This window comes from Gardnerella sp. KA00771 (assembly GCF_049244045.1).
Classification (GTDB): Bacteria; Actinomycetota; Actinomycetes; order Actinomycetales; family Bifidobacteriaceae; genus Bifidobacterium; species Bifidobacterium swidsinskii.
The window spans coordinates 807,399-865,069 of the sequence record NZ_CP058368.1 but is presented as its reverse complement, the minus strand read 5'-3'; the positions used below and the strand labels follow the sequence as shown (position 1 = coordinate 865,069).

Annotated in this window: 40 protein-coding genes, 5 tRNA genes, 1 pseudogene, 1 CRISPR repeat array and 1 riboswitch (2 of these 48 cut by a window edge); of the genes and pseudogenes, 6 read left to right on the top strand and 40 right to left on the bottom strand. The window is 38.2% G+C overall.

Going from position 1 to position 57,671, the window contains the following annotated elements; genetic code table 11:
* The 10 genes from HXT57_RS03715 to hisS form a co-directional block, all read right to left on the bottom strand.
* Positions 1-2,374: the 5' portion of a DEAD/DEAH box helicase gene (locus HXT57_RS03715; RefSeq protein ID WP_421783373.1), read on the bottom strand. Its footprint begins 260 nt before the window's first position; only the first 2,374 of its 2,634 coding nucleotides appear in the window; the start codon lies at positions 2,372-2,374; the stop codon falls past the left edge of the window.
* 27 nt (positions 2,375-2,401) lie between these two features.
* Complete coding sequence (locus tag HXT57_RS03710; protein ID WP_102155146.1) at positions 2,402-2,743, bottom strand: hypothetical protein; 342 nt, start codon at positions 2,741-2,743, stop codon at positions 2,402-2,404.
* A gap of 2 nt (positions 2,744-2,745) precedes the next feature.
* Positions 2,746-4,665 carry a helix-turn-helix transcriptional regulator gene (locus tag HXT57_RS03705; RefSeq protein WP_004108930.1) on the bottom strand — a complete coding sequence of 640 codons (1,920 nt, stop codon included), beginning with the start codon at positions 4,663-4,665 and terminating at the stop codon, positions 2,746-2,748.
* Between the two features lie 293 nt (positions 4,666-4,958).
* Positions 4,959-6,398 (bottom strand): UTP--glucose-1-phosphate uridylyltransferase, encoded by a 1,440-nt coding sequence (locus HXT57_RS03700; RefSeq protein ID WP_102155148.1) that lies wholly within the window; start codon positions 6,396-6,398, stop codon positions 4,959-4,961.
* A gap of 209 nt (positions 6,399-6,607) precedes the next feature.
* Positions 6,608-7,693, bottom strand: coding sequence for an amino acid ABC transporter permease (locus HXT57_RS03695; RefSeq protein WP_064621584.1), 1,086 nt, complete (start codon positions 7,691-7,693; stop codon positions 6,608-6,610).
* Between the two features lie 5 nt (positions 7,694-7,698).
* Positions 7,699-8,376 carry an ABC transporter permease subunit gene (locus tag HXT57_RS03690; protein WP_004108938.1) on the bottom strand — a complete coding sequence of 226 codons (678 nt, stop codon included), beginning with the start codon at positions 8,374-8,376 and terminating at the stop codon, positions 7,699-7,701.
* A gap of 1 nt (position 8,377) precedes the next feature.
* Complete coding sequence (locus tag HXT57_RS03685) at positions 8,378-9,211, bottom strand: glutamate ABC transporter substrate-binding protein (protein ID WP_102155150.1); 834 nt, start codon at positions 9,209-9,211, stop codon at positions 8,378-8,380.
* A gap of 70 nt (positions 9,212-9,281) precedes the next feature.
* Complete coding sequence (locus HXT57_RS03680) at positions 9,282-10,094, bottom strand: amino acid ABC transporter ATP-binding protein (protein WP_012914189.1); 813 nt, start codon at positions 10,092-10,094, stop codon at positions 9,282-9,284.
* A 146-nt stretch (positions 10,095-10,240) separates the two neighbouring features.
* Entirely contained in the window at positions 10,241-12,037 is a 1,797-nt protein-coding gene (aspS, locus tag HXT57_RS03675; RefSeq protein WP_116431675.1) for an aspartate--tRNA ligase, read from the bottom strand.
* A gap of 91 nt (positions 12,038-12,128) precedes the next feature.
* Complete coding sequence (gene hisS / locus HXT57_RS03670; protein WP_041160579.1) at positions 12,129-13,529, bottom strand: histidine--tRNA ligase; 1,401 nt, start codon at positions 13,527-13,529, stop codon at positions 12,129-12,131.
* Positions 13,530-13,625: 96 nt separating this feature from the next.
* Here hisS and HXT57_RS03665 point away from each other — a divergent pair, with 96 nt between their 5' ends.
* On the top strand, positions 13,626-14,996 hold the full coding sequence (locus HXT57_RS03665) for a DUF349 domain-containing protein (protein ID WP_012914186.1): 1,371 nt from the start codon (positions 13,626-13,628) through the stop codon (positions 14,994-14,996).
* 93 nt (positions 14,997-15,089) lie between these two features.
* Here HXT57_RS03665 and HXT57_RS03660 read toward each other — a convergent pair whose 3' ends face one another.
* The 24 genes from HXT57_RS03660 to HXT57_RS03545 all read right to left on the bottom strand — a co-directional run bounded on the left by HXT57_RS03660 (position 15,090) and on the right by HXT57_RS03545 (position 46,920).
* Complete coding sequence (locus tag HXT57_RS03660) at positions 15,090-16,217, bottom strand: Mrp/NBP35 family ATP-binding protein (RefSeq protein ID WP_012914185.1); 1,128 nt, start codon at positions 16,215-16,217, stop codon at positions 15,090-15,092.
* A 3-nt stretch (positions 16,218-16,220) separates the two neighbouring features.
* Positions 16,221-18,989 (bottom strand): NAD-dependent DNA ligase LigA, encoded by a 2,769-nt coding sequence (gene ligA, locus HXT57_RS03655; RefSeq protein ID WP_116994760.1) that lies wholly within the window; start codon positions 18,987-18,989, stop codon positions 16,221-16,223.
* Positions 18,990-19,047: 58 nt separating this feature from the next.
* Positions 19,048-22,299 (bottom strand): tetratricopeptide repeat protein, encoded by a 3,252-nt coding sequence (locus HXT57_RS03650; RefSeq protein ID WP_101886048.1) that lies wholly within the window; start codon positions 22,297-22,299, stop codon positions 19,048-19,050.
* Between the two features lie 174 nt (positions 22,300-22,473).
* Positions 22,474-22,549, bottom strand: a tRNA-Gly gene (locus tag HXT57_RS03645).
* Positions 22,550-22,692: 143 nt separating this feature from the next.
* Positions 22,693-23,460: a thiazole synthase gene (locus HXT57_RS03640; protein WP_004108959.1), complete on the bottom strand. Its 768-nt coding sequence runs from the start codon at positions 23,458-23,460 to the stop codon at positions 22,693-22,695.
* Positions 23,450-24,073, bottom strand: coding sequence for a sulfur carrier protein ThiS adenylyltransferase ThiF (thiF, locus tag HXT57_RS03635; protein WP_004108962.1), 624 nt, complete (start codon positions 24,071-24,073; stop codon positions 23,450-23,452). Before thiF ends, HXT57_RS03640 begins: the two co-directional genes overlap by 11 nt.
* On the bottom strand, positions 24,074-24,271 hold the full coding sequence (gene thiS, locus HXT57_RS03630; protein WP_004106666.1) for a sulfur carrier protein ThiS: 198 nt from the start codon (positions 24,269-24,271) through the stop codon (positions 24,074-24,076).
* Positions 24,272-24,344: 73 nt separating this feature from the next.
* Positions 24,345-25,721, bottom strand: coding sequence for an allantoinase AllB (gene allB / locus HXT57_RS03625; RefSeq protein WP_415697684.1), 1,377 nt, complete (start codon positions 25,719-25,721; stop codon positions 24,345-24,347).
* A gap of 1 nt (position 25,722) precedes the next feature.
* Positions 25,723-27,207: an allantoin permease gene (gene allW / locus HXT57_RS03620; RefSeq protein WP_119504436.1), complete on the bottom strand. Its 1,485-nt coding sequence runs from the start codon at positions 27,205-27,207 to the stop codon at positions 25,723-25,725.
* Positions 27,208-27,524: 317 nt separating this feature from the next.
* Positions 27,525-28,766, bottom strand: coding sequence for a hydantoinase/carbamoylase family amidase (locus HXT57_RS03615; RefSeq protein ID WP_119504435.1), 1,242 nt, complete (start codon positions 28,764-28,766; stop codon positions 27,525-27,527).
* Between the two features lie 180 nt (positions 28,767-28,946).
* A riboswitch (TPP riboswitch) is annotated at positions 28,947-29,036 on the bottom strand.
* A 234-nt stretch (positions 29,037-29,270) separates the two neighbouring features.
* Positions 29,271-29,343, bottom strand: a tRNA-Val gene (locus HXT57_RS03610).
* 39 nt (positions 29,344-29,382) lie between these two features.
* Positions 29,383-29,454 (bottom strand) — tRNA-Val (locus tag HXT57_RS03605).
* Between the two features lie 30 nt (positions 29,455-29,484).
* Positions 29,485-29,555, bottom strand: a tRNA-Cys gene (locus HXT57_RS03600).
* Positions 29,556-29,583: 28 nt separating this feature from the next.
* Positions 29,584-29,656, bottom strand: a tRNA-Gly gene (locus tag HXT57_RS03595).
* A gap of 1,149 nt (positions 29,657-30,805) precedes the next feature.
* A complete protein-coding gene (locus HXT57_RS03590) occupies positions 30,806-31,075 on the bottom strand; it encodes a hypothetical protein (RefSeq protein WP_102703117.1) in 270 nt (89 codons plus the stop codon).
* A gap of 1,400 nt (positions 31,076-32,475) precedes the next feature.
* Positions 32,476-34,151: direct repeats of the CRISPR family, unit length 28 nt; unit sequence GGATCACCCCCGCGTATGCGGGAAAGAC.
* Positions 34,152-34,258: 107 nt separating this feature from the next.
* Positions 34,259-35,341, bottom strand: a complete 1,083-nt coding sequence (gene cas2e / locus HXT57_RS03585; protein WP_415705345.1) for a type I-E CRISPR-associated endoribonuclease Cas2e — start codon at positions 35,339-35,341, stop codon at positions 34,259-34,261.
* Between the two features lies 1 nt (position 35,342).
* Positions 35,343-36,284 carry a type I-E CRISPR-associated endonuclease Cas1e gene (gene cas1e / locus HXT57_RS03580; protein ID WP_415697682.1) on the bottom strand — a complete coding sequence of 314 codons (942 nt, stop codon included), beginning with the start codon at positions 36,282-36,284 and terminating at the stop codon, positions 35,343-35,345.
* 40 nt (positions 36,285-36,324) lie between these two features.
* Positions 36,325-36,969, bottom strand: coding sequence for a type I-E CRISPR-associated protein Cas6/Cse3/CasE (gene cas6e / locus HXT57_RS03575; protein WP_415697681.1), 645 nt, complete (start codon positions 36,967-36,969; stop codon positions 36,325-36,327).
* Positions 36,970-37,845, bottom strand: coding sequence for a type I-E CRISPR-associated protein Cas5/CasD (gene cas5e / locus HXT57_RS03570; RefSeq protein WP_415697680.1), 876 nt, complete (start codon positions 37,843-37,845; stop codon positions 36,970-36,972). It abuts the gene before it with no gap.
* Positions 37,846-37,903: 58 nt separating this feature from the next.
* On the bottom strand, positions 37,904-38,992 hold the full coding sequence (cas7e, locus tag HXT57_RS03565) for a type I-E CRISPR-associated protein Cas7/Cse4/CasC (RefSeq protein WP_415707574.1): 1,089 nt from the start codon (positions 38,990-38,992) through the stop codon (positions 37,904-37,906).
* 94 nt (positions 38,993-39,086) lie between these two features.
* Positions 39,087-39,701 carry a type I-E CRISPR-associated protein Cse2/CasB gene (gene casB, locus HXT57_RS03560; protein WP_415697678.1) on the bottom strand — a complete coding sequence of 205 codons (615 nt, stop codon included), beginning with the start codon at positions 39,699-39,701 and terminating at the stop codon, positions 39,087-39,089.
* 21 nt (positions 39,702-39,722) lie between these two features.
* Positions 39,723-41,393 (bottom strand): type I-E CRISPR-associated protein Cse1/CasA, encoded by a 1,671-nt coding sequence (gene casA, locus HXT57_RS03555; protein ID WP_415697677.1) that lies wholly within the window; start codon positions 41,391-41,393, stop codon positions 39,723-39,725.
* 3 nt (positions 41,394-41,396) lie between these two features.
* Entirely contained in the window at positions 41,397-44,234 is a 2,838-nt protein-coding gene (gene cas3, locus HXT57_RS03550; protein WP_415697676.1) for a CRISPR-associated helicase Cas3', read from the bottom strand.
* Positions 44,235-44,778: 544 nt separating this feature from the next.
* Positions 44,779-46,920 carry a KAP family P-loop NTPase fold protein gene (locus HXT57_RS03545; protein ID WP_421783365.1) on the bottom strand — a complete coding sequence of 714 codons (2,142 nt, stop codon included), beginning with the start codon at positions 46,918-46,920 and terminating at the stop codon, positions 44,779-44,781.
* A gap of 429 nt (positions 46,921-47,349) precedes the next feature.
* Between HXT57_RS03545 and HXT57_RS03540 the strand changes: the two genes are divergently transcribed.
* A complete protein-coding gene (locus tag HXT57_RS03540; protein ID WP_158245253.1) occupies positions 47,350-48,141 on the top strand; it encodes a DUF3800 domain-containing protein in 792 nt (263 codons plus the stop codon).
* Positions 48,142-48,272: 131 nt separating this feature from the next.
* On the opposite strand, the gene HXT57_RS03535 is transcribed toward HXT57_RS03540, so the two are convergent.
* A complete protein-coding gene (locus HXT57_RS03535; protein ID WP_415697674.1) occupies positions 48,273-48,845 on the bottom strand; it encodes a type IIL restriction-modification enzyme MmeI in 573 nt (190 codons plus the stop codon).
* A gap of 199 nt (positions 48,846-49,044) precedes the next feature.
* On the opposite strand from HXT57_RS03535, the gene HXT57_RS03530 reads away from it, so the two are divergent.
* Together HXT57_RS03530 and HXT57_RS03525 are read left to right on the top strand one after the other, a co-directional pair.
* Complete coding sequence (locus HXT57_RS03530) at positions 49,045-49,920, top strand: DUF2971 domain-containing protein (RefSeq protein WP_119504434.1); 876 nt, start codon at positions 49,045-49,047, stop codon at positions 49,918-49,920.
* 13 nt (positions 49,921-49,933) lie between these two features.
* Positions 49,934-51,043, top strand: a complete 1,110-nt coding sequence (locus tag HXT57_RS03525) for a hypothetical protein (RefSeq protein ID WP_102703102.1) — start codon at positions 49,934-49,936, stop codon at positions 51,041-51,043.
* Positions 51,044-51,548: 505 nt separating this feature from the next.
* On the opposite strand, the gene HXT57_RS03520 is transcribed toward HXT57_RS03525, so the two are convergent.
* A complete protein-coding gene (locus HXT57_RS03520) occupies positions 51,549-52,307 on the bottom strand; it encodes a hypothetical protein (protein ID WP_415697801.1) in 759 nt (252 codons plus the stop codon).
* Between the two features lie 463 nt (positions 52,308-52,770).
* Between HXT57_RS03520 and HXT57_RS03515 the strand changes: the two genes are divergently transcribed.
* Together HXT57_RS03515 and HXT57_RS03510 are read left to right on the top strand one after the other, a co-directional pair.
* Complete coding sequence (locus tag HXT57_RS03515; protein WP_076002873.1) at positions 52,771-53,085, top strand: type II toxin-antitoxin system RelB/DinJ family antitoxin; 315 nt, start codon at positions 52,771-52,773, stop codon at positions 53,083-53,085.
* Positions 53,082-53,413, top strand: a pseudogene (locus HXT57_RS03510) (type II toxin-antitoxin system RelE/ParE family toxin). The gene HXT57_RS03515 and the pseudogene HXT57_RS03510 overlap by 4 nt, the downstream one beginning before the upstream one ends.
* A gap of 270 nt (positions 53,414-53,683) precedes the next feature.
* Here HXT57_RS03510 and HXT57_RS03505 read toward each other — a convergent pair.
* The 4 genes from HXT57_RS03505 to HXT57_RS03490 form a co-directional block, all read right to left on the bottom strand.
* Positions 53,684-55,021 carry an ATP-binding protein gene (locus HXT57_RS03505; RefSeq protein WP_119504433.1) on the bottom strand — a complete coding sequence of 446 codons (1,338 nt, stop codon included), beginning with the start codon at positions 55,019-55,021 and terminating at the stop codon, positions 53,684-53,686.
* A 261-nt stretch (positions 55,022-55,282) separates the two neighbouring features.
* Positions 55,283-55,450, bottom strand: a complete 168-nt coding sequence (locus HXT57_RS03500) for a hypothetical protein (RefSeq protein ID WP_421783362.1) — start codon at positions 55,448-55,450, stop codon at positions 55,283-55,285.
* A 349-nt stretch (positions 55,451-55,799) separates the two neighbouring features.
* Positions 55,800-57,101, bottom strand: coding sequence for a YcxB family protein (locus HXT57_RS03495; RefSeq protein ID WP_415697803.1), 1,302 nt, complete (start codon positions 57,099-57,101; stop codon positions 55,800-55,802).
* A 458-nt stretch (positions 57,102-57,559) separates the two neighbouring features.
* On the bottom strand, positions 57,560-57,671 hold the 3' portion of the coding sequence (locus HXT57_RS03490; protein WP_012914156.1) for a hypothetical protein. 749 nt of this gene lie beyond the right edge of the window; the window shows 112 of its 861 coding nt (coding positions 750-861); its start codon lies beyond the right edge, outside the window; its stop codon occupies positions 57,560-57,562.

The following is a 57,671-nucleotide window of genomic DNA, read 5'->3' as shown; positions in this document are numbered from 1 at the left end:
TTAACGCTGGCAAATGAGCGTCTGCGCATAATGCGCTAGTACGCATAAATAATTCTTTCATTCGCAATACTGTATTAAATATCGCGCCATCTTTGCCGCCTGGATATCGTCTAGGTTCTCCCCCTGCAGGTCCTCTAGATTCATAAACTAATGCAGACAAGCACGATAATAATTCAAGCGGCGAAAGATCATTAAAAATTCCTTCGCAAATAGCTTCAGCAAATACAATGTCTAGTTCGTTATACAACCTTCTTAACAATTGACCGCGCTCAGTAAGGTGCAAAATTTGGTTTTGTGAAGAATCTTCAGATTGTAAATAATCCAAACTGTACAATACGTCACAAATATGGTCAAAAGTTCTAGCAACAGAACCAGTACGAGATTCGTAGCGTTCACGTACTTGATCAAGTTCCTTATGTTCTCTAATCCAATGGTAGCCCCAACGCAAATGTTGTTGAATATCTGCACAACCTGCACACGGATGCGTTCGCTTAGCTTCTCTAAGATTTGCAATAACATCATCCAACGCTTTAAACGCTGCTGTGCGTTCTGCATCTGTGCGGAATAAAGTATGTTTAAGTTTACGGCGTTGATCGTGTTGAGCTTCTTTAAGCTTCATGCGTAATTGTAAGAATTCAGCAAAATCTCCATGTTCGCAGTGGAATGCTTCTTCATAGCCTTTAAGAGCTGTTTCAAGTTCGTTCATGCGATTATGTAAACGTTCAGCAGAAGCATTAGCTTCCCATTGAGCAAAAGAACGATCTAGTGTTGTTCTAGCAGTGTCTGCATCGCTTGAGTTCAGCAAATTAACTGCCATATTAAACGTAGGAACGAAGCTGGAATGTAGCGGGTATACGCGTTTACTAGAAAGTGCTGCAGCTTGTTGAGGGACGAAATCAGCATGATCTACAAGAATTGCGTAACCAATATCGTCAATTCCACGTCTTCCAGCACGACCTGTAAGTTGCGTAAATTCTCCAGGCGTAAGAGGTACATGCCCAGTGCCGTCAAATTTTACTAGCTTTTCTACAACAACGCTTCGAGCTGGCATATTTAAGCCTAAAGCAAGTGTTTCTGTTGCAAAAACAACTTTAATAAGTCCGCGTTCAAATAGTGTTTCAACAATGTGACGGAATAATGCAATCATACCGGCATGATGTGCTGCAAATCCTTGTTCGAGAGCAAAACGAAAACGTTCAAAGCTTAAAGCGTGTAAATCTTCTTTAGAAAGTTGATTTGCAACCATACTGTCGACAATTTTACGTATTTCGTACATTTCTTCATCAGAGGTAAGTATTAATCCTGCGTTTAAACATTGTTGAACAGCTTGATCGCATCCGGAACGAGAGAAGATAAAATAAATTCCTGGCAGCATTCCTAGGTAATCTAATTCGTCAATAACAGCCCAGCGGCGAGGAGTATGTCGTTTCGCGCATTTATCTAACTGTGCAACTCCCCCGTTAACTCTGTGTTTCTTACCTTTTCTGTAACGGTATTTGCTATCGCTGTAAGATTCTTTACGGCGACGAGCTCGGTACTCAAATTCATTAAGTTTCCTAGTCAATGCAGGGTTAACGCGCTTAGTTACGTTTCCATTATTGTCATGGTCGTATAAATCGAGTAACTCAGGCTCAGTTGCAGAATCCTCTTGAACAACAACATGTCTTTCTAAAGGCACAGGTCTGTGTTCGTCGACAATCAAATGAGTTTCTCCACGCACTGATTCTAGCCATGCAGAAAAATCTTCAACATTTGAAACAGTTGCAGACAACCCAATAATTTTTACCGATTTCGGAAGGTGAATAATAACTTCCTCCCACACAGCTCCGCGGAATTTATCTGCAAGATAATGAATTTCATCAAGAACGACAAAACCTAAGGATTGCAACGTAATCGAATGCTCGTAAAGCATATTTCTTAAAACTTCAGTAGTCATTACAACAATGTCTGCTTCAGGATTTACAGAAGTATCTCCAGTTAATAACCCTACTCTGTCTGAGCCGTATAGTTCGCAGAAATCGTGATATTTTTGATTACTTAAAGCTTTAATAGGCGTTGTGTAAAAAGCTTTTACATTACGATTTTGCGCAAGAAATACAGCAAAATCCGCAACAACAGTTTTACCAGCTCCAGTAGGAGCAGCAACTAAAACATTATTGTCATTTTCTAGTGCATCAATAGCTTCAAGTTGAAAATCATCAAGTTCAAAAGACAAAGAACGCTCAAATTTAGATGCCATCGAGTGCTCGTGCTTCATTGTATTTTTAAAAGCTGCGAAACGTTGTGAAGGAGATAATACTACATCATTCTCATTACAGTCAGTTGGATTGCCTGATTTATTTTTGCAGTCTTTTTTCTGTGATAAATGAGACATAAAAAGTATTAGTCGCTTTCTTATATGCTATAGCTGAATGTCTTCTTCGCGAAGAGATTTTTTATCCCAATGCTGCCATATTTTACGGTGATTTTCGCGAATTTTTTGATGACGCTCAATAACTTTTGTGTGCGTTCGCTCATATCGATTCGTTGCATCTTTAATAGGAAGTGTAAATAATGGATCTCGAGGATTTTCATTATCTTCTTTATTTGGTTCATGCAAACGTTCAAATCTAGAAGAAACGTCTTCAGAAATACCAAAGCAGACCTTAGCTATTTTTATTGCGCTTAAAACGACAATAACAACTCCTAGCGCTACCATTATCAGCATAAAAACTGTTATGAGTAGCCAAATCCACCAAGGCATTGTTATTCCTCTGTATTCGCATTATCAGCGTGATTAACGCTTAATTCACGTTGAGCGCGAGCAATAATCATACTGCGCAATGTTTCAGGAGCAACAGCTGTAATATGACGTGCGTGAGCAATGCAAAAAGCAACGAACCATGAATCAGAAGAAACAGTAAGATGGACTTTTACTCCGCTGCCACAAGTTTCCATAGTGGCTCCAGAAAGATTCTTCAAAAAGTTCAATTCTGTTTCATCGGTAATGAAGCAAGTTTCAGTTCCGTTATCAAAGCTCCACTTGCGAAGTTCACTAACTGGCACATCTGGAATTTTAACTTGAGATACAGGCTCTACAACTTCTGCACGTTCAATACGTGCTACGCGAAGAACTTGCCAAATGCGAGGCAATCCATTCGCTTTATTAATTGTCGTATCTTTAGCAACAAATTCACGTTTATCTTCTGGTGTTTGCTGCTCTACATCAGTCCATACTGCAACATAGTAAACGCCTTCATCAACGTAAATCTTCGACGGTGCAACAATCTTGCGACGAATACGTCCTGCCCCGTCAGTGTATTCCATATCTAGTAAAGATCCAGAGTTAATAGCACTGCGAACAATAGAACAATTTCGAGGCTCAATTTCGTAACCTGTTAAACTCAGCCATGGAGTCTGACCAGGAAGAACATGACGGCGAAGACGCTTATACAAGGATTCAGCTTGTGTGCGCTGTTCAATAGGCAAAAGCAAGGAATGCGCCAAATAATTAGCAGACGCAGTAAGCATGCTCAAATATTGCTGTGAAATTCCAGCAAGTCTTTCCAATCCTAAAGAGTTAGTAGCAGAAACAATTCCCTCGTTCTCAAGAAGAGTCCAATCTATATCAAAGAATTGGCTTCCGGCCATTTCCCCATCGTCAGAAACAGTAGTAAGAGTATTTATATCCTTGTGAAGAATTGTAACAAATCGACGAAGTTCATCATCGCTTTTTGGTCTACCAATAAAACGCTCAGCAAGCTCGTCTAATGGGAATTCCTCTCCAAGATGAGCAGACAAGAAAAGCATCAATCGAAGCCTACGATCTACTTCACTTCCAGTTTGGAATGAAGAGCCTTTTTTGGTATGCGATTTATCAGTGTTGCTATTTTGTTCTTCAATATTTTGCGCTTCTTGTATAGCACCTTCTTCATCTTTTTGCTCATTTTCGTCATATTGAGCAAAATTAACTGCTGCGTGCAAACGGCGATGGAAAGCATCAACTGCTTCTTGAGGGCTTACTACGCTAGATCCAGGATGTTCTAGTACAAACATCGCTAAATCGTCAGCATCAGTATAAGCAACGTTTAAATGTTCACCATCGACATCCACAGTTGCGGCAAATCTGCGAGAATCAATAACTTTTACCAATGAATCAGGTAGCATTTGTGTTCCAAGACCAGGTGCGATTGAATCTAATCCTAAGCCAGGAATAGGAGTTTGTGGAACTCTAGGAGCAGTGCGAGAAGTGCGCTGTTGCTCGTGTTGACCTGAATCAAGAGAAGAAATAGACATTGAACGAGCAAGATAATTTGCTGCAGCTAAAACTGGTAATTCAGATTGGTCGAAACGTAAACGTACGCGAGGCTCATCGCCTAATTGCAAACGATAAGACGCAAAGTCTTGACCTTCGGACTTCGAAGAATATTCTGGCTGCCTAGACTCTATTGCAATACCCATAGCAGCAAGCTTTGCGCGATCTCGCTGGAACTGTTTTGCGAATGCTGCTTTAGCTGCTTGATCTGCAAGCTCACCGTATGAATCTGCATATGCCTTTACGCGCTGTGCAATTTGACGCGAAGTCAGCCATTGCGGGAATGCGGAAGACAATACAGCGAGTACATCTAACTCGTGTTTGCCCCATTTGTCGGAAAAACGTCGCCTTCCGTTGCTTCCTTCTACCATTAGTCCTCACGTATCATGTTTGTATCAATTTACTTATGCGCCTTGCATACAAGCGACTACGAAATGCAGCAAAACTTGTGTTGCAATATTGCGCACACCTTTTCTATTTTAATGGTGTTTTGCGGTACGTGTGGACATTTTTTTAAAAAACTTCTAATAATTATATATTTTTTATTCACACGAACATCAACAACGTTGAAAATACGCCATTTTTTCGCGACACGCCATATAATTTTTTTATAGATAATTTTATTTACTATCAATAAAAATCGCATATTTGCAAGAAATCTGCTTTAAACCCAAGAGTCTGGTTCAATTCCTTGTGGTCCCACGAATTCTCCATTTGGCACATAACTTGGTTCTCCTGTATCTTCTAAAACAGCGTCAGCAAACATTGAAACTTGGTTTCCAAATGTCCAATCTCCCCTAATAGTTACTGATTTTGCAGCAGCTAAAGCTGGGACAGAATATGGGAATCTTTCGTTGAAATCATTGATGTTTTTGTAATAACGTGGATCCAAATCAATATCAGGAAATATATAGTTACCATCTTCCATTTCATATGAATCAGTAAGATGGAATCTATCTGATCGCATAATAAATAAGTCATTGGTTGTTTTAACAGGCAAGAAACGCATTCGATCAACTTCTACGCAAATTGCGTCATCGAAAAGTGAAGCTATTGCTCCCATTGCTGTTTCCAATTGCACTACCGGAGTGCTGCTTTCGTCAGTTGGGTCAACAGTTTTGTGATTAAAAATAACAGGCAAAGGCAAAATCCCTTTGTGCTCTTTTAACTTTTTTTCTAGAGCATCTACACGAACCCAAATATTATTTGTGTTGAAATATGGATGTTTTTTAATGCTTTGTGCGCTTCTACGATCCTCAGGATGAACCTGTGTCATTTCTCGTAGCATTAGTCTTCCTGTTTTCGCGTCCCTAACAATGTGACCGCCCTTACGATCTGCTTGAGTTCGCTTCGCAACCTCAATCATGATAGGTGCGCCAGTATTTTCAAAATGTTGAGCAAGAGTGCGCGACGGTCTAGCACCTAAATTGTCAGAATTTGAAATAAACAAATACTCAATTCCATTTTCTTTAAGAGTATGCAATAAATCAGATTCCCACAGAGTTGAAAAAATATCGCCGTGACCTGGAGGGCACCATTCAAGAGATCGATCTTCCTTGTGAGAAACCGGTTCTCCAGTTTCCTCTGCTAATTTTGGTTCTTGATGTTGAATAATTTCTACAGGCATATTGTCTTGCACAAACTTGCGATTGCGTTTTAGTACTTGCAAAGTATCATGAGACGTGCGGAAAGAATTCATGAAAATAAGCGGAAGATTAACTCCTAATCGCTGACGAGCTGTAAGAACTTGTCCAATAATAATATCAATAAAGCGCATTTGGCGAGCTTTATGCCTACGAACTGGTAGTAAAGATTTTGCGCAAGACAAGCCCATAGATGTTCCCAAACCGCCATTTAATTTAATAAAAGCAGTTTTTGCGAATGCGTTAACAGCTTTGTCGTGATCAATAGTTTCGTAAATTTCGTGGAAAGTTGGAACGCTTTTAATAGGTTCAACCGTGCTCTCGCGAATAAACTCCGCAGACTTATCCCCTGATTTATCTAAATTCCAAGCATTATATAAGTGTTTAAATTGTTCAATAGCAATTTCGCTCATGCCTTGTTCGCGCATCTTTGCAGCGGACAACTCAAACGCGTCATCCATGTAAAAGCCTCCTCGTATGCATGTGACCTTAATAGTTTAGCGATTTGTGCGTTGCTGCGCAAATATTGCTTTTAACGGTTATTTTGAAATACTATTATGATTCTACCAAAGTTAGAAATTGCAAGATAGAAAATAATAAGCGCAGCCAATAATAAATACCGACTGCGCTTATGAGAAAATTTGCTACTAAACACCACTAAATATGAAATTTAGTTATTTTCTGCATTGTTGTCATCATTTTCTTCCGGTTCATCGCCAGTTTTTAGATGATGCTCGTCGTAGCCTTGCAAGTAACGAGTGTGACGCCAATGGTGAATAGAAGCGTTCGTACCGCGATGATGTACGTGATACTTACGTGGAGTACCTCCATAAGGAAGCTCTTTAACTTCGCTAGCAACTGCCATTTGGTTCACATTAGAAGGATCCATAATAGCAATTGGAGCAACAGGCTCTGGTTCTGTTGGAGCGGCAGTTCGATTCTTCAAGTGCGATGGCAACCATTGTGCAAACCAAGACAATGCCAAGCAAATAAGGAAATATATTACTGCTGCAACGCTTAATGTTTGCAAAATATTAAAGTACATTGATCCGAGTCTGCGCGATTCCTGAAGCAAATCAGTGTACATAATAATTGAACCAAGTGCAGTATCCTTCAAAACAACTACAAGCTGAGTTACTGCTGCAGGCATCATAGCAATAATTGCCTGAGGCATTTCAATTTGTGTCAATGATTGGTACTCGCTCAATCCTAATGCAAGTGAAGCTTCTCTTTGACCGTTTGGCAAGTTGCCAACACCTGATCTAACAAGTTCTGCAACAACAGAACCGTTATACATAATCAGTGCCAAAACAACAGCCCAGTATGATGATTCTTTCATACCAGAAAGTGCGAATGCTCTCCACAAGAAAATCATAAGCATCAATACTGGTACTGCGCGGCAAAATTCTACTACTATTGCGGAAATACTACGAATAATAAAATTAGGTAGTAAACGGCAAAGTCCGAAGAATAAGCCAAATACAATAGAACCAACTACTGCAAGTAACGATGCTTTTAGTGTCATCCATAATCCAGGAAGATAAAAATCAACCCAGGCCTCAGATTCGAGTGCAGGATTCCAAAGCGTCCAAGAAAGTTGGTTTTCTCCCTCTGGAGGATTGCTCAAACGAACGAGAATAGCAATAATGCAAATAACAAAAATGCAACCGGCAATAATATTAGCTATGCGAATTTTCTTAAGAGCTTTTGGACCTGGAGTATCGAATAATAATGATTGTTCACGTTGTTTAGCCATTGTTATCACCTTCTCACAGCAAGTTTATTTGACAAATAAGTAGTCAAAATGCCGATAGGAATGATGAGCATAATGTATCCGCAAGCGAAAATTAAGAAGATTGGAACAATCAAATCTGCATGTTTCTCAATCATTTCGCTCATCATTGTTGAAGTCTCAGTGGCAACTGATGCTGCAGCAGCAACTGTAGAATTTTTAAGCAAAGCAATAAATGTATTACCTAATGGTGCTACTGAACCGCAGAAAGTTTGTGGAAGAATTACTTGTGTTGCAGATTGGAAGAAATTTAATCCAAGGGCGCGGCAAGCTTCTGCTTGACCAACAGGTACGGTATTAAGACCAGATCTCAAAGATTCGCAAACAAATGCTGCAGTATAAAGCGACAATCCAGCAACTGCCAGCCAGAAGAAATTCACTTCAAAAATTGAGGAGAATCCTATCTTAAGCTGAGCGTAAACGCCTAAAACCATGAAAACCATAATGATGGTAAGTGGCATGTTTTTAAACAATTCAACATAAACTGTAGCAATCATGCGTAATGATGAAACAGGGCAAATGCGCATAGTAACAAGAATTACGCCAATAATTGATGAAAAAAGTACACTCCATAAAGTTATTTCAATATTAACCAAGAATGCTCCTGGAATATTGTAGGAGGTAAATAGCTGCATAAAATCTTGCATATTACTTCTCTCCTTCTTGAGGAATTGGCGGATTATACTTTGCGTTCGGCTTAAAGCCAGTGCCTCGTAAATTGTCGTCTAGAGCTCTTTTCCATGATCCGTTACGAATCATGTCTTTTAAGGCTGCATTAATTTTCTTAGCTAAGCCTGTATTTCCTTTTTTAATGCCAATTCCGTAATATTCTGCGGTAAATGGCTTGTTTACAAGCTTTAAACGACCTCGAGAAGCGGTTGCTAAACCAGCAAGAATAATGTCGTCGGTAGTTACAGCATCTACAATTCCTGAGAATAATGCAGTTGCACATTCTGCATAACCAGGCTGTTGCATAAGCTGTACTTTTGAAGAGTAACGCTCCTTAATAGCAATTGCAGATGTTGAGCCTGAAACTGAGCATAAACGCTTTCCGTCCAAATCATTTGGACCGCTTACTTTATGCTCATCTTTTCGAATTAGCAAATCCTGACCGGCAATAAAGTAAGGTCCTGCAAACGAAACCATTTTCTTGCGAGCGTCAGTAATGGAATATGTTGCAACAATCATATCTACATCACCGTTTTGAAGCATTGTTTCACGCTGTTTAGATGGTGATTCTTTCCATACGATTTGATCTTCTGAATAGCCGAGCTTTTTGGCAACGTACTTAGCAACATCAACGTCGAATCCAACGTAAGTTCCTGATTTTTTGAAACCCATACCAGGCTGATCGAATTTAATACCAATGCGTATGACTTTTTTACCATCGCTACGATCGCAAGCTGTAAGCGGCATAACGCAGCATACGGTACAAAGCATCGCTAGTATCGCACGAAAAATGCGATTTTGTAATATTTTCATATCTTTTCCCTTCGTAAGAACTGTTTTAAAGTTTCAGAATTTTTACTGAAAGATAAAACAAAAAAGCAGATTAATGCGTAAGAATCTTGGAAAGGAAATCTTTTGCACGATCAGTTTTTGGATGTTCAAAGAATTCTTCAGGAGTGCCTTGTTCAAGAATTTGACCATCTGCCATAAATACAATTCTGTCAGCTGCCTTGCGTGCAAATCCCATTTCGTGGGTAACACAAATCATAGTCATGCCTTCTTTTGCAAGCTCAACCATGACATCAAGAACTTCATTAACCATTTCCGGATCTAGTGCAGATGTAGGCTCGTCAAAAAGCATAACTTTTGGCTGCATAGCAAGAGCTCGAGCAATTGCAACACGCTGCTGCTGGCCGCCGGAAAGTTGTGAAGGCATTTTGTTTGCTTGATTATCAACTCCGACTCGAGTGAGCAATTCCATAGCAAGAGATTCAGCACTTTGCTGATCCATATGGCGCACTTTCATTGGAGCAAGAGTAACATTTTCCAAAATAGTCTTGTTAGCGAAAAGATTAAAGGACTGGAATACCATACCAACTTCTGCTCGCAAAGCTGCAAGTTCTTTTCCTTCTTGAGGAAGTGGCTCACCGTCAATACGTATGTCACCTGAATCAATAGTTTCGAGACGGTTAATTGTGCGACACATTGTCGATTTACCAGAACCAGATGGACCGATAATAACTAGTACTTCGCCTTTGTTAACAGTCAGATTGATGTCTTTTAGCACATGAAGTTTTCCATAATGCTTTTCGACATGACTTAGTTCTACGAGGGGATTTGCCGCTTTTTGCACTGAAATAGTGCGATTAGTCATATCCTCGGCGTTTGGATTTGACTTTGATACTTGCTTATCCATAACAAGAAGTTTAGCTAATCTGTGTTACAGCTATTTATCACTATCGTTACGTTTTGTAACTCTTACGTTACAAAAAAGCCGTTGATTGTGATTATAAAATCAACAATCAACGGCTTATCAATAATATTTTTTACAAGTATTTCTATTTACTCGTTTTCTTCTGGATCGTAATCAACGCCAGTTTCAGCACGCTGCTCGTCAGAAATCGGAGCAGGAGCGCCGGTTAGAGGATCTCGACCGCCGCCAGCCTTAGGGAATGCAATTACGTCGCGGATTGAGCTTGCGCCTGCCAAAATTGCAGCAGTACGATCCCAACCCAAAGCAATACCGGCGTGAGGTGGAGCACCATACTTGAAAGCTTCAAGCAAGAAGCCGAACTTTTCGTCAGCTTCAGCCTTATCGATTCCAAGAACATTAAGCACACGATCTTGAATATCGTCGCGGTGGATACGAACGGATCCGCCGCCCATTTCATTACCGTTGCACACGATATCGTAAGAATCGCTCATAGCGTGCTCTGGATCTTTATCAAACTTATCAATCCAATCAGCAGATGGCATTGTAAACGGATGGTGCATAGAAGTCCACTTTGAGTGACCAACGGCAACGTCGTCATCATCTGGATCATCAGTGCGCTTAAATAGTGGGAAGTCAACAACCCAAGTGAAAGCAAACTCATCTGGGTGAAGCAATCCTGCGCGGCTAGCAAGTTCAACGCGCACTGCGCCGAGCAAAAGCTGCGAAGACTCGCGAGAACCTGCTGCGAAGAACACTGCATCGCCATCTTCTGCTCCAACAGCTTCCTTAAGACCTGCGCGCTCTTCTTCACTAAGATTCTTAGCAACAGGACCCTTTAACTCGCCATCTTCACCAAACACAACGTAAGCCAATCCCTTAGCTCCACGCTGCTTAGCCCAATCCTGCCAAGCGTCAAATTGGCGACGAGGAGTTGCAGCACCGCCCTTAAAGAGCACAGCGCCAACGTATGAAGCTTGGAACACGCGGAATGGAGTGTTCTTAAAGTAGTCAGTCAACTCAATAAGTGGGTTTCCAAAACGCAAATCAGGCTTATCGGAACCATACTTATCCATTGCTTCCTGCCAAGTAATACGAGGCAAAGGAAGAGTAATCTCGTGACCAGCTTCCTTCCAAATAGCAGCAATAACGCGCTCTGCCATAGCCATAACATCTTCCTGGCTTGCAAAGCTCATTTCCATATCAAGCTGAGTGAACTCAGGCTGACGATCTGCACGGAAGTCTTCGTCGCGATAGCAACGAGCAAGCTGATAGTAGCGCTCGACGCCAGAAACCATGAGCAACTGCTTTAGAAGCTGAGGAGACTGTGGAAGTGCGTACCAAGAGCCTGGAACCAATCGTGCTGGAACAACGAAGTCGCGAGCACCTTCAGGAGTTGACTTAATGAAAGTTGGTGTTTCAACTTCAGTAAAGTTCATGTCTTCCAAAGCATGGCGGGCAGCCTTAGCCATATCAGAGCGAAGCTTCAAATTGCGCTGCATAGATGGGCGACGCAAATCAAGGTAACGATACTTCAAACGAACATCTTCGCTTGGAAGCTTGTTCTCGGACTCGTTTTCCAAAGCTGTTGAAACCTGGAATGGCAAAGCGTCTGACTTTGCGAGAATAGTAACAGTTTCTGCAACAATCTCAATTTTACCGGTTGCTAAATGATCGTTTTCGTTGCCATCTGGACGCAAGCGAACTTCGCCGGTCACTTGCACAACGAATTCACTACGCAATGGTCGTGCAGTTTCTTCATCGTAAATAACAACTTGCACTAAGCCTGTGTTATCACGGACATCAACAAAGGCAACTCCACCATGATCGCGGCGACGATCAACCCAACCAGCGATGGTTACTTTTTGCCCGACTAATTCTTCAGTCACTTCAACGGCATGATGTGTGCGATACGCCGTCTGGCTCATAAGTCCACTTCCTCTACAATCTAATTGATATATTCATTTGTTTCTATTGACATGATTTTGCGCACAATATTCAAGCAAATTTGCAAGAACATTATTTAGCGCAAGAAACTGTCTGCCGGGCATAAACAGTATCCGGTTGCCAAGACGTGGCATCCGCGGTTTCCTGTTCGCCAGTAATAATATTTTTTACTTCATCGTGAGATGACTCTGATTCAGTGCTATCAGCAGGGAACCACACATAAGGAATGCCGAGCTTGTCAGCATATTTTATTTGCTTACCAAGCTTTGCTGCGCTAGGAGCAACATCTGCTGCAATGCCTCGATCTCGTAAAGTTTTAGCAATAGCATTGCATGCAGGACGATCTTCTTCATTCCACACTGCAACAAGTACTGCAGCAGGAGAAACTCGGGAAACAGTAGCTCCTGCAGTGTGAAGCATATAAGAAAGCAGTCGAGACATGCCAATTGAAAGTCCTACGCCTGGATACTTCTTCTTGCCCTGTGAAACTAAATTATCGTAACGTCCACCAGAGCAAATTGAACCAAGAGATGCTGCATTATCAAGGAAAGTTTCGTAAACAGAACCAGTATAGTAGTCAAGTCCACGAGCAATCTTCAAATCAGCAACAACAGCGCCTGGGCGAATACGTGCTGCTTCGTCTACAATCATCGCAAGAGTTTCAACACCTTGAGAAGCTAAAACGTAAGACTCGTTATCATCACTTCGAGAAATATTATGCTTATCGCATAATTCGTTGAAACGAGACTTCAACTCATCTCCTGTTTCGGCAGTAAGTTCAGCTAATTCTAAGCATGCATCAGCTTGAGAAGCCGTAGCGCCGCATTCTTTTACCAAAAGCTTGGATACTTCTTCAGCGCCAATTTTGTCTAGCTTATCGATTTCTCGAAGAACTCCCTCGATATCGCTTAATCCAATACCGCGATAAAAACCTTCAGAAAGCTTTCGATTATTAGCATGAACAGTTGCCTTAGGAAGACCAAACTTACGTAAACGCTCAAGAGCTTCAACCATAACAAGTGGAAGTTCAACTTCGTAGTGTGAAGGTAATTCGCCATTTCCTACGACATCGATATCTGCTTGAACAAACTCACGGAAACGACCTTCTTGTGGACGCTCCCCTCGCCAAACTTTTTGCATTTGCCAGCGCTTAAATGGGAACGTCAAATCGCCAGTATGCTCAACGACGTAACGGCTGAGTGGAACTGTTAAATCGAAATGTAAGCCAATGCGTTCTTCTACAGGAGTGTCGGATTCGTGACCAACTTCTTGTAAACGCGATAATAAATAAATTTCTTTACTGGTTTCGCCTTTTTTTAATAAGCTTGAACCCTGTTCTACTGCACGCGTTTCAATTCCAATAAAACCGTTGAGTTCAAACACTTCTCTTAGTGTGTCAATTACTTGCTGTTCAACAGCGCGTTCACTAGGAAGCCATTCAGGGAAACCCGATATTGATGAGCCTTGTACCATGTCCACTATAATAGGTGGTGTTGCGGAAAAATCATGGCTTACCGTCATACTTATTCGTAACAATGTTACCGTGCATCTGCTGTAAGGAGTCGTCCCGTGACCGAACAGTCTAAACCTGAAGAAACTACTAAAACTACTACCGCGCCAAAGCCAGTTGCTCCATCTCCAGCAAGCTTCGCGCATAAGACTCGTGTTGTTGCTCAAGCACCAACCATTTCTTATAGTGAAGAGGATATTAAAGCCGCAAAAACCTTTGGCCGTGTTGATGAAAATGGCACTGTTTACGTTACTGAAAACGGTGTTGAGCGTGAGGTTGGTCAATACTCCACTGGCACTCCTGAAGAAGCGTTGACTTTCTATATTCATCGTTATCTTGATTTGAAGATTAAGCTTGATCTTTTCGCTAAGCGCTTGGAAGCTTCCAATGTAAAAGCAAAAGAAATTGACGAAACGCTTAATACTTTGAAAGCTGAATTGGAAAATCCTGCTGCCGTAGGCGATATTGCTGCTTTACGTGCGCGACACGCCGAATTGGCTGCAAAAGGTAATGAAAAGAAGGAAGCAATCTCTAAAGCTCGAAAAGAAGCTCTAGAAAAAGCTTTGAAAGAACGTACAAATATTGTAGAACGTGCAGAATCGTTAGTAGCACAAATGAATGAATCTACAAACTGGCGTGAATTAAACGATAAGTTACGTGCTTTATTTGACGAATGGCAGGAGCATCAGCGTACTACTATTCACTTAAATAAGTCTGATGCCGATGCTTTGTGGCAGCGTTTTTCAAAGGCTCGTTCTGCATTCTCTCAGGCTCGTAACTCTTGGGTTAAAGAACGTGAGCACGTGCGTAATACTGCTAAGCAGCTTAAGGAAGCTATTATTGCAGAAGCTGAAAGCTTAAAAGATTCAAAAGATTGGCGTGAAACTTCTATGAAGTTCAATGCTTTGATGGATCGTTGGAAGAAAGCTGGCAATGCTGGTCGTCAGCACGATGATGCTTTGTGGGCTAAGTTCCGCGAAGCTGCTGATGCTTTCTATCATGCTCGTCAAAATGACCGTGAAAAGGTTAATGCTGGAGAACACGAAAATCTTGCTAAGAAGGAAGCTTTGCTCGTAAAAGCAGAGGCTTTGTTGCCAGTAGAAAATGAAGAAGCTGCTAAGAAGGCTCGTAAGGCTTTGTCTCAGATTCAGGAAGAATGGGATGCTATTGGTTTCGTTCCTCGTGAAGATATGCGTCGTATTGAGTCTCGCTTGAACGACGTTGATAAAAAGATTAAGGCTGTTGAAGACGCTGCTTGGCGTGAGGCTGATCCTGAAGCTAATGCTCGTAAGTCCAGTTTTGCTTTACAGTTGGAAGCGCAACTCGAAGAGCTTAACGCTGCTATTGCTAAGGAAACCGATAATAAGCGTAAAGCTAAGTTGGAAGCTGAAAAGGCTACTAAAGAGCAGTGGCTTAGCGCTGTTAAGTAAATTAGTTTTATAACTAATTAAAAGTATGGGGTTGCTTAAAAATCAAGCGACCCCATACTTATTTTTCGGCTGTATTTTAAGATTTATTTGCTTTTAAGAGTTTTTTATTAAAGATTTAGCTAAATGAATAAAAGTATTAGCTAAATTAGAATCTGCCAATTTTCCATTTTCGGTTAGAACAGCAGGTCGCCCTGCTTCACCAGTTTCTCTAAGCGCAGGATCTAAAGGAAGTTGAGCTAAAAGAGGCACATTAGTGCCAAGAGCGTTACAAAGTTGTTCGCTTACTCTCTTTCCTCCCCCTGAACCAAACAATTCTAAGCGCTCGCCGTTATTTTCAAACCAGCTCATGTTCTCAACAACTCCGCGAACTTTTACAGGAATTTGCAAAGCCATAAGACCTGATCTAACTGCCACATCTGATGCACTAGGCTGTGGAGTTGTTACTACAACAAGCTCTACGTTTGGTAAGGATTGCGCTACAGCTAATGCCATATCTCCTGTGCCTGGAGCTAAATCAAGAAGTAAAACATCGGGGTTGCCCCACCAAACATCGGAAAGAAACTGTTCTAAAGAACGTTGTAATCGTGGCCCTCTCCACAAAATAGCACGATCGGTTCCAGCAAACATTCCAATAGAAATAAGTTTTACTCCCCAAGCAACTACAGGCATAAGCATTCCGTTTAAATTTGTTGGTTGAGAATTAACTCCAAACATTCGCGGTAAAGAAAAGCCGTAAATATCGGCGTCAATAGCTGCAGTATCGTAACCTAATGCTGCAAAAGTTGCAGCTAAATTAGCAGTTATAGAAGATTTTCCCACTCCGCCTTTCCCAGAAGCTATAGCAAAAATTCTCGTGCGAGTGCCAGCTTTATTAAATGGATTTTCTTTGCGTTCAGCTTTTAAATCTGCAACTAACTTTTCTAATTTAGTTTTACTCATTGCAGTAGCGTTAACGTGCGGTATGAGTATTGCTTGAGGATATTTAGATATAGCTTCTTGAACTCGTCCTGTAATCACTTCTGCCAGAGGGCAATTTGGCACAGTAAGTTCAAGATTTATTTCTACATCATAAGCAAACTTTGTTGCATCAATGGTTTCAGCTTTTTTTATCACATGCACTCCGGTTACCATATTTAATTCGGTAACAGAGCGACCTAATTCTGGATCAATAACGCTACCCAGTAAATCGTAAACTTGTTTTTCGAGTTCACTTGTATTCATGCGTTATGATTCCTCAGCAATGAGATTTGGCACAGTATTATTTGCAATTTGTAGTATTTCTTCTAAGTTCCCAGTTTTTAAAAGAGTATTAAACTGTTGTTCGTTAAGCATAGGAATGCCAAGTTCTTGCGCTTTAGTTGCCTTGGATCCTGCATTTTCGCCTAGAATAACGCAATATGTGTTCTTGCTTACTGACCCTGATGCTTTGCCGCCTCTTGAGACTATAGCTTCTTTTGCGCTGTCCCGTGTAAATCCTTGCAAAGATCCTGTAACAACTATTGTTTTACCTACTAATGTTTGAGCGAAAGATGATGCTTCAACTTTTCCTACTACACCTGCTCCTTGCCACGATTTTAATACTTCAAATTGCCAATTAGCAGGGTCTTTAGCTTGCTGGAACCAGTTGTATACTGCTTGCGCAATTTCAGGACCAACTCCATCAATTTGTGTAAGTTCTTCAATAGATGCTTTGGAAATATTGTCTAAAGATCCAAAATTTGCCGCTATAAGACGTGCAGTTGGTGGACCTAGTCTACGAATAGATAAAGCAACCAAAACTCGCCACAGTGCTGCATTTTTGCCTTTTTGAGCTATTTCTTCAAGCATGCTACGAGTAGTTTCAGAAGGTCTTGTATACCATGGCACATTTATTGTTTCTTTAGCGTTGTCGCTAGTTTTAGCATTTCTAGTAATGCGCTTATTTTTCCAAAGTACTACTTTAGCGTCAATTGGAACCTGGAATTTAGGATATTGAGGATCCCATTGTTCGTTTAGTGAAGTAGTTTTTTCGGAAGTTTCTGCTGCTTCGTAATTTGTAGATAACTTTGCTTCGATTGTGCGAGTCCAAAATGCTCTAACTTGATGCCAAAGACCAGATCCGCCTATTTTGCGTGTACGCTTTTTAAAGCTACCGTCTTTACTAACTTCTTTCCACTCTTCAACAAGAGGAATTTCTTTCCAAACCATTACATTTTGTAAATCGTCGGCAGTAATACTAAATAATCCAGCTTCATTTCTAAGTACTGGAGTTTGTGGTTCAGGTAGCGTTAAATCTGGTGAAGGTATATATGGTTGTTGAGTTGCGCCTCGCTGAATTATAATTTTATCCATATCTGGGCAGTAAACTTCTGCAGTTGTAGGCCTGCAATCCTCAGGATTTGTGAGAGCTAGCGCAGCGTTATCGCCCAAATTTTCAATATCAAAAGCTTGTCTGGAAGCCAAGTGAATTATTCGTTCTGTAAGTTGAGCTGGACAGTTTTCTACATTTGGGCAACGAATGTCTTTATCTCCCTCTTTTGCAGGAGCTAGCTTAGTTCCACAAGATGGGCAGTATTCTGGCATAACAAACTTTTTAAGTTCATTTTCTCGCCCTTCCCTAGCTTTAAGTACCGGTCCGACTAATTCCGGAATAACATCCCCAGCTTTACGAACTACGACAGTATCGCCAATTAGCACACCTTTATGTTCAACTTCGTAAGCGTTATGAAGAGTTGTACGCGAAATTGTCGATCCTGCTACAGTAACAGGTTCAAGAACAGCTACAGGAGTTACTCTTCCAGTTCTTCCAACCTGGACAATAATATCCTTCAAATAAGTATTAACTTCTTCAGGAGGATACTTGTATGCAATAGCCCATCGTGGAGCTCTAGAAGTAGCTCCTAGTTGATGCTGTAATGCTCTGTCATCAACTTTTACAACTATGCCGTCTAAAGCGTGCAAAATATTTGCTCTATGCTTTCCGTAATAGTCAATCATTTCTTCTATTTCAGAAAAATTTGTGACTTTTCTTGTGTACGGAGAAACAGGTATTCCCCACTGTTGATAGAGCTTATATGCGTCAGACTGATTAAATTTTGTTTCACTATTGTTATGGCTTGTATTTTCTTTCCAACGAAGCTCACCTAGTCCGTGTGCAAAAAAGCTTAATCGACGCGTGGCTGTAATTCGTGGGTCTTTTTGGCGCAAAGAGCCAGCTGCAGCGTTACGAGGGTTTGCAAAAGCAACTCGTCCAGCATTTTCTTGTTCATCATTTAATTTTCTAAAGTCTTCCCATTTCATAAAAACTTCGCCACGAATTTCCACGAACTCAGGAATATCGTCAGGATTATCAGAATGAAGCTGTGTTGGTATTGCTTCAATCGTTCTTACGTTTAATGTAATATCCTCGCCAGTTACGCCATCGCCTCTAGTAAGACCTTGTTCAAGAGTACCGTTGCGATAAATAAGATTTAAAGCAAGACCATCAATTTTTACTTCGCAAGTCATAGGAAGAGGTTGAGACTCATCCCATTGTAAATCGCGAATTACGCTGTTATACCAATCGTGTAATTCTTCAATTGAAAATACGTCATCCAAACTCATCATTCGAGACGGATGCTTTACAGAAGTAAAATCGTTAGAAAAAGTTCCACCTACGCGATGTGTTGGAGATTGAGGTGTGTCTAAAGTTGGGAAGGCAGCTTCTAAAGCGCTTAGCGCTCGCATTCTTGCATCATATGCTGCGTCTGAACTAGTCGGAGAATCTTCTACGTAATAAGCAATTTGATCAGATTGTGCCCAAGCTGCCAATTTTGCCCAAAGTTTCGCAGCTTGCTCTATAGTAAGCGTCGCTGGCTGCAAGTTTCCAAGAGCCAACGCATCAGTGTCTGTTGGCTGAAGTTGAGCAATCCACGTATCTGTTTTTTGCGTATTTTCATGAGTCTCATTTTGCTCGTCAAAATCGTCAAAAAGAGTCCATTGTGCGTTTTTTGACTCGATATCATCGTGAGCCATACTCATGAAACCCCCTTCAAATCAGCTGTTGCTTTATATAGATTATGTCACTTACCATTTACGCATTTAATGAACGTAAGAACTGTGATTGTACTGCACCTTCACAATCGTCATTCAGTGACATTCGAATATGTGCTACACACAAAGTTCTTGCAATTACAAACATTCCATCGTCAACAGTTAGCTTTGCAGCTTTTCCAATAATATGATTTGCTTCAATATTAGGCCAGACAGGAATATCGTCACTCATAAAGCAATGTCTGACATCATCCATACTAGTAGGAGCTTTATAACACTGCGAGCGCATTCGTGATAATAATTCTTCTAGTTCCATTTGTAGCGGTTCTATTCTTCCTGGAGCTAAATAGTCTGCCATTCGGTAAGCGCTTGCTGCCAGAGTGAACTTGTCTTGCATCCAAGCTGCATAAGCTAATCTATAGTATGCGAATGCTGCGTCGTCTTTGTCTAATGCGACTCGAAGTGCGTTTAGACATGCTGCTACTGTTGACGTCCAATCTTCTTGTTGCGATAATGCTGCTGCAAGTCGCAAATGCGATAATGCGTATGTTGGAGCGTATGAAACCATTGTGTTTAAATGTTTTAACGCCGCATCATATTGATGTAGTTGTGAGAGCAAATCTGCTAATTCCATGTGGGCGTAGAATAATCCGTCTGGAATAAGTAGTGTTTGCTCGTCTGGTGTTGCGAATAAGCGGTTGTACACTACTCGTTCTGCATATGAATTAAAGTAACGTGGCACAGCATTATCTATTGTGAACATGGTGTCAAATTTTGCAATATTGTTCTCATAAGATTCTAATGCTTGTTTAATGTCGCCCTCTATGAGTTGTTCTTGGGCGTGTATGCGCATATCTCTTATATTTTGAGATGCTTTGAAATGAAGTTCCGGTATTGTAGTTTCGTCAATAAGTGAACGAGTTACTATATCTGCTTGGTTGTTAAGCTCTGGGTCGCCAATTTGTTCGATGATATTCATTGCTTCACGAGCTTTTTCAGCTGTTGTTAGCAATGGTTGTGAAGCAATATGATGAAAATCGGCGACTGCTTGCTGTAGCAAGTCTTCTCGTTGTATAGAAAGACCTTTAGCATGTTCTGTTCCGAGTATTTCTTCTTGTTCTTCGTTAAATAGTGTGTCTGAAAACTCTGGCTCTTCCTGTGCGCCGTTAGGCGAGAAGCAAGTGTCATGCAAATCGAATGATGGTTCTACAGTGTTAAGCTTGCAATTTTCGTTTAAGCTTATACGCGCGTTAGATTTTTTGTAGAATTCTATAGGATTTTGTAATCCGTGCGAACGAATATGTTTTACGAAATTGTCACGTTCGAAAGTGACGGTCATTAAAGTTCGCACTTCTGGCGGTTCGCTAAATGCTGCTAAAGGATTTGTGTTATTTGTGTTGTTTGCGTTGTTTTCATTGTTTCCGACTTCCATCGCGCTTGTTAAATCATCACTATGCTCATCTACTAATGATTGCGCAGCTTCTACAACATCAGCAAACGGTAGGTGTTGCAAATCTTGCAACTTAGAAGGGTCACCATGAATGTCTCCATCTTTTGGCTCACCTTTTTCGTGCGTACTATTGTTATCAATTCTATTTAGTGCTCTTAGCGTACGATTTAGTAGATTGCTAATAGCGCTATCTTGTGCAGCAACCATTTCTTCTAAACCTATAGAGTCAAGTCTAATAGAAACTTGCTGTATTTTATCGCTAATACCAAAAGCGAGAGTTGCAAGCATAATTCCAATTCTCAAATTGTAATTTACTGAAATATTGGACTTTTCGCTATCGCTATACTCATGCCACTTATTTTTATGAGTATCGTAGATACTTCTTGGCATTAGTGATGATCCTGTTGCTGTAAAAGCTAATGCAACTTTCCCATCTCCTAAATTAGAGCGAAAATCTGCATCAAAACGGAACGGTAAATACAAGCTACGAATAAGTTCAGCTAAAGATTGGCGATACAACCACTCTCCTGCTTCAGTCTGTTTTAAATACGATGCAGACTGTTGGCACTTGCGAGCTTTGCGCCATAAATGCATTAATGGGCGAATACAGTCATCTTGCGTAGGATCTCCGAAACTTTGCATTCCTAAATCTTCGCTAGCAATAAAAGCTGGATCTTCAATAAATGAGTTATCGATAGCACAAATGCGCTCGCAAGTAATATTATCTTCTAAACTTTTACCACCTTGCGATGCGTTTGCTTGAATGCATTGATAAATTGCTTGTAGTCTGTTTAATGCACCTTCAATGCGCAACACTTTCAAAGCTGCAGAAGGCTCTAATGAATCATCCCAAATCAAGTAATGTGCTGAAGTTTTCTGTGCAGGTTGTAAGTGTAATCTTTCCGCTGCATGGACTGCTTCTAGACTGTGAGTTTGCTCTAATGCTCCAACGTCGCGCATGACGCGTTCGTAGTATTCTTCCAAACCGGAAACTCTAAAACCTTCTTTGCGCGCAGTTTTAATATCGGAAACGCTTCTTCTTATTGCGCCAAGAGGAGCTTCTGTATGCAAGCGGTGTAATACGTGAAAATATCCAAAACCAACTAATGATTGGTGTAAATCTGGCACAAAAAAAGTCGCAAAAAATACTGTAGCAATAGCGTCTTCATATGAAAGATTGCATCTAAAATCGTCACTCAACGATACGCGTGTGCCTTCAATAGTATATTTTTTATGCTTTCCATTGTTTAAGCAAATCCATGAAGCAACTTGATGCAAGCCATCATCTAAAGAAACTTGCATAACAACATCGCCATAGACAAAAGGCTTATCGTTAATGTTTTGTTTTGCGTATGAGCTTGAAGTATTCTTATTTACTTTCTTTTTTCGTAAATTTTTAAATACGCTTTGTAGTTGTTTTGTAAAGTTATGTGATGCTTGTATTTGCTTAGATCCATAGAATCTAGTTTTGTTATATAGATTAAAAGACCCTTGCTCAATAAATGACAATTGTGGTATGCGCTCAATTGCTTCTACAGGAGTTACTTTATCTCCTGTGTAAACTCTCCCATCTTTGTCTGCGATTGCAAGTTGACGAAAATGTTTTCCATCATCTTTGCATAAACCTAGTGCAATTCCAAATAGTTTCCCAGGGATTTTAAACCAAGCTAGTTGGGTATTTGCTGGAAGTCCTGGAAAATCACGAAAAATACGGTGTTTAGAAAAAGTAGGAATGGAAGTAATTTCGCCTTGTTGCCATAAGGAATCAATAGCGTCTGACATGATTGACATACGATCTTCTTTAGAGTGTGTCTGCTCGGTAGATTGCACGTCTTCAGCCATAATCCCCATTCTTTCAAGTCGTTGACATAATGCAAGTTGCGTTCGTAAGCATTCAGCATTTAATCTTATGCGCTGACTGCACTCGTCACATCATAGTTCAGTATATAAGTAGTATATAGGAAACGCATGTTCGATGTGTGAATGTTGCAGAATTGTGGATATTTTATTTTCAAATGGAGCGGACAACGGGACTCGAACCCGCGGTCTCAACCTTGGCAAGGTTGCGCTTTACCAACTAAGCTATGTCCGCAAACAAGTGAATACCTTATATCATTTTCATAAAAAGTGCAAATTAGGTATGTCGCAAGCCTTACAAGTACTGGCTGTACTTGTAAGGCTTACTTGTTTCAGATTTTCAGTGTTTTAAGTTGAAGACTTATTTTATTTGTTTGCTTACTTGCTTTCGTCATCGCGCTTTGGAGAAGATGGTGTTGCACCTTTTTCAAGCACTCGACCAGGGCCTGCAAGATAAGCTGCGCGGCCTGCCTCAATACCAAGCTTGAATGCTTTAGCCATAAGCACAATATCGTTTGCAGTAGCAACTCCAGTATTTGCCATTACAGCTGCAGCACCCATTTCCATTGCTTCAGCAGCCTGGCTTGGAACGCCAATGCCGGCATCGACAATAACAGGAAGATCGATTTCGTCGATAATAAGCTGAATAAACTTCTTAGTTTCAAGACCCTTGTTAGAGCCAATCAAAGAGCCGAGAGGCATAATTGCAGCAGCTCCAGCGTCGCGCATTGCCTTAGCAAAGTACAAATCTGGATACATGTAAGGAAGAACAGTAAAGCCTTCGTCAGCCAAAATCTTTGTTGCTTGCAAAGTAGCTTCATTGTTTGGCAACAAATACTTGCGATCAGGAATAATCTCAAGCTTGATGAAGTTTCCGCAACCCATTTCGCGAGCAATATGTGCAGTGTTAACTGCTTCCTCTACAGTTACGCATCCGCTAGTATTAGGCAAAATGGTAACGCCTTCTGGAATATGCTTTAAAATTCCTGCAGCTTTCTCGCTATAGCGAATTGCTACAGTAATCATTTCAGCTTTAGCACTATTTACTGCGGCATCAATAAGCTCCTCAGAATACTTTCCAGAACCCAAAATGTATCGAGAAGTAAACTTCTTACCGCCCAATTCTAAATAATCTTCATTCTCCATAATTTCCTCCATTTTTTATCCATTTCAACGCTTCTAAGGCTTCTAAACTTGCGATAATCGAAACATAAGGCAAATACAAGCCTTCTTCGGGAGAAGACTTAAAATCACCCACTAAGCACACGTTTGAAAGATGCTTAATTTTTACGTTCCTAATATCTCCTAGTCCAGATAAGCCAGAAGCAGTAATAACATATTTGTTAGGATGATTCATGAAATAGTCAAGAACCATTGCTTTCGATTCGCGATTGTCGAATGCTTCAATAAACAAGTCGGAGCGTTCAGCAATCTCATCCAACGATTCCGGCGTAACTTTTTGCACAAAAGCTTCTACTTCAACGTACGGCAAAGTTTCATTAAGTCGCGCTTTAGTAGCATATACTTTGTGTTGTCCAATTTCGTTAATCGTATAATTTTGACGGTTTAAATTCGAATACTCGATACTGTCAAAATCGTAAATGTACAACTTTTTTACGCCGGCTCGCGCAAGCATCAACGCAATATTTGATCCTAAACCGCCGCAGCCAAGTATTGAAACTGATTGTTGAGCAAACAAATCATTATCTTCCTTTAGCTGACGTTTAAGAACTTTTGCGCGAATATCGTCACTTTCCATTCATCCTCCTCCCATAATGCTAAATACTTCAATTTTTGCGTTATCTTTAACTATGAAAGTTTCAAAATCTTTGCGTTTTACTAATTCACCATCAACTTCTATTGCAACAAAAGTACTGTCGTAGCCTTCGCGCTTAAGTAGTTCAAGTAAATTCTCGTTCTCAACATAATCCACAGTATCGTGATTAAGTTTCAGCACACTTACCTCCTTTCTATAGAATATGCTTTAAGTTTTGAATATTACGTTTGAATATTACGTTTAAAGATTTTACCTAATCCTTAGCTGGATGAAGAATAAACTTGCCTTTAAAGTCTTCGCAAACGCCGTTTTCTTTGCTGTAAATTTCTTCACCGCGAAGTAAAGTTCTTACCACCTGGCAGCCAATAGTGCGGCCAACGTACGGGCTGAACTTATTGCGATACTCAAGGTCTTTAGCTTTAAGAACATAAGGAGCATTTGGTTTAATGAATGCAAGATCTGCGTCATAACCCAAACGTATGCTGCCTTTTCCTTTCAAATCGAAGCGTTTTGCAGAATTGCTAGAATTCAATGCCACAAATTGAGTCAACGACATTCCGCGCTTTTGCACAGCTTCATCAAAGAACACATCAACATCGTTTTGAACGCTACCAATACCACCCCAAGCTGTGAAAGCATCATCAGTTTGCTTCAAACTCAAAGGAGCTGGCGAATGGTCGGAAACAATGAAGTTAATAGAACCGTCAAAAACCTTTTCCCACAAGCCATTCTGGTTTTCCTTGTCACGAATTGGCGGAGTGCACTTAGCGATATTTCCAATTTCGTCAAGCTCAGAAGTGTCGAAATACAGGTAATGGTTGCAAGTTTCGCAGCTTACGTCTACGCCATTCTTACGAGCGTCAGCAACAGCTTGAGCGCCTTCCGGTGAAGAAACATGAACAATATGAATTCTGCATCCAGTTTCTTTAGCAAAAAGACAAGCGCGTTCAATCGCTTCAACTTCGGTGAAAACAGGTCTGGTTGCTACGAACTCAGAAAGCTTTCTAGCTCCCATTTGATGAGCTTTCTTTCCGAGCTGATCTGTGATAGGAGCGTTTTCGCAATGCATAATCAAAATTTTGCCTGTTTTAGCAATCTGCTGCATACCTGTGTACAAGGAGTAATCGTCGCAATTGTATAAATCAACTTGCAAATCCTTGTCGCCTGTAGTTCCAAGGAATGCCTTGTAATTAACAACACCTTGCTTATCTTGCTCGCATATTCCGCCATTGAGGTTTTGTGGTTCCAAGCCACCAGTTTGACCAACATCAACCTTGAGCTTTCCGTCGGCTTCTTCAAGCACTGCTTCAAATGACTTTCCATCAGTAGTAGCAGGAATTTGATTGCAAGGCATTTGCAGCATTGTAGTAATACCGCCTTTTGCACCGGCAGAAGTTGCTGTTACAAAACCTTCCCAATCGTCGCGAACGCCGCCGCCTGGAGCGTTAATATGAACATGAGAATCAACTTTTCCAGGAACAACTATTAAATCAGTTGCGTCAATAGTTTTTTCTGCTGCAAAGTTGCTTCCAAAAGCGGCAAACTTGCCGTCTTTAATTGCTATATCGGTTTTAGTTGCTTCATTATCGAATACAACCAAACCATTTGTGATTACTACATCGTAGTTCATATTATTTCCTTTCTTTAGCCATTGTTGGCTGAAAAACTTTTGATAGTAATATTTGACACACGAAACCTACAGCGCATCCCACAATCCATGAGATTTGAGTAAGCGGTGAAAATAGAGGAATTATCTGTCCGGAAAGAGCAAATAAAAGCCCAAGTATCGTAGAAGTGTAAGATATCCAGTTAGTTCCAGAATAAGCAGATTTTGACGAGCTATTTGTATCGTAATAAATTTGATCAAGATCAATATGCGTGCGCTTTACTACGTAATAGTCAGCAAGTAGAACACCTGCAATAGGGCCTAAAAGCATACCAATAAGATTCAAGAAGCCTGTAATATTAGCCATAAACTTCCACGGCATTAACACAGTGCTTACAAGAGCTGCAATAACTACGCCACGCTTATAATTTACAAATCGCGGAGCTAAAGCAGTTAGCTGGTATGCTGCAGGAACAATATTGCCAGTAGCATTTGTACAAACTGTAGTAAGTAGAAGCAACCCAGTAGCTATTGCAATTGCAGGAAGACTATCCCACTTGTTTATGATAACAAGAACATCTGTAATGGTTTCATGGTAAAAAAGCGATCCGCCCACTAAAATAACTACGCTTGTAAAAGCAAAAAGCGCGTAACTCAGCAAGAAGCTAGCAATTTGACCTTTTAGTTGAGCCATAGTTGACTTTGCGTTTTGCGTAAAATCAGCAATAGAAACGGCAGGAGCAGCCCAAACACCCAGCACAGAATTTACAACCATCATCATGAAAAGTCCAAGACCGCAATTAGTTGGAGCTTGAACAGTAGCATGATATTGCATGATTGCAGATAAACCACCAGCACAGCTAATAGCCCATACGCTCATGCAACCAAAAACAACGTAAATAAGCGGGCTTAATACCACAGTTAGCTTATTAAGAGTCTTTCCTCCACCTAAGCCAATCGCCAAATTAAGCAACCAAAATATTGCGAAGGAGATAATGATAGGTATGTGCGAACCTACAAATGGTATTTTGCTTCCAAGCGTAAGAAACTCAGGGCAAATTTTGCCAACTAGAATCTCTAAAGCTTTCGCGCCTATATATGTTTGAATGCCATACCAGCATATTGCAGCAACTACTCCCCTAAGGAATCCTGGTAGTTGCGCGCCTGCTTTTCCGTATGTTGCGCGCAAATGCATAGAAAACGGTATGCCGTATTTGGATCCTACAACACCGTTAGCAACCATGACAATTGCTGTAAGAATTGCGCCAAGCATGATACCAATCATTACGTAAATTGGAGAGTATCCCATCAAAAGGAACGCGCCAACTGCAGCATAATTAGGAATATTGTGTACAGACTGCATCCACAAAGTGCAAAAATTAAGAGCACTCATTGTGCGTTTTTCTTGCGGCTTTGGCAGTAAATCTTCGTTAGTGTAGCCGCGCTCGCGGTAACATTCCAAGTTTTTACTAGCTACTGGCTCATCTTTTAGCAGTTTACTAATTTGCATGCGCACCTCCTTACTTTTCTTGTTTGTAAAGTTGATTCTTTTTTGTGTTTTGTGTTTTGAGTTTTTTGAAAGTAATAATCGCAACTTTGCTCAAAAATAAAAAAGATACGAAAGGATATCGTACCCGTGGTGGTGCGCCCCTTCGTATCAGCCTCTTATTCGTGAATAAGCGTTGTACTCTCATTCGATATTCACTTTTCTTCGCTGCGATTAATTAAGCAGTGAAGTTTGCATCGTATATGCCTTTTACGTCCTTCCTAAATTTCTATTTCTTTTTGGTTTTCGTTTGGTTTCCGTTATCTTTTAGTTGGTTTTCGTTAGTCCTCATAAGCCAAACTATGCAGAGCATCTCGTAAAAGCTTTACTCCGTGAACAGCGTCTTGTGGATCTGTGTACTCTTCTGGAGCGTGACTAATACCATCTTTTGAAGGAACGAAAATCATTCCGGATTTTACAAACGGAGCAAAAATCTGCGTATCTTGACCAGCACCTGAATGCATGACTCTGTACGCATAACCTTGCTTATTAGCTTGATCTTTCAAAAGATTAATAATATCGTCGCTAAGTGGTGTAGGATCGTCAGACATCCACTTATCGATCTGCGCTGTAATGCCATAAGACTTGGCAGTTTCGTGAATATCTTCGTCGAGTTCCTGCAAGAATTTATCAAGAAAAGCTTTATCTGTATGACGGCAGTTCATTGAAAAAGTAACTTCTCCAGGAACAATATTTACTTGATTTGGAACTACGCTGATTCTACCGAAAGTAAGTACCAGTGGGTCGCCTGCTTGCTTAGCTTTGTCAAGATTCTTGGCGATTATATGAGACATGCAATCTACTGCATCGTGCCTGTAGGACATCATTGTTGTGCCAGCGTGATTTTGTACGCCTTTAAGATGAATATCCCAACGATGCTGACCAGCAATGCTAGTGATAATACCTAAATCTTCGTGATTGCTGTAAAGCGTTGGTCCCTGCTCAATATGTAGCTCAATCCAGGCTTCAAGATTTGCGAACATAGGTTGAGTTGTTTGATAATTGAACCCAGCTTCACGCATTGCTGTTTCGAAAGGAACACCTTCACTGTCGCAAATATTTTCTACGTCCTCTTTTTTGGCTAGTCCGAAGAAATTTTTTGAACCCCAGAATACGTACGGGAAACGTGAGCCTTCCTCTTCTGCTAAGCAGATAATGCGAAGACTTTTCTTTGGCTTTCCATATCTAGTAAGTAAATTCTTAATTGCTAAATATGCTGCAACTATTCCAAGTTGGCCGTCAAAACGACCTCCTCTTGAAACTGTGTCAATATGCGATCCACAAGCTATTATGTTTCCTGGCTTTTCGCATCCTTCAACAGTTGCAATTAGGTTTCCAACTTGGTCGAATTCTACAGTCATACCGAGTTTTTCAAATCGTTGACGAAGAGCGAAAAGAGCCTGTTTCCAAGATTTTGTGTAAAGAGGTCGAGTAACCCCTTGTTCTCCTGGTTTTTCTGTGAATCCTGCAAGCCAGCTTATGGCTGATTCTATAGTTTCAGCACTTATGCTGCTATTAATCATGTGCAGTATTCCTCCTCACTTGTGCAAGTTTTCCCAAAAGTGACATTCAGGCGGATATTTTTTGGTTTTGGTTTTTGATGTTTTTGTTTAGTTTTTTTTTTAATTGTTTAGTTGATACTCGTGTAATTGCTACTACTTTGTGGCAACGCAAGATATCACGAAAATCGTGATAGAAAGAAATCACTTACTGTAATTGCTCCCTACGCATGTCTTAACAAAACAGGTTCAAAGGGTGTTTCTCAACTGTTTCCAGTACCCCTGCAATTTTCACTTGTACTCGGATGAGTATAGCACGATATTAAATGAACTCAAAATGAACATTATCATGTGTGTTTCTGTGAAGAAATGATTGTTTGCTTGACTGATTGGTTGACTGATATGAGATATTGCTTCCATTTGTGGTTGCATGTGTGTTCGGCTGCAAAAAATTTTCATATGAAAGTTAGGAAATAAAAAATAGCCAAATAACAAAAAACGCAGTGCTTCTACACTGCGAACATATTGTGGGTGATATAGGAATCGAACCTATGACCCCTTCCGTGTGAAGGAAGTGCGCTAGCCGCTGCGCCAATCACCCAAAATTTTTTAATTATGCGTGAAAGGCAATCCTTTCGAGTGGGCGATACAAGGTTCGAACTTGTGACCCCTTCCGTGTCAGGGAAGTGCGCTACCACTGCGCCAACCGCCCAGGTTGTTTATTAAGCTTGAAGCTTAATCGAGGTGGGTACGAGAGTCGAACTCATCTATACGGCTTTGCAGGCCGCTGCCTAACCGCTTGGCTAACCCACCGTAAGGTCGAATAACTCATCGGACCTAGAGCGGACAACGGGACTCGAACCCGCGGTCTCAACCTTGGCAAGGTTGCGCTTTACCAACTAAGCTATGTCCGCAATGCAACTTTACTGAGCAATGTCAGCGCCGAAGCACGAGTAACTACTATACCCGAAATATTCTCAAATGCAAGCCCTCGCCTATTTGGCGTGTCGCTTGGTGGTGTTTGCGTGCGTTGGTTGGAGGTTTGTTATGCGTATGGTATTGGAGCATTTGCGAGCGCAAGCGTTACTTTCCCAGTTTGTTAGCTGAGTTTTTAACAGTGTTTGGGTGATTACAGTTACTTTCTCCGATACTTTACTAAGTTTTTAACAGTGTTTGGATTGTGGCTTATAGACCAGAGTATTCACAAGATTATCTTTACGGACTCTTTCTGATTACCCTACATTTTTAAATTAAATAATTTAGTAAATAAGATTATATATGATACAATGATGGAACAAATGGATTGGGAGTACTCGGTCAGCGAAAGCTTTAGGTGTTATGCCTAGAGCTTTTTGCTTTTTATTCTCGCTCAATCAATAAGGTTCCTTTTCTGGATAGACTTTTACGCCATAACCTTTAATTTCTCCATGTCATGCTTCCCAACTCTCATATTTTGTATTCACCAAAATAGTAAATACTGCAAAATATTATACCTGTAACATAAATTGTACTAATAATTTTTTATTGAAAAAATAAGTATAAATATAGAAGATGTAGTTTATTTCAGTCGTTTTTTTATTTATATCTTGTATCAAAATTGTTGCGTTAAGGAAACAGTTTTGATACGCGCTTATTGCGTATGATAAATCTAGCTAAACAATAACAAGAATATGGGTGACTCTTTGCGTATAAGGAAGGCGCCCATATATATGATAGAACCGAATTGAGAGCTGGGGCTCCCCCTACCCTTGACCCTTCACGGGGTAGGTTTGGGGGAATGACCAGCTCTTTTGTAATAGTTAATTTTCCTGTTTTAGCCTGACATAATAGGCTACTTTATTTTTTCTTACTGTTGCCTGTTAAGCCAGCGATGCCAGTGGCTAGAGTGAATCTAATACTAGTGAATGGTACTACTTGCAGGATAGCGTTTGTTGCAGCTTTAATAACGCATATTGACGGAATAACGACTAATGCTCTTGCTTTGCTTATAATCGTGTGGAAAGATTGAGGACTAGGGGTTCTAGCCAGCACAATTGGTTGGAACCCTCGTTTTAATATAATATTTATTCATCTTCGTCGTAGTCTGCAGAATGTTGGCGACGCGGAATCCCTAGTTTATCTGCCATTTCGTTATATGAATCAAGATAGTCATCGTCAATAAGATTGTATGCTTCAATAATAAGTTTGCGAGGAGTATTTTGGTGTTCCCATGCAAAGCTTAAGTAATCTGCTAACGCTTCATAAGGCTCTCCTGCGCATGTAGCATTACTAGCAGCTTCTTTGCAAAGTTTATCCATGTATGGCTCAGCATAAGGTCGAAGTTTCTCAACCATGTCATAACAAATTTCATCATGTTCATCAGCTTTTGACTCCTCTCTTATCTTCTACAACTGTGAACGCAGTATTAACACGCACACTTTTTCTTTTCTTCATTCAACCTTTGAAGAAAATATTGAAAATGGTACTCCTCAGACTAATGTTCCAGTCTTAAAAGCTGGTTGTCGAGGATCACACGCGCATTAAGATCACCCCATAGGTGAAAAAGACGATTCCAGTCAACCTAGATGGCTATAACTTCTAGGAATCACACACATATTCAGAAAGGATCTAAAGTGCCATGGCGCGTCATTGTCAAGAGGATGAAAAGGAAAACCGCCCTTGCGTCACGGCTTTGCTAGGCTATCACTATACATATCGAATGTAAACACATTTGCATAAATCTTTGTGTAGAACAACTGACTTTGTTAGTTTTACGAAGTCAGTCCTCGCTTGCATTGAAAGCGCACTGTGCTTTCGACTTTGAGCACGCTCGGCATTCTAAAGTGCTTTCGCGTGCTTTGCAGGAGCTTGAAATCAATGGGATTGCAAGCTCCCAAATCAGCCGCTACGAAGCCGTGAGGAATAATCGCTCAAGCAGGTCGTATAGTGTTTGAGATTTATATGTTGTGTTTTACAGTAATTGTTAAAGTGTTCGCACTTTATTACGCTCGCTATAAGACACGCATTGCCTTCGCGAGCTATGCTTTAACTATTCAGTTATGTCATAGCGCTCAGCAATGCGTGAAAGACCATACTCACAATTATTGACGTCACTTATAAAATATTCGCAATTATTGGCGTCATAATTACTTCAATGGTCGCACTATATGCCATAAAGAAAGGCAAGTAGCGGATTGCATGGAGCGTAGCTAGCCCCTACGCTCTGTGCTTTCCTTTAGTATATCATAGAAAATGTAGAAATGAAATTTTTTAATAAAAACCCTTATGGTGTTGATATCACCCCGCGTATGTGGGAAAGACTACTACTGCAACCGCACTTGCTGCATGTGTAGGGGATCACCCCCGCGTATGCGGGAAAGACCTTGTGTACTCTACTAGCAGAAGTAAACAGTGAGGATCACCCCCGCGTATGCGGGAAAGACGCTACTATCGTGCATTCGTTTCCTTTACTATTTTTTCTTATCTTCAATTGGATTATTGTTTTCATCGAGTCGTAGGATACGTTGCCCGAGTTCACTGTGTGGTTTGCAATGGAGCAAGTCATAGATCCAAGCCGCAAATCCAAATATCAACATTGCAATGAATAGTATTATGCTGATTACCATTATTGTGCCCATCATGAGCTGTTCCTTTCTTTCTGTTTATTGATGCTCTTCTTATTGTACTCTTCGATGCTTTTATTTACTGTATCTTGCCATTGTTTTAGCGCGTGCGATGTCCAACACCAAGGATTAGGATCACCCCCGCGTATGCGGGAAAGACTGATACGCTACTTCTCATCGCACGCAATGTTTAGGATCACCCCCGCGTATGCGGGAAAGACGTCCTGTCGAGTAGTGTGTCTTAATTAGCATTGGGATCACCCCCGCGTATGCGGGAAAGACATATGACTAGCCGTACTACTAATAATAAAATTGGGATCACCCCCGCGTATGCGGGAAAGACTCGTTCATGTGGCGAACGAACTCGCGTCTAAAGGGATCACCCCCGCGTATGCGGGAAAGACCCATTCACAAGCGCACTAATACCACCTGCTATGGGATCACCCCCGCGTATGCGGGAAAGACGTTTCAAGCTTTTCTGTTGTCATATCAATAAAAGGATCACCCCCGCGTATGCGGGAAAGACACATTTGATAGAATCGGTATCACCACCAGTCGGGGATCACCCCCGCGTATGCGGGAAAGACCGATAGCGGCGTTACTTACACTTTTGGCAAGTAGGATCACCCCCGCGTATGCGGGAAAGACCTAACTCATTCACAAACATTACAGCCTTTTCTGGGATCACCCCCGCGTATGCGGGAAAGACAGGTTAATTATGGATATTCAGACTACAGTTACGGGATCACCCCCGCGTATGCGGGAAAGACTTTAAGAAAAAGCGCGCTTCTTCCTCTGGATTAGGATCACCCCCGCGTATGCGGGAAAGACTAAGTGGCATACCCCGCGCATGGTCGATGAAAAGGATCACCCCCGCGTATGCGGGAAAGACACCTACTTGGGGTGATCAATTTTGCTTTGTTAAGGATCACCCCCGCGTATGCGGGAAAGACTTGTACTATACGTGCGGTTATTGTTTGTTATAGGGATCACCCCCGCGTATGCGGGAAAGACCTCGCGTAGCTTAATAAACTGTTTACTAAGTTGGGATCACCCCCGCGTATGCGGGAAAGACTCATTACAGACACTGTTAGTTTCTTCGAGAATGGGATCACCCCCGCGTATGCGGGAAAGACTGCGCTGCCTGTTGTGCTGTGCTAGTAGCATTAGGATCACCCCCGCGTATGCGGGAAAGACAAGACGCGCCATGCTATTTGACAGTGCGTGACAGGATCACCCCCGCGTATGCGGGAAAGACACTATTCGCAGAATCGACGCGACAAATATGTAAGGATCACCCCCGCGTATGCGGGAAAGACGCAATATTTGTAAATTCTATCTTTTGTATTTGGGGATCACCCCCGCGTATGCGGGAAAGACCTTTTTCTTTGGATTCAATTATTGCCGCGTTAAGGATCACCCCCGCGTATGCGGGAAAGACATGGGTTCACTTTTTGACCCTATGAATGGAATGGGATCACCCCCGCGTATGCGGGAAAGACTTCTGCGTATGAGAATAAGCTCATCACACCGGAGGATCACCCCCGCGTATGCGGGAAAGACCTAAAAATATCTAAATCAAGCCGAGAACCCCAAGGATCACCCCCGCGTATGCGGGAAAGACTAAAAAAGTACACGCCTCAAGTAATGCAGACCAGGATCACCCCCGCGTATGCGGGAAAGACATTCGGACATTTTCCAATAAGTGAAATGCTTCAGGATCACCCCCGCGTATGCGGGAAAGACAAAACTTGATTAAGGTCAACATACGTGCGCGTAGGATCACCCCCGCGTATGCGGGAAAGACACTTAAAAATCCTAATAAAATGGCCATTTCTATAACAGAAACAGTCAAATCTCATTTACTTTTCAAATTCAAACTATCACATAGAGTAGTACAATAGTGCTTTATTTTTATGAAATAAATTTTAACAATCCTTTCAAGTGAAAAACAAGACGCGCCGTTAGCCTAGCATCTATGAGAGCTCTATGAGGAACTGACTCAGAAATGTTGTACTCCTGAAGAACCGTCTTCAACTGATAATTTTTCAAAAATCTCCTATCATGCTTCACAAAACGTGAAATATCAATAACTTTATTAATAGAAAAAGCGCTGCTGAACTTCTCACCTAATGAGAATAAAGCCGAATTAAAAAAACCAATATCAAACGATACGTTATATCCTAATAGTGGTAATTTCCCTATAAAATCGATAAATTCTTTTAATGCTAAGTCTAAACTTACGCCATTAGACTCAAGCATGTCGCACGTAATACCAGTTAACTCGGTAATTTCATTGGGAATTATATTATTTTTTCTACAAATATTATTGTTGCAATCATTAATATTTATTAAAGTCTGAAATTCTTCAATTCTTCCATCTATAAACTTGACAGCCCCAATTTCAATAATTTTATCAACTTTGCTATCTAAACCTGTAGTTTCACAATCTAACACAACAAATTTTTTACTTGTTTTGCCTATATAATCTTTCCAATAGTCATTACAAGTAATTTCTTCATCATTCACGGACAATATCGTAGATTGCATAGAATTATCAGAACTTACAGAACTAATATTTTCATTTACTAAATCATTTTCAATTAAATTAGAAGAAGTATTAATATTTTTTCTACTACTAACATTTGAAAATTTCCTTGCATTATGAAACTTAGCAGCATCGCTAAATCCATGTTTAATATCGTTTTCTAATGTATCAACTGTTGGAATACGTACCAGAGGTAATCCATCCGAATAAACCACCTCACGATGCGAATGTATAGTCTTAAAATCATAGCCAATTTCATTTCTGGAAGAAAAACTCATTGTTACAGCACCATTTCCAACACTGTCTTCTATACGCTTCCATAATTCCTCTCGAACTTTACTATTGAAATTGCCGACGTAAACGCCTGTAGCGATTTCTTGCATCCACTTGGTTAAATCACCTCTTAAAGATAATGGGCAATTAGTCATCGTAATCACAGTTAACGGCATATCAATTCACCTCACTGTAATTTACGCCAGAAGCTACTAGAAGTTCCTTATCGTCCCAAAGATGTATTACATCAACAGTAATTTGGTTGTCAATCGGGATTTCAAGAAGATTTTGTATATCATTAACGATACGAGACATTATGTTGCAATTTGCGAAGCAATCGCGCATCTTCAAACGCATTAACTGTTCAATGTCATCGTTGGATTCACACCGAGCGGCAATTTCAAAAGATGCAGGAATAGTTAATTCAGCTTTATATAAGTCTGCAATATCGTATACAAGAGAAAGATCATGTCCAGTATGCACGAAACCTAATCCAGGTGCTAAACCTAAGGCAGATATTACGCTATGAACTAAACCGTAAAGACATACGTTGCCTACAGACAATGCTTGATTAACGACAGTACCACTTTCAAAATCATCGACTTTATAATCGCGACCATTCCATTGGACATTGTATTTATTAGACATCTCCCTATATATGCTTCTTACGCGAGCTCCTTCTCGACCTCTTAATTGTTGCATAGTATATGAGGATACATCTTCATTAGGGAAACGCATTTGATACATTTTTCTTGCAACGCTCAATCTTGATCTACTATTAGTAACAAGTTTTGCCTGTTTTTCCAACAATCTTGAGCTCCTTGACAATGCTCTACCATGAGCATAATTGCGAACACCATGCTCGCCAACCCAAACTATGCTTGCGCCAACATCTCCAAGTAATTCCATAGCTCTATGAGTAATCTCAGTGCCAGGTCCTAAAAGTAAAACGCCAATCATTGCAGCGGGAACTCTCACAGTTCCGTTTGCATCAAAGACTGTAATAGCACTATCAAGACGATTGATTTTTGCATGCTCTATGTATATAAAGCTTACTCTATCACTTATGCGCGGAAGCTCTTGAATTTCAGCCTTCTTAGCACCACACTTCTTCTTCATACTCCTACAGCCTTTGACACAAAAGATTCATTAACTCAAGCTATTCCAATGGAATAACAGTCATCATTCCGAAACCATATGCTTTCTTTTTACCGATACCGTCTAGTAAAGTTTTACGCATAACATCCTCATCACTAATTGTTAAAACGCCTTGATAAACAGCTTTACTCAAACGAATAGGTTTTTTTGACTTTGTGAATAAGCTATACCCGCGCTCAACAATAGTAAATTCACTTTCATTCAATGAAAAACCTAATTTTTGCGCACGATTAAGCAAAAAATTCATCTGCTGATCATAAGTAACATGTGGTACTACCCTACCTCTAGTAGTGCGAGTTTCAGAAGTATCAGAAATAGAAACAACAGGATTAAGAGTTACTCTAAATTGCATTTTCATACCATTTTTTAAAGACGACAAGAACTTATCATAATTCTTGCTTGAAGCAGTTCCAGCAACTCCATACATCTCTAAACGTTGTAAATTAGGTTCTGAATCACTCACTATAAGCAAGTAATGTTTCCCATTCAAAGAATCTATTCTCCACAATTTTCTGCTTCGCTCATGATTTGTCCATTCATCTGGAAAACTTTGTTCAACCCAGTTATGAAAAGCTCCTACAGATTTAAGATCTAGCTGCGATTTAGGTTTTTTATAATCAATTTCAACTCTACTCAAATAAGACATTTAAGCCTCCAATCCAGAAAAAGCATCATGCTCAAAACTAAAAGTTTCAGAATCTTTTAGATGTTCACTATCTGATTTGCTGCTTTCTGAATCCGAATTATTGTGCGAAATCTTTTCAATAGGAATTTCCATTTTTGACTCGTATCGAAATCCAAATTTTCTTTCCTTATTTGAGAAAGAATTAACGTAATCCTTTCGTAGCTTACGAACATACGACTGAATTTTATAAGTACAAGTATTATCTTTAGCTAATTCGCATTCTGCTTTATCTACTAAATCTGAATCAGCATATAAAGATATAAATCCTGCATTACATGATTCATTAGAAGATTGCGATAGCATAGATAATTTAGAAACTTGTACTTGGTTTTTACCTGCTTTTCTTGCAAGCCACTCATACTTTAATAATGCTTGAATTACTCCGCAATCTTCTACGCCTAAAATAAAATCAGCTGTAGGAGGCAATGATCTTCTGCCTAAACTAGATTGAAAATACGGCGAGCGCAACGCATCGTTAATACTGTAAATAAGTTGCTCATTATCGGATCCTATTGCAACAAGAAATATAGCATCTTCTATATAGTAACGGTTTGTAACATAATTTTTTTCAAAATCACCGTTAGCTTTATATTTTGCAGCAATATGATAATCTCTAAGCAAATTCCCTTGCTGATCAATTCGCACTGCAAAATCTAAATCATTAAGCTTTGCAATCTCTTCATCACAATCTGTACTTCTTCTATACCCAAAAGCTGCAGCAATCATACCTATTACCGCACTTTTAGATGGATAGTAATCCGTGTGACGAGTTTCAAAATGCGAATCTGTACCCCATGATTGCAAAGGTCCAGCAAACTTCAGTAATAAACTTTTCATAAGCTTCCTAACTGTTAAACACTAAATATCAACTAATAAGTGTTATTTATTAAGAAATTTACTGAAGCAATTCGGAGACTTTAGAAGAAAAATCATCCAATAATTGCTGAATAGTTTGTTCTTCCACTCCTAATTTAAGATTCTCATTTGAAGAATCCATTGTTACATAGAATGACGCAATCGGCTTATGAACAAATTTTTGAACTTTCTCGTATTCTTGAGATAGTTTCTCAATAGATTTTGAAACATATCCGTCTTTAGATTTTACTGGATCTTCAAATGCACTAACTAAGTTCACTGGCCTGTCATCTCTTAAAGTTACCACAAGCATTTGCGGCAAAGTTTGATTAGCAAAAGTATTTACTTTGCCAGTAGGCATTGCGTTAGCGAAAGCTTCAATAAAAAGTCTAAGAGCATTAATTGTAGATTCTTTGTTATCACTCAACTGATGGCTAAACTCATGTATTGCAACATTTGCATAACGATAAAGAGTTGAAGAATTATATTCTATTGTTCCAAGCATTCCAGCTCCAGCATTATCCTCAGTTGATAAGTCATCAACAGCAGTATAGTAATCAAATTCAGCACGAACAGCGTGAGTGGAAATTGCGTGAGCAACTTGCGAAGAAGCGTCCTCATTAAGCGATGGATCGTCTGCAAGCATGCGACCGAATAACGCAATATCAATAGGTGGATTATCTTTTAAGATTTCTTGCAGTTGCTTCTTGTCAGTAACATTATTGATTGCTGCTTGCGCTAGAGAATTTGCTTGAGTCTCTCCTAAGAAGAATAAAGCTTTTGCTGTAGGAACTATTTCATCATTATCTTTTTTAGTTTTAACGCCAGCATTATTTAACGTTTTATTTGCTAAATCTAATGCTTCTTGCTCAGATAATTCTGGTTTTAATGCAATAACTTTATCTGCAACGTACTTAACAATGTTTTTGCTTCGTATTCCAACATTAGAATCTCCGCTGTGTTCTTTGAAATATTCGCGCATTGAGTGCTTCCAGCATTGAGAGCTTACTCTAGCTCTAGTTACACCGCCATATTGAGCAGTTTTTGGACTACCTGCATCATCGCGATTAATATTGCATGGTGGAACAGCTTGGATTGCTTGAATATCTAAGAATAAATGAGTGTTCATTGTTTTGCCTTTCTAAATTTTAGTTAATTGTTTAATAACGTTGTTTTTGAAATATGTAATTTTTAAAATATGTGATATTGCTAAAAAGTTATTGCTACTTGCTTAAGCGATAATATTCTTGCGCCCAGGAAAGTCTTACTTTTTCTGAATCTTCAAACTGAAGCAAATATAAATCGCGTGCTAGTTTAGAATAATCAATCGCTTGTTGATTTTCTTTTGTTCTGCTTTTTAGTAGTCGAACTAGTTGACGAAGGTAATAGTAAAAACTTTCGTAATCGCTTGCAGTAATCATAACACTAAAGCGTCTATCCATCGCTCCACGCACACCTTCGTCACTTCTTAGTGCTCTTAAAGCTGTTCCCATATTGTTATAAGATTTTTCGTTTTCTGAATCTTCAGATTTGTTTAAATCCTTATAACTTGATTTTTCTACGCTACCTTGTTCATACAATGCGTATATTTGCAAAGTATTTATAACAGATCGCATTTGATAACTAACTTCACCATATTTATTGATAAAGCTTTCTGGAACATTGCTTAGTATCCATGGCCATATTTCTACAGACTGACTTAATGGCTTACCAATTGTGTGACGCAGTTGAGCAAGCATAGCTCGCCTTGATGCAATATCTGAGCCATTCAAAAATTGATTGATAATTTTTCTAACAGCATTAGATACTTCAACAGATTTGCTTTGATTTTCAGCCATAATAGCCTCCTTTCTATGTCTTTATTTTTTTGATAATTTTTTTAAGCGACTAGTAAAAATGCTGTAAGCCGTAACTATATTTTTTGTAGTTTCTTTCTCACTTTGCATAGCAGGCCTACCTGTAAAATCACGCAATGTAGCATTTTCCAACATGCCTTTTGCTTCATTTATAAGTATGCTATGCAAAGTATTTCTCCATTGAGTACATCGTTCATTCATTAAATCTTTTGGTTTAATATTTGCTAACCATTGTCTAAACGGCTTATCGACTAAGAAATAAATATGACTAATGCACTTATCAGCATATTTAGTTGCATCATCTTTATTTCTATTACGTATTTCACATATGTCTAGAAGAAATTGCCTGTAAATAAATCCTATGGCAGATCTTGTATACTCGACTTCATTGTTAATTCTGCCCACCCATCCGTTGTCAGAATTATCAGTTACTACAACTTCATCAATATGCAGAGTATCGCATATTTCATCTGTAGGAACCCAAGATGTAGCATTACCATCATCTTTCATACTCACAGCCTGTAATGAAATAGAAGAACCTTCAGTATCTTTACTAATTTTGTTTAACCATTCCATAATGCCTGGTTTGTGATTTTTTAGGGTCCCATCATCTGATTCTTGCAATGTAAGTAACCCAAATGATCTCCACATAGATTCTTCTACTTTATGCTTCCTTGGAGTGTATTTGTCCTTGTTTTCACGTTCCTTGTTGTACTGCCATACTGTCATTGGCTCAATAAAAGCATTTTGATGATTAATATCAGGAAGTTTCACTATAGAAACCGATATTGGCTTATCAATGCTAATATCAGGATTTATATATATTGCTCTACTCCATCGAGTGTAAAGTTGAGAAATATTGTCAATAAATGTTTCATAAAACGAATTTTCAATATTTTCCGCTCCTGAATATTCCCAACATGGTTTTTGTTTTTTCTCAGGAGATTGCATTTCGTCAACAAGTACACAGTTGAGCATAAGAGTTTCAAATAGGTTTTCGCCTTCTATGTAAATGCCACCAAGGTCAAAAAGCCATCCTTTAGAAGCTTTATATTTTTCCGTACCAAAAATGGTCTTATCTGCCAATCCAACGTATGACTGTAACACAATAATCCATCTTGCTAATTGTGCTTCAGTAAGTGACGATTTGTTGTTATCAACATTATCTTTTGGAGAAAATACAGCTATTTTATTGTTACTTTCAGAAATCAATCGATTTATATTTTTACCAGATATCTCACTAGGAGATTTGCCACCAAGCTTTTTACTATCTATATCTTGTTTAAGTACTTGCAAAAATGGATACTTGTCATCAAAAAGGTAGAAACGATCATGCCATTGTTCTAAATATTTGAAAACTGCGTCTGGAAACTTTTTTGAATTCCAAACTTCGCGCCAAATATTCATTGTTTCTTTATTGAAATAATATTCATCATCGTCACCTGAATCAAATTCACGAGAATTTCCATGAATATCGTACCTAGAAAAAACAGTATGAAGCACAGCAAGCAAAATGCGAAGCAATGCAAAATCCTGTGTTTTCATATCTCCCGCAAGAGCTTTATATTCTGATGCATGATTAAACACGTCTGTAATTGATACGAGTTTATTGTGGCCGTTTTCGTCTACAATGACGGAAATCCAAGGCTCATCTAATAAATTAAATCTGCTCACCCTTTATTCCTTTCTGTCTTCTTCTGAACTCTTAATACACACAATACCACTTTTCTCAGAATATGCAACTCTGTATTTCGATAATTCGCAAATATTATTTTCATCGAATAGAAGCACCAAAGAACCTCGCAACCAAGGCTGATTATCCCAGTCTTTGAATTGCTTTTGTTTTCGTATTCTTTCCAGCTCTGCAATTGTTTCATCAACACGATTGCTGTTTAGTGTAAACATCCACGGCAATCCTACTGTTTCTTGAGCAAGTTTCATTGCAACTTCCGCATCATCAATATTTTGTGAAATATCTTCACAATCATGGAAAGTTCCATAACCAAACCCAACTTTTTTCACAGCAATAACTTCTATAGATTCACCACTATTGCGAACTTGAGCACATGCAAATTCATCAGATTCATTTGTAATTGGATTCTTCAACAAGCCGACAATAGATCTTTCACCAATTTCTGATTCTGGATTTTCAATTCTATATGTTTTTGCAGCACTTTCATTACTATTTCTTACTGAATCATGTTCTCTTTTTGCAACAGCATACACATCTTTCAAATCTTCTTGTAACTCTAAAGGATTATCGCTATAAACTATTTGCACTAATCGAGAAATATCTTTAGGCATGTTTATAACATCTGGCAAATAGTATTGGGTTCTCATAAGTAAATATTTGCTGTAAATAGACTCTGAACCTTTATCAAATTCATAACGATCGTTGGTTCCCAACACATATAAAATTGGCTCTGTGAAATTTTCTGGGCGTTCTATCGTATGCCTGTGTAATCTACCAGCACGCTGAAGTAATAAATCTATAGGAGCAAGATCAGTAAACAAAACATCAAAATCAATATCAAGTGACTGTTCTAATACTTGCGTACCAATAATTATTGCACGAGCAGGTCTATGAGCATTCTTGCCAATCATATTGCAAATCTGTTGTTCTTTTCTAACTCTATCTGTAGCAATAAATTGCGAATGAATAACTATAACTTCGTAATCACTAAACTCATCAACGCAGGCATTATAAATTTCCTGAGCTCTTTTAACGGTGTTTACTATAATCCCAGCAATACCGCCATTATTCAGCAAAGATTTAAGCTCATTAACAAGTGATTCATGTAAGTTATCGTCTGTTATTTTTCTTACAGAAATAGATTTATTATCACTAACATCATTTTCAATAAATTTTTGTTTTACACAGTTTTTATCACTGTACGTAATTAAAGGATAATTATTTGTTTCAAAATCAACATTAGATTTATCGCATTCTCTCCAATTAAACCCAAACAACCCACGCATATAGGCTTTTATAAGTTCTTTTCTACGCTTAGCAGGTAAAGTAGCAGAAAGCAACACAACAGGAACACCGTATGCTGCCATCCAAGTAAGAGATTCTTCAAGATACTTATTCATATAAGCGTCATAAGCGTGCACTTCGTCAATAATTACAACTTTTTTACTTAATCCCAAATGACGAAGCATAAGATGTTTTTGCTTTAACGAAGCTAACAAAAATTGATCTACTGTACCAACAACAAAGTCATCCAACATTGCGGTTTTTCGTCCAGTAAACCAATCATTAAGTATTACTCCATTATTATTTACATCATTACTACTAGAAGTACTTTCACAACCATCATTCATATTTTGCATTCCATGCGGCAAATGCGCATAATCTGCATTCAGTTCAGCTTTACCATGAACTAAACGTAAACCAATTTCACCCTGAAAATCACGATTCACGCTTTTAAGCCAATCCTCAACTCGCTTAAACATTCCGTTAGAAGTTGCTTGAGTAGGAAGACCAAAGAACACTCCGCTTCTTCCGGTTAGATTTGCTAATTGCTCAGCAGCAATTAAAGAGGCTTCTGTTTTCCCCGATCCCATTGCAGATTCAAGAATAAAAATTCCAGGCTCTTTAGACTGAGAAATAGCATCACACAACGCTGACTGAATATTATTTGGCAAGAAACCAAAACGATGTTTGTATGTTTGCGAAACATCACTATAACAATTTAATGATTCCCATACGTCTTTAGAACCATGTTGCAACCACTTTTCCCAACCTTTTCGATATCTTTCTTCCTGATTTTCAATCAAATCTTTTTCTATTGAAATAAGCGGAAAATAGTGTTCATTACTAGCAATCCAATCAGCCATAATTACTAATCCACACAACAAAACTTGTGCTGGCTCACTTATTTCAGGAAGATCATCTACATTAGAAAAATCATTTCTTTCTAAAGCCCAAACCAAAATATCATTCTGCAACTTTTTCCATAATTTACTATTTTCACTCTCAGTTTCACTTTGATAGTAATTGTCAGGATATTTAGACTTATTACTTTTACAAACAGAATCATTATCTAAAGGTTTACCATGATGAGCTCCAACAATCGCACAAATTCCTTCAGGAACTCCAGCATTAGAAAGAATAAATTGACCAGTTATAGTGTGATGACTATTATACCAACCTTCTTGCTTATCAATAAAATAATCAATATTTGTAAAACCAACAGTAGCTAACTTATTTTTTAACGCAATATCTAAATCTTCTGAATTTGAAGACGACTTTCGAAACTGAAAAACGGGAGTAGCTTTACCAATATCATGAACACACCCTAAAAATTGAGATAATTTTTTCGCATCAACTCGTTTACTTAATGATGATTCAATCAATCTTCGCTGACCATCACTAAGCCAGTGATCCCATAATTGACCAATAACATTTCTAGTATCCTCAAGATGTTGAGCAAGAGGAAGCCATTGCATTACTCCATTAGCTTCTCTCTTTTTACCCCATAATGCAGGATTAACAACGTGATTACGACTCATAACCTACCATCTTCTTAATCCACAATGATTACTAAATAATGGTAAATATACTCTCAATAAGAGCTTTAAGAAAGATTGTGTTGCATATTCGTTACTAAACTAATTGGGGCTTCAAACGTATTGCATGCATTTGAAGCCCCAATAATTGCCTCGCCAATGCGAGAAAGACGATAGAACACGAAACACAGAAGGATCACCCCCGCGCATGCGGGAAACACTATCAAAAGCGATTATACATCAACAGCATTGTTATTGTGATTCCTTTAATCTAGATCTTGTACGCATTCGGTTAATCCGTTTGTAGTATAAATTTAAAATTGTTCAAAGTGGTATAACTCTTACAAAAGTAAAGCAGATGTAGATGTTTAATGCGTAAGAAGAGTATCATTCACAAAAATAGATATGATGCAAGTGTATCAAAATTGTTGCGTTAAGGAAACAGTTTTGATACGCGGGTGCGAGCGGTTTTAAATACTTTGCGGTTAGATTATAGCGACAAAAAAATATTGTGCACTAACTGCAGTGTGCTAGTGCACAATATGATTTATTGCTTTGCTATGTTGCTTTCAGATTTCCACTTTTCTACGAGTTGCAGTGCTTCATTCTCAGATACATGGTTAAAGTCGTCATTATTATTTTCATAATTTAGTACAAATGACGCTAATATTATTTGTTCTTCCTTAGTGAATTCATCTAATCTGCTTTTATCAAAATTTTTTATGGAAGCATAAAATTCTTCTTCAGAAACTAGATTAAAGCAATTTTCTGAAGAAAATTTCCAGCCCGTTAAACTATTATATGTTGTTAAGCATAAGAATTTAAGCTTATCTATATCATTATCAAATAGATTTGTAATATACTCGACAGCATCCTTCTTATTAATACATTTCCATACGTAAAATGCTATACGGAATTGGTAAGAACTTAATATATCTTCGGATTTTGAAATGGATTTAATTTTTGCCGCATAAATTTTTTCAATATCTTCTAAATGTTTAAGACTAATGAATTGAGAATCTTTACGTTCATCTTTACATCCGTATTTTCTATAGGCGAATCCAATATCTCTAATTATTGTAGATGTTGTGCCAACGTTGTCTCTATTAATATTTTTAACTGCAGAACTAATAATTTCATACCTGTCGTTTTCTTTATCAATACAAGCGACTATTTTTGATAATATTCGTTCTGAATATTCAGTTGCAGACGTGTTATAGAAGACAGATGGATCTGGGTCTTTAAATTCATATTGTAATTCAAATATTATAGATGCAATTAAAGCAAGTCGATTATTTAATATTTCATTATCAAGAGCTAGCGCTTCTATATTGTCTAAAAAGAGTATAATATTACCATCTTTATTAAAATTCTTAATTTTTTGTCTAAGAGTAAAATTACTATAACTGTTCGCGCATTTAATAATTTCTTCTCTTGGGATTTTTATACTCCATAAATTAAAACTGAAATATAAGTCAAATTTCTCAGCGGAACCAACACGCATTTTACTGGTAAGTTCTTCTTCAGATTGATATTTTGTTGAGTGTTTTTTAGTAAGGTCTTTTACAAAACTATCTTTATTAATATCTTTTGCAAATCTTGTAAATAAGGTTGATAGAATATCAATTACTCTGTTAAAGTCAAATCCTAAATTACTAAATTTTTCATTACATTGCTTTAAATATTTGTTACCATCATTTTCTATCATCAAACAAGTATGCTCTTTGCATTCACAAAGCGCATTTTTATTATAAGCAATCCATTTGTATAACTTCGGCTCGAAGATTTCTATTGCAGTAATGGCTAATAAATCAACAAATGATGTTTCTTTCCATAAAGCGCCATATTTGAATCGGAAAGCATTAAGTAATCTATTTACATCCCTTATATTATTTACATATGGATTTACACAGTTTTCAAGTACTGTTTCAAAATATTCGTTATTTTCAAATTCTTCTTCATCTTTGTTTTTATGAACAATATCATTAAGGCGATCTCTTAATATTTCATGCACGGTTGTTTTATCAATTTCAGGAACTTCAAAAGAAACTTGAACAATTTTCTTTAAATACTCATCTCCATCAATATTGTGATATTCAGACAAAGCATTGCAAACAATTTCCCTATCCATTGTAAGGACATAAATTATGTTTGGAAAATCGCCTACTTGTTTCACCAATTGGAAAATGTCTTTAATCTGAGGAGTAGTCAATCTATCTATATCATCAATAAAAACAATAATTTTGTGGTTAAAATCTTCTAGCGCCTTACACAATTTTTCTTTAGCATCATTCAAACTAGGAGTTTCCATCAATTTACCTCCTGCTGCTTTGGAAATAGTTTTCAATATAGGAACAATTGCAAGCCCAACTGCTGGAATAATTGATAACGCGTCAATAATATCTGAATATTGGCTTATAGCCTTTCCGATTTTTCCTTTATTCTCTTCTCCTTTAGCAACACCTAGTTTATTCTTCAATTCATGGAAAAATAAACTAATTAAATTGTTCTTGTCGGAATAATTCCATGGCGAAAATCTAATAATTATTGGATAATAACATTGATCTTCTTCTTCAGTTTTTTGTGAAGTAAAAATTTTTTTGATTCTTTTATATAATCTTGAATACCATTTTTCTTTTTCTGCTTTTTGGGCTTCGTTTTTATCTACTGGAATCTCAGATATTGCCATATTTATAATAGATGTCTTACCGCTACCCCACTTTTTGCCGCTTACCCCACATTTTGGGAAATAAACCTAAATTGCCGCTTATCCTTAATGCGCATTGTTTTGGGAAAGTAAATATGCTAGAGGGTCGCACAAAACCGCGACCCTCTGCTAACAGCAATCAACACTTCCTATAGTGAAGTGAGCTTGTCGTACATACAAGAATATACAAATTTGGTTATTTTTACAAATTTTAGGACTACGTGTTGCATTGATAATTTTTGAATACAAAAACATGTTATAAACATAGAAGAATATATTCGCCATATTTTAGCACGAATATGAAGTTGTTTTTAATATCGTTAATATTTTATGCAACAATTTGTAGTAAATAGAGAAGTAATTCATATTAGTTATGCACATTATTTTTCTAGTTCGATGGTTGGAATAATTATGTGTGATAATAATTCTATGTTAACTGCTTATATTGATGAATCTCATTCGCCTGTAGATAGAAAAATTGGCGGAGATATATATTATATTGGTGCGTTGATTGTTGACGAGCAGCAAAAAGAATTTATAGAACATGAGCTTGCAAAATTAAAAGAAAGCGTTATACAAAAATTTAATGTTCCAAGTAATGTTGAATTTCATGGTCATTGTATGTTCCAGTTTAAGGGTGATTGGAAATGCATGAATGGGCTATATACACAATCCACTGGTATTTATAGATCTGCAATGCGTATATTGGCAAAATCATGTGCAAAAGTTATTATTCGCGGTGTTGCTGCTACTGAATTAAAACAACGATATAAAGAACATGCTCATACACCTCACGATGTTGCACTTCAATATTGTCTCGAGAGAGTTAATTTTATTGCTGAATTATATAGAACTGATATAACTATTGTTGCTGATAAAGTGGCTGATCCTGAAGCACATGAAGGTCGCATTAAGCAATATCAGAATAATGGTAATACAGAGGGTTTTTATAATTCAAATCTTTCTCATATTGTGATGCCATTCCATTGGGAAGATTCAAGACAATACTTTGGATTGCAAATGATTGATATGGCATTATTTATCGCTTCGCGCGCTGCAATGATTGATAAATCATTGGAATCATCTCAACTTTCTCGTGGAGATAAAGCAGTATTAAAAACAGCTCATATAATTGACGATATTATTTGTAACAGTGGTGTATATTTCCCAATGAAGCATCTTATACAAAACGACATTTTCTAATGTAAATATGCTAGAGGGTCGCACAAAACTTGTGACCCTCTGCTAACAGCAATCAACGCTTCCTAATATAAATCCTGACTTGTAGAAACTACAGATTGGTTTTTCGTTTTATAGGTTTGCTTATATTAAATTCATTCCTTAGTCATGCGAATATAGGATTTGAAGAGAATTTCTAGGCGCTCGTCGTTATTAGAGCAAGGCTTTGTAGCACCAAAAGCAACATCTACTATTTTATCTAGTTCCTCGTGAGCTTTGCGCAAATCTTGAGGCATGTATGTTGGGTCATACAAGTCTGCTAAAGATTGGCCTGGGTGATTCGCACGCGCTTTAAGTATGGCTTTACCTGCTTCAATAACTTTCTCTCGCATATCACTTGTAAGCTCTGGAAGCGGAAGATTGTCGGAATATCTTACGGCTTGCTCAGCTGGAGTAACAGAATCACCTTGACGTTCTTCAGGCTTATCAAGATCAACATTCTTACTTTTTTGCTCAACAAGAAAACGAGAATCAGGGCACAACATGTCAATGTACCCACGGTTAGCGGTACGATACTCAAACTCGGTATTGTTTATTGCGTCTGGAATGCCCAAAACGTTTTGCATAAGGTCAAGCCAAAACTTCTGCGTTTCCTGCTTTTCATCGCCGCGACCTTGCCAGCGCTCAATAAACTCTGCTGCCTTTTTGTGCTGATCTGCAATATTCATGAGTATATTATCTAACTTGCTAGGGATTATGTGCTTATTGTTTAACTTGACAGTCAAATACTGCATGTCCTGCTAGAATTGAAGTGATTGAAAATGGTGAAATATATCTAAAATGGGCTCTACTTGATAATAAATTAAATGATAAAAAAGAGATTTTGCTGTGCTAAAAGAAATATAGGGGAGGATAAGGAAGTTTATTATGCAAATAGTTGAAGGAATACCAGAATATTTATATCATTACACTAGTTTGAAATCGGCAAAGCTAATTTTAATGAATAAAACTTTGAGACTAACTTCACTTGAATGTATGGATGATAAAACTGAAGCAATTACCGGTGAAGGTCGCAATTTGGGGAAATTTATTTTTTCAAGCTGCTGGAGTGAGAATAGAGACAGCATACCACAATGGTCTATGTATGGAGATTCTAGCAGAGGCGTTTGCATAAAATTAAGAAGTTTTCCTTTTAAAAATAATTATGATGATTACGTTGAGCATTGCATTAATAAAGAAGATCAACCATCGGAAAAGTCAACGGATGAAACTTTTATAGTACCTGCGCAATATTGTTTTGGATGTAGATTTAAGCTAATGCCGCAATTTATTATAAGTGACAAAGATAGAGACATTCTTACCCAGCGCTTAAATGCAAAAGTAACATATACAGACGATGAATCACTTATCTATCCTAGATGTTTGAGACAGGATGGTGAATTTTTTTGTTTTGACGCGAATGTGTTAGGGAAATATAAAAGTACTGAGTGGGAGTTCCAAAAAGAATGGAGATATTCAGTAATGTATATTCCATTTGATCAAATAAAATTTCTTAGGGATGAGAAATATAGTGCTAATGTTGGTCAAGAAATTGTTAATGATTTATTATCAAATAATCAACCCATCGTTCATTATGTAGACTTTAACATTGATGGTAAATATTTTGACGACATGGAATTGATATGCGGCCCAATGATGGAAGAATTTGATTATCAAGAATTAGTGTATTTTGCAAAAGGCATTAATCCCAATATACGTGTTGTTAGAAGTAGATTGTATAACAAATGGAAAAGTAAAATCTGAATCGAAGTGACTTATGTTTATTGACCTTGTATTTATGCTAAAAAATAAGGATAGCGAAAATGATATTGATTCATTTAAGGAAAATTTCGCAGACCTGATTTCTTTTAAAGAAAAAACATTATGCTTACACAACGATGATCAAGAATTTAATTATAATATTCAGAAAATAGGCGAAGAAATTAGGCTAAAAATTTTAACTATTAATAAGAAAACTACAAGAAAAGAAGCAATTTCAATCGAGTCTTTGAAGTTCGCTTTTATAAAAAATAATCTAAGATGCAAATATAACGTTGTTGTCATTTTTGATGGAGCTTCAGATTATTACTGCAATAACCTGTCTAAGTATATATTCACATTTGAAAGGAAATTAAGACAATTTGTATACCTTACTGTGTTAAGCGCATATGGTACAGAATGGACTAAAAAAACTTTAGTCGACGAAGAAATTAAGAATGATGTTGCAGAGAATATAAGGAATAAAAATCGTTATATTGAGATTGCTTTAGATTGTTTTACTTTTCAAAATTATATTGATTATTTATTTAAGGAACAATCTATTGAAGATGCAAATGAGGTAATTGAAGATGCAAAATTAGCTTTGAAAAAACGGGAATCTTCAAATAATATTATTAATATATTAAATAAGGGTGAAAAGATATCATTATGGGAAAGACTTTTTAGTAAAAGAAATATAGATTTAACTAGAAATAGTCTTGATGAAATTAGAAAAATAAGAAACAAAGTAGTGCACAACAAAGAAATTTCTGATACTGAATTTTGCAAATATAGAAATATACTTAAGCAATATATAAAGAAGTTAGATATTGCCGTTGCTGATTTTGAGAACAGAAAGCATTTGAGCGTTACAGATTTAGAAAATGTTTTATCTTCGTTTACTAGAATCATTCAAACGAATAGAATCAATGAGCATTTTATCAAAGCTGTTTCGCCCGCTTTGAGTGAAATTTCAAATTCATTATCTAAAGAAGCTGTAAAAAATATTTCCGCTTCAATAAGCGATATGATTCATTTGGATAATAAATCATTTAGTGCAATAACTGAAGCATTTGCTAAATTTTATAGACAAAATCTTGAAATAAAAAATGCCAAAAATTTTTCCTAATAACATTCCTACGCCAAAATTAAATATAATGAACCCTTTGTTTTGAAAGATATATAAAAATGCCAAATCTATCTTATTTTCTGAAAATAAACAATGAAATTAATCTAATTTTGTTAGTTCTGAAGATTGAATATTGTAATTGTTGTGTGAATAATCAATGTGTTCTAAATATTTGATATATTTAGTTGAAAGTCGGCTTCACGCCGTCGGTTGATTTACTCACCTTAGGTGTTGTGCGGTCTCCATTATTTTTTGGCTTATAGCACATGAATCATGAGTAATCGGCAAAATGTGTAGAGAAAAGCTTGTGAATATCCGGGGATATAAGCCAAGATCTAAACACCGTTACTAACTCGGTCAACGAACTGAGAAAATAACGGTGTTTAACGATTGCTACATACTACTTTCTGAATCAACCAGCTTAAAGCCGCAGCGCACTAAACTTTTTAGCGATAGTCTTCACTAAGTACGAACAACAGCCTAAAGCACGCAAAACCGTCTGATCCTAATACCCAATCACATCTTTCTCAACTTCGCGTATAACGTCCTCGGATATGTTTTCAACAGCAATACGATAGACCTTATTCATGCGAGGATTATAAATACCCAAGTACTTAATATTCTGAAACTCTGGATGAATAGAATGCAAACCCATACGCCAATACATAAGCAGTTGAAGAGTCTGATTCTTATCCAACTTTTCTTTAGAAACTTTAAAATCCCACAAAGTATCAGCTGTTATAAAATCACCATCGCCAGCACTTACCGTATCGGTGTAACCGCCCTCTAGCGTAAAACCGTCAAGCACCTTCGGGTCATAACACTCAAGAAAATGAAGCGAGCGTTGAACCATAACTCTAATGTTTTGGATTGTGTGCTCATCGGGATTGATTTCATCAAAAGGCCTGTAGCCAATAGGGCCATATCTAAAGCATACGTCGAATCCAACAAGTTTGACGGCGTTAACTATATCTTCATCGCCAAGTCCTTTAATGCCGGACATAAGTTTCAACGCATTATCGCGTTCGTTTATAATCATTGCGCCCAGTAAAGAAATTTTAAACGCGTCTATTGCACTCGATCCAGACATTAAACGAGTCATGTAGTCAACTACTATACCAACTAAACTTGGGTGAATGTTCTCTTTATCATATAAGTCTTCTATTCCTTCACCTAATGATTCTTCAACAAAATCTTTTCGTGGCAAATATCCACAATAAGGTTGTTTAATGCTCTTAATGCGTTGTGTAACTGAATATCCCATAGCTAAACACTCTCCTCTTTAAAAGTGCGTACAGATTATGAAAATAATTTAATAGAAACAACGTACGTATTTAATAGAATCAGCGTACGTACGAATTTGTTGAGACAGAAAAACTGATATGTAATTCTTTTGTACTACCCCACTGCAATTTTAACGTGTTAACAAAAGTCTCAAGTAGCGTGATACTTGCGAAACATATAACACAGAAAGCAACAGTTTCAGAGTACAAAAGGAAAAGTTTTATTGCATACAAGAGTTAAGAAACTAGACCTGCCCATTTACTACTTATTACAAGGCTGACCAACCTCATAAATTCCTTATCTCCGAATCTCCAATAAAGTCTATGAGGAACTTGCCAAATGAAGTATTTAACACGAGAACAGGTGATTAAACTTTTGCTTTCATCTGCTTGCGTATGCTTGCAACTATTTTGTAAAATAAGCATAGAAAGGACGCGAACACAATGTCAAATACGAATGCTGTATATGCAAGAATCGATACAAATCTTAAAGAAAACGCTGAAAGCATATTGAACCAGCTTGGCATAACACCGTCTTCTGCGATTCAAATGCTTTACAGCCAGATTGTTTTACAAAAAGGCATGCCATTTGAACTTCGCTTGCCAACTAATAAGCAAGAAAAGCCGCTTGCTTTAGGCAGCTTAACAAGAGATGAGTTGGATAAGGAATTGCAAAAGGGCATCGACTCTATTTCGACTGGCAAACAATATAGTGCAGATGAAGTAGATCAGTTCTTTGCAAAGGAATATGGTGCATGAGTACAACTTATAACATCATCTATTCTCCGCAAGCGTTCCTTGATCTTACAGAACTATACGAATACATTCGCTTTACATTACAAGTTCCAAAAACAGCTGAAAAACAAGTCAACCGCATTAAGTATGCTATACGTTCTTTGAGACTATGCCTATGCGATATCCTCCTGTAGCGTGGGAACCCTGGCATTCTGTGGGAATACGTAGAGTTTCAGTCGATAACTACACAGTTTTTTACCAAGTAGACGAAAATCAAATGACTGTAACAGTTATTCGTATCTTCTACTCAGGCAGAAATATTGAAAACATTGTTAACGACTCAAACAATTAATGCACGATTGAGGATAGAAAAGTACTGGCAACGTATTCACACTTTTTTGAGTGCACACTATGGATAGTGGGTGCACTTTTTAACGATAGGAAAATATCGCAAAAAGGTTTAAGATTGGCTTGATAACTTGATTCTTGAGCATAAAAACAGCCTAGAAGCTCCCCTGGGCTGGATTTCGTAACGTTTCGTGGGATTTGACACTCTTTTTAACTTTTGCACTAGTTTATTTCTATATCTTCTAATCGTTCCTTTTTCAATTATCTTTCTTTATCAATCGTTCTCTTTCAGAGCAAGTTCTATAAGCTTATCCGTGTAATCAGCCATAAATAACGGAATATTCAACATATCATCGTCTAGTTTGAGATTATTCAGCGAGAAGCGTATACGTAATTTCGTTTGATTAGGGAATAATTCTTTAAACTTTTTCAAACTTCTACTATTAATATTTGCTTCAGATTTAACTTCAATAGGGAAAATATCATTTTCTCGTTGAATAAGAAAATCCACTTCATACGGCGGATTCGTTTGAGACCAGTATCTAGGCATCACTTCAAATTGAGTAAGCAGCGCTTGCAAAACATAATTTTCTGTTAAAGCACCCTTAAACTCAGTAAACAGTCTATTGCCTTCCGCAAACGCAGTCGGAGCAAGTTGAGATAATCGCCTTAACAAACCAACATCTGCCAAATAAATCTTAAAAGCAGATACATCATCATAAGCAGCAATAGGTAAACTCGGCGCAGTATTTCTATAAATTTTATACACCAATTGTGCTGACACCAACCATTGCAAAGCATCTTCATATTCTCTTGCTCGCGCACCATTTTTAACAACTTTATACAAGAATTTTTTGTTTTCACGCGCAAGTTGAGACGGAATAGAATTCCAAATCATTGATATTTTAGGAAACTCACTAACACTAGGATGTTTCGCAAAATCTCGTTCATAAGCTGTTATAATCTCAAACAACGTTTCTTGCATTGCGTTTACATCTCGCGCTTTAGCCCACATTAAAACTGACTCAGGCATTCCCCCTGTAACATAATACATTTTTAATTTCTCGCATAGAGGGTTAAAAAATGCGTCTGGAATCTGCTCTATTTTATCGATTTGTTCAATATACTTCGCTAGATTTTCATCTCCATTAGCAAGCAAAAACTCCGTGAAATTCATTGGGTTTATTTGCATAAAATTAACTTTTCCAACTGGGAATGAAGATGGTTTTGCAAGCGTTATTCCAAGCAACGATCCAGCGCAAGCAACATGATATTGCGGAGCGTTTTCACAAAAATATTTCATCGAGTTTATTACTTCTGGGCAATCCTGAACCTCATCAAATATAACCAACGTGTTTTCTGCTTCGATTTTTTGACCACTTGCAAGCATTAGATTTTGTAAAATTCGCTCCACGTTTTTAGTGGTTTCAAAGAATTGCTTATATTCTTTGTTTTCATCGAAGTTAAAATAAGCAATATTTTTGTAGTAAAGCTTACCAAATTCTTTTAATACCCAAGTTTTACCAACTTGACGCACACCTTTTAATATCAACGGTTTACGATACGGTGAGTTCTTCCATGCTAAAAGTTTACTCATAATCAACCTTTTCACGATTACTCACCTTTCACTTGACGCTACGCTATTAAATATTGCAACCGTATTAACGCTTGACTATTTCTACGCGAGTTGCACTGTTGTTCTGTTATATTTTGCGGTATCTTTTATCGTATATCACATTATTATATACGTTTTGGTGCATTTAATCACATTATTATACGTATTTTAGTGTTTTTTATCACATAATTATACGCATTGAGCAATGCTGAGCATAAAAACACGTAAAAACACGCAGCAAAAATTACTTCACACGCACTAAATATCTTGCCCTTTATGACTCGATAACATGTATTTCACATACCGTGCTTTCCAATCATCTTCACGAACGTAAGCAAACGCATTCGTCACAGACTGCAAGCCTAAACTTTTAACATACTTACAAGCAATACTAAAACTATTATCAACGCTAATCTCTTCATTCACTAGCAAACTATACTCTTTCATAAACAGCAAGATTTACAGAAACAGAAGAACCAATATCATCGCGCGCGTTTAACGCCTCCAACAACATTCCCTCATAAACGAAGCAATCACATGCAAATCTTCACACTCATAATACTCAACAAGCAACTTCTTAAACTCAGGAACCTTATTTTCTGGAATAACCAACAAGCCCCTGCCATGAGAAATCAAATAATGTAGAGAACTTTTTTACAATTTTTACACCGTTTTGTTCTCCAAAACATAAGCAACTAGAGTACACAACTATGGATGCTACTATCTGGCAATCTTCCGATAGTCTTATATTTCTACATATAACCACTCTGCCCCACTACCAATATGCCCTACTGCTCTCTGCAATTACTCCAGTGCTATATTCATACGTGTAGGTGCTCTGCATATGAGCATCACTCGGCGACCAGCTTCCATTTGAAGATTTTGAAGCCTTAAACAGAATATAAAGACCACATTTTCCATCCTGAGAGTCCCTGTTATACTGCAGATAAGTAATGTCCGAACGGCTTTCACTCAGAACAAAGTACATATCTCCCTTGGCGGTATAGTTCTCCTTGAACGCAAAGCCTTTCGCCGCAAAATACTTATCAAATATCTTAAGCGCTGCATTTCTTTCCTTCTTTGATTCTAAATCATGCTCAGCGGAATCATGCAAATCGTAATTTTTATCTGGCTCTTCAACCTTTAATCTTGTATCTTTTAATCTTGTATCTTTCCTGTTATTACGATCAATTCTGCTATACCACTCAGATTCACTTATTTTTGGATCAGTATCAGTTGAATCTTTCATTGGTCGAAGATACTTAAGGAAAAACGGGCCTTCAGACTTATAAAGATAATACTCAAAAGGAGCATACATATCGTCCACGTGCTCTGTGTATGTACCATTATCATTTTGTTTCACAGAATATCTGCCAACAATAAACAAAACGTCAAAAAATCCAAGACCTAAGATAATCAATACACAAAGCAGAACATGTAGACAACGAAGTACAATTCTTATACCTATCTTCCGTACACGCGAAATAAGATAGAGATTATAGAAGACACATACAAGAGCAATCGTAATCATCCAAACAACTGGCATTGCCGCGCATATAACATATACCCAAGTCTGCAAAAGCCACTGATTTGGAAGACGTACCGCAGTTATTTCAAAGAATGCAGTTAGAATACCACTTAACACAAAAAAGCAACAAAGAATTAGCGAGATTCTACCCTTCCACCGTTGCTTGCCATAGCTAAGAAAAGATTTATTACGCTCTACATTTGCACTACTAAAACGGCTGTGTAGATTGCGCTGCCAAATAACACCAATAACCCAAATAAGAGAAACTACAACAAGAAGCAGAATTGCAAAACAATAGGTGAACCATCCAAAAAGCTGTAGCTTATTGGATGCCATAAAAACAGTTCCAATAATCATTAAGATGGAAAAGATTTCCGCACTCGGCTGCAAAACCTTATACTTGGATAATTCCTTATTTGCACTGCGAAGGTTTTCACATATTTGCTCATGTGATTCACAATATAGAGGATTTTTCTCATCTGTGGGAGTATGTTCCTGCTTTTCTTTCTCTTTCTCTCTTCCCCCTTGTAGATTATCTTTCTTTCTCAATTATTCTCCTTCAGCGCAAGTTCTATAAGTTTATCTGTATAATCAGCCTTTTCATGATTACTCACCTTTCATCTTGCATTACACTATTAGATATTGCAGCCGTATTAACGCTCGGCTGTTTCTACGCTTAGTTTCACTGCTGTTCTGTTATATTTTGCGTTATCTTTTATCGTGTATCACATGTTTTGGTGCATTTAATCACATAATTATACATATTTTAGTGTTTTTTATCACATAATTCTACACATTGAACAGTGCACAACGCAGTGAGCACATCCATCTGTTTTGCACACAATATTATGCAACCAAGATTTACTTTATTCTTATCAGAAACCTCGGTAATACCATTTTCCAGTTAATCATTCAACTCACCTTAAGTTCGCATCACTCAAGGTCTTATAAAACAATCTACCTTAAGAAAATAAACCTCAAAAAACCGTTTCTATAAACTTTTCTCATCAAATAGATAGATTCTTGTTACGATCTTCAATACAATTGCAAATTAAATCTACAGCTTTATAAAACTCATCAGATGATAATTCATCAATTTTTCTATTAAACGCAAAATGA

Bases quoted from the DNA above. Each gene is read 5' to 3' on its own strand.
- cas6e (WP_415697681.1), bottom strand. From the start codon at position 36,969: ATGTCTTATTTGAGTAGAGTTGAAATTGATTATAAAAAACCTAAATCG.
- HXT57_RS03690 (WP_004108938.1), bottom strand. From the start codon at position 8,376: ATGCAAGATTTTATGCAGCTATTTACCTCCTACAATATTCCAGGAGCA.
- HXT57_RS03545 (WP_421783365.1), bottom strand. From the start codon at position 46,920: ATGGCAATATCTGAGATTCCAGTAGATAAAAACGAAGCCCAAAAAGCA.
- HXT57_RS03700 (WP_102155148.1), bottom strand. From the start codon at position 6,398: ATGGATGACGCGTTTGAGTTGTCCGCTGCAAAGATGCGCGAACAAGGC.
- HXT57_RS03685 (WP_102155150.1), bottom strand. From the start codon at position 9,211: ATGAAAATATTACAAAATCGCATTTTTCGTGCGATACTAGCGATGCTT.
- cas3 (WP_415697676.1), bottom strand. From the start codon at position 44,234: ATGAGTCGTAATCACGTTGTTAATCCTGCATTATGGGGTAAAAAGAGA.
- aspS (WP_116431675.1), bottom strand. From the start codon at position 12,037: ATGAGCCAGACGGCGTATCGCACACATCATGCCGTTGAAGTGACTGAA.
- HXT57_RS03650 (WP_101886048.1), bottom strand. From the start codon at position 22,299: ATGGCTGAAGACGTGCAATCTACCGAGCAGACACACTCTAAAGAAGAT.
- HXT57_RS03680 (WP_012914189.1), bottom strand. From the start codon at position 10,094: ATGGATAAGCAAGTATCAAAGTCAAATCCAAACGCCGAGGATATGACT.
- cas1e (WP_415697682.1), bottom strand. From the start codon at position 36,284: ATGAAGAAGAAGTGTGGTGCTAAGAAGGCTGAAATTCAAGAGCTTCCG.
- casB (WP_415697678.1), bottom strand. From the start codon at position 39,701: ATGGCTGAAAATCAAAGCAAATCTGTTGAAGTATCTAATGCTGTTAGA.
- HXT57_RS03535 (WP_415697674.1), bottom strand. From the start codon at position 48,845: ATGAATATTGCAGATCAGCACAAAAAGGCAGCAGAGTTTATTGAGCGC.
- HXT57_RS03660 (WP_012914185.1), bottom strand. From the start codon at position 16,217: ATGAATACAAGTGAACTCGAAAAACAAGTTTACGATTTACTGGGTAGC.
- allW (WP_119504436.1), bottom strand. From the start codon at position 27,207: ATGCAAATTAGTAAACTGCTAAAAGATGAGCCAGTAGCTAGTAAAAAC.
- HXT57_RS03520 (WP_415697801.1), bottom strand. From the start codon at position 52,307: ATGGGATATTCAGTTACACAACGCATTAAGAGCATTAAACAACCTTAT.
- HXT57_RS03590 (WP_102703117.1), bottom strand. From the start codon at position 31,075: ATGGTTGAGAAACTTCGACCTTATGCTGAGCCATACATGGATAAACTT.
- allB (WP_415697684.1), bottom strand. From the start codon at position 25,721: ATGAACTACGATGTAGTAATCACAAATGGTTTGGTTGTATTCGATAAT.
- cas7e (WP_415707574.1), bottom strand. From the start codon at position 38,992: ATGAACACTCATTTATTCTTAGATATTCAAGCAATCCAAGCTGTTCCA.
- cas5e (WP_415697680.1), bottom strand. From the start codon at position 37,845: ATGAAAAGTTTATTACTGAAGTTTGCTGGACCTTTGCAATCATGGGGT.
- HXT57_RS03540 (WP_158245253.1), top strand. From the start codon at position 47,350: ATGTGTGATAATAATTCTATGTTAACTGCTTATATTGATGAATCTCAT.
- HXT57_RS03695 (WP_064621584.1), bottom strand. From the start codon at position 7,693: ATGGCTAAACAACGTGAACAATCATTATTATTCGATACTCCAGGTCCA.
- HXT57_RS03640 (WP_004108959.1), bottom strand. From the start codon at position 23,460: ATGGAGAATGAAGATTATTTAGAATTGGGCGGTAAGAAGTTTACTTCT.
- HXT57_RS03530 (WP_119504434.1), top strand. From the start codon at position 49,045: ATGCAAATAGTTGAAGGAATACCAGAATATTTATATCATTACACTAGT.
- thiF (WP_004108962.1), bottom strand. From the start codon at position 24,073: ATGGAAAGTGACGATATTCGCGCAAAAGTTCTTAAACGTCAGCTAAAG.
- HXT57_RS03705 (WP_004108930.1), bottom strand. From the start codon at position 4,665: ATGGTAGAAGGAAGCAACGGAAGGCGACGTTTTTCCGACAAATGGGGC.
- HXT57_RS03615 (WP_119504435.1), bottom strand. From the start codon at position 28,766: ATGATTAATAGCAGCATAAGTGCTGAAACTATAGAATCAGCCATAAGC.
- hisS (WP_041160579.1), bottom strand. From the start codon at position 13,529: ATGGTACAAGGCTCATCAATATCGGGTTTCCCTGAATGGCTTCCTAGT.
- HXT57_RS03515 (WP_076002873.1), top strand. From the start codon at position 52,771: ATGTCAAATACGAATGCTGTATATGCAAGAATCGATACAAATCTTAAA.
- cas2e (WP_415705345.1), bottom strand. From the start codon at position 35,341: ATGCCGTTAACTGTGATTACGATGACTAATTGCCCATTATCTTTAAGA.
- HXT57_RS03525 (WP_102703102.1), top strand. From the start codon at position 49,934: ATGTTTATTGACCTTGTATTTATGCTAAAAAATAAGGATAGCGAAAAT.
- ligA (WP_116994760.1), bottom strand. From the start codon at position 18,989: ATGGCTCACGATGATATCGAGTCAAAAAACGCACAATGGACTCTTTTT.
- HXT57_RS03710 (WP_102155146.1), bottom strand. From the start codon at position 2,743: ATGCCTTGGTGGATTTGGCTACTCATAACAGTTTTTATGCTGATAATG.